Genomic DNA, 54,017 nt, shown 5'->3' on the forward strand with positions numbered 1-54,017 from the left:
GATCAACCCCATCGCCATGGAACAGGGCCTGCGCTTCGCCATTCGCGAAGGCGGCCGTACCGTGGGCGCGGGGGTGGTGGCGAAGGTGATTGAATAGGATTCGAGCAATACGACATGGCTAACCAGAAAATACGCATCCGTCTCAAGGCCTTCGATCATCGTTTGATCGACCGCTCTGCCGCGGAAATTGTCGACACGGCGAAGCGCACGGGCGCGCTCGTGCACGGCCCGATCCCGTTGCCGTCGAAGGTGGAGCGTTACACGCTCAACCGCTCGCCGCACTGTGACAAGAAATCGCGCGACCAGTTCGAGGTGCGCACGCACAAGCGGATCATGGATATCATCGAGCCCACGGACAAGACCGTGGACGCACTGATGAAACTCGACCTCGCCGCCGGCGTGGACGTGGAAATCAAGCTTTCCTGAGACTAGAACATGGCACTCGGACTCGTAGGCAGAAAAATTGGCATGACCCGCTTGTTCACGGCGAGCGGTGAAGGCACGCCCGTCACTGTGCTGGAAGTGACTGCCAACCGCGTCACGCAGGTGAAGGACGAGGCGAATGACGGTTATCGCGCGGTGCAGGTAACCATTGGCAAGCGTCGCGCGGACCGCCTGACCAAGCCGCAAGCGGGCAAGTATGCCAAGGTCGGTGTCGAACCAGGTCGCGGGCTGTGGGAATTCCGCCTGGCCGCCAATGAAGGCGCCGATCTTAAGACCGGTGCTGAGATCAAACTGGATCTCTTCCAGGTGGGCCAGCATGTGGATGTGCAGGGCACTTCAATCGGTAAAGGCTTTGCGGGCGTTATGAAGCGTCATCACTTTGCCGGCGGGCGCGCCAGTCACGGTAACTCGTTGAGCCACCGGGTCCCGGGCTCGATTGGCCAGCGCCAGACGCCGGGCCGCGTGTTTCCGGGAAAAAAGATGGCCGGCCATTTGGGCGACGCCACGGCCACCTGTCTTAATCTCGAAGTGATGCAGATCGATGCCGAGCGTAACCTGCTCATGGTCAAAGGCGCGGTTCCCGGGCCCAAGGGTCAGGACGTGATGATCCGCCCGAGCGTCAAGATGAAAGCCAAAGCCGCCAAGGCGGGGAAGTAAGGAACGGACATGAAAGTGCAATTAATGAGCGGTACGGGATCAGCGTCGGAACTTCAGGTATCCGATGCGGTATTTGCCGCGGCCTACAACGAACCGCTGGTGCATCAGGTGGTGGTGGCCTATCAGGCGACCGGCCGGCAAGGCACGCGCAAGCAGAAAACCCGTTCCGAAGTGCGTGGCGGTGGCAGAAAACCGTGGCGCCAGAAGGGCACCGGCCAGGCGCGCGCGGGCACCATCCGAAGCCCCTTGTGGCGCGGCGGTGGCAGGACTTTCCCGGCCTCGCCGGACGAGAATTTTACTCAGAAGGTCAACCGCAAGATGTACCGCGGCGCCCTGCGCTCGATTTTGTCCGAGTTGCTGCGCCAGGGGCGGCTGGTGACGGTGGCCGAGTTCAAGATGGATCAACCCAAGACCAAGACGCTGGTGGATAAGCTCAAGAAGCTCGAGACACCGGATGTGCTGATCGTGACCGACGCGCTCGACCAGAATCTGTCGCTGGCGGCGCGCAACCTGCCGGACGTGGACGTGCGCATGGTAAGCGCCGCCGATCCGGTGAGCCTGATCCGTCATGCGAAAGTCATTCTGACGCAAGGCGCGGTCAAGAAATTCGAGGAGATGCTGGCGTGAGCACGAGTGAAGAAAAGTTGTTTCACGTAATTCTCGCACCGCACATCTCCGAGAAGAGTACGCGCTTGGCCGATAAGCACCGGCAGATGGTGTTCAAGGTGCGTCCTGATGCTACCAAGCCCGTGATCAAGCAGGCGGTGGAAAAGATGTTCAACGTCCAGGTGGAATCTGTGACGGTGACGAACGTGCTGGGCAAGTCCAAGGGCGGACGCAAGGCCGGCCGTCGACAGGACTGGAAGAAGGCCTATGTGCGATTGAAGCCGGGTCAAGACATCAATTTTGTCGGACAGCAATAAAGATTAAAGATTAAGGAATTCAGGCAATGGCACTAGTCAAAATGAAACCGACGTCCGCAGGTTCGCGCGCCATGGTGCGGGTGGTGAAATCCGATCTGCACAAGGGCGCCCCCCATGCACGCCTGCTCGAAAAGAAGAATCGTGGTAGTGGTCGTAACAATCTCGGCCGAGTAACGACGCGCCATCAGGGCGGTGGGCATAAGCAGCATTACCGTATTATCGATTTCAAGCGCGACAAGGATGGCGTTCCGGGCCGTATCGAGCGTCTGGAATATGATCCGAATCGCAGCGCGAATATTGCCTTGGTGCTGTACGCCGACGGCGAGCGCCGTTACATCATCGCTCCCAAGGGCGTAGAAGCCGGAACTGAAATCCAGTCTGGCGCGGATGCCGCCATCAAGCCGGGGAATTGCCTCCCCCTGCGCAGCATTCCGGTCGGCAGCACGGTGCATTGCGTGGAGCTCAAGCAGCGCAGCGGGGCCCAACTTGGGCGAGCCGCGGGCGCCGGCATACAATTGGTGGCGCGCGATGGTGACTATGCCCAGCTGCGGCTGCGTTCAGGAGAAGTGCGCAAGGTGCATGTCGACTGCCGCGCTGTCATTGGCGAGGTTGGCAATGCCGAGCACTCTTTAAGAAAGCTGGGTAAGGCAGGAGCCTCGCGCTGGCGCGGTATCCGTCCGACGGTGCGTGGCACCGCCATGAACCCGGTGGATCATCCGCACGGTGGTGGCGAAGGCCGCACCAAGGGCGGACGTCATCCGGTTAGCCCGTGGGGTACGCCAACCAAGGGCTACAAGACACGCGCGAACAAGCGCACCGATTCCATGATTGTTCACCGGCGCAAGTAGAAGAGGGGTTCTGATCCGTGCCACGTTCAGTTAGAAAAGGTCCATTCGTTGACGCGCACCTTGCCACGAAAGTGGATAAGGCGCGCATGGAAAGCAGCAAGAAGCCGATCAAGACCTGGTCGCGCCGCTCGACGATCACGCCGGACTTCGTCGGTCTGACGGTCGCGGTGCACAACGGACGGCAGCATGTGCCGCTGCTGATCACCGAGAACATGGTTGGCCACAAGCTCGGCGAATTCGCGGCGACCCGGACTTTTAAGGCGCACTCGGGCAACCGTAAAGTGACGACGGAAGAGACAACGAAATAACGCCATGCAAGCCACTGCTATTTTGAAATTTGTCAGGGTGTCCGCGCAGAAGGGACGTCTCGTCGCCGACCAGATTCGCGGCCTGCCGGTCGCGCGCGCGCTGGAACTGCTCCAGTTCAGCCCCAAGAAGGCCGCGGGGCATGTGCGCAAAGTCCTCGAATCGGCCATCGCCAATGCCGAGCACAATGAGGGCGCGGACGTGGATGAACTGAAGGTTGCGACGATTCAGGTGGACGGCGGACCGACGTTGCGCCGCTTCCATGCCCGCGCCAAGGGTCGCGGCGTGAGCATTCTCAAGCGCACCAGCCACATCACCGTGGTGGTGAGCGACGAGAAGAAGCGGACCAAGGCCGTGAAGAAGGAGAAGAGCTGATGGGCCAGAAAATCAATCCGATTGGATTCCGCATGGGGATTACCCGTGACTGGACCGCCAAGTGGTACGCGGGCACCAAGAACTATACCCAGAACCTGCTCTCGGATATCGCGCTGCGCGACTACCTCAAGCAGAGGCTCAAGAACGCGGCGATCAGCACGATTGTGATCGAACGCCCGGCCCAGAGCATAAATATTACTGTGCATACCGCGCGTCCTGGCATCGTGATTGGCAAGAAGGGCGAGGACATCGAGAAACTGCGTCAGGAACTGACCAAGCTGGCCGGCCGTCCGGTGCAACTGGCGGTGGAAGAGGTGCGTCAACCGGAGCTGGATGCGCAGCTGGTGGCCGAGAATATCGCCCAGCAGCTGGAGAAACGCATCATGTTCCGCCGCGCCATGAAACGCGCCGTGACCAACGCCATGCGCCTGCGTGCGCTGGGCATCAAGATCATGGTTGCCGGGCGTCTGAACGGTTCCGAAATCGCGCGCACCGAGTGGTACCGCGAAGGACGTGTGCCGTTGCACACGTTGCGCGCCGACATTGATTACGGTTTTTCCGAGGCCCACACGACCTACGGCAAAATCGGCGTGAAGATCTGGATATTCAAGGGTGAGATTTTCGACAAAGACGCGCCCAAGGTGGAAGATGCCGAGATTCAGAAGAAAGGGGCCTCGGCGTAATTTAGGAATTCATCACGATGTTGCAACCGAAACGAACGAAATATCGCAAGCAGATGAAAGGCCGCAACCGCGGCCTGGCGCAGCGTGGCAACAAGGTGAGCTTCGGCGAGTATGGCTTGAAGGCCACCACGCGCGGCCGCTTGACCTCACGCCAGATCGAATCGGCGCGCCGCGCGCTGACGCATTTCATCAAGCGCGGCGGGCGAGTGTGGATCCGTGTATTTCCGGACAAACCGATTTCCAAGAAACCGCTGGAAGTCCGCATGGGCAGCGGCAAGGGTAACGTGGAGTACTGGGTGGCGTTGATTCAGCCGGGTGCCGTGCTTTACGAGATGGAAGGCATCAACGAGCAGGAGGCGCGCGCGGCATTCAAGCTCGCCGCCGCCAAGCTCCCGGTTCGAACCACATTTGTGACCAGGACACTTTAGGCAGAATGGCAATGAACGCAAAAGATTTTCGAGCGATGGATGCCGCGGCACGCAAGAAGGAAATGACTGATATGCTGCGCGAGCAATTCAATTTACGCATGCAAAAGGCAACCGGACAATTGTCCAATACGGCCAATCTGACCAAGGTACGGCGCAACATCGCGCGCCTGCGCACGGTCTTGAACGAGAAGTCAGGATAAGGGCATGAGCGAACAGACGAAAAAAGCGCGTTCGGCCACCGGCCGGGTGGTCAGCAACAAGATGAACAAGACGATTACCGTGCAGGTGGATCGTCGCATCAAGCATCCGTTGTACGGCAAGATCATCACGCGTCACTCCAAGCTGCACGCGCACGATGAAGGCAACGAGTGCAAGGAAGGCGATTTGGTGGTGATCGAGGAATGTCGTCCGCTTTCCAAGACCAAGGCCTGGCGCCTGGTCAAAGTGCTGGAGCAGGCCCGGGAAATCTGAATAAGGCCTTGTTTTTGGCCGTTTTTAAGGCAAATGATATAATTGCGCGTTTTCGCCTGGAGCGGAGACGCCGTGTGGAGACAGGCTAATGATTCAGATGCAAACCCTGCTGATGGTGGCAGACAACAGCGGGGCCAAAACAGTGCAGTGCATCAAGGTGCTGGGTGGTTCCAAGCGCCGTTATGCCGGCATTGGTGACGTGATCAAGGTCAGCGTGAAGGAAGCGATTCCGCGTGGCAAGGTCAAGAAAGGCGATGTCTACGACGCCGTCATCGTGCGCACCCGCAAAGGCGTGCGGCGCACCGATGGCTCGGTCATTCGTTTTGACACCAACGCGGCAGTGTTGCTGGATAACAAACGCGAGCTGATCGGTACCCGTATTTTCGGGCCCGTGACGCGCGAGCTGCGCAGTGAGCAGTTCATGAAGATCATCTCGCTGGCACCGGAAGTACTGTAAAAGGTAATGACATGAACAAGATTCGCAAGGGCGACAAAGTGGTGGTGCTCACGGGCCGTGACAAGGGCAAGCAAGGTATGGTTCTGCGCGTGCTCGAGGACAGCCGTGTACTGGTTGAGAACGTGAACATGACCAAACGCCACACCAAGCCGAACCCCAACAAGGGCGTGACCGGCGGCATCATCGAACGGGAAGCGTCAATACACGTGTCCAACGTGGCCCTGTTTAACCCGGCAACGGGCAAGGGCGAGCGCGTGGGGCTGCGGATCATGCAGGACAAGAGCAAGGTAAGGGTTTTCAAAAAGAGCGGCGAAGTCGCCGACATGAAATAAGGTTTTAGAGCAATGGCCAGGCTTAAGGAACATTATCGGAAAACGGTGCTACCCGCGTTGCAGGCCAAGTTTGGCTACAAGAACGTGATGCAGGTGCCGCGGATTACCAAGATCACCCTCAATATGGGGGTGGGCGAGGCCATGGCCGACAAGAAGGTGATTGATAACGCTGCCAATGACATGAAGCTGATCAGTGGCCAGAAGCCGCAAATCACGCATGCGCGCAAGTCGATTGCCAATTTCAAGGTGCGCGAGAACTGGCCGATTGGTTGCAAGGTTACGTTGCGCGGCGAGCGTATGTACGAATTTCTGGATCGCCTGATCAGTGTTGCGATTCCGCGCATCCGCGATTTCCGCGGTCTGCCATCACGTTCGTTCGACGGGCGCGGCAATTATTCGCTCGGCATTAAAGAGCAGATTATTTTCCCCGAAATCGAATTCGACAAAGTCGACGCGATTCGCGGAATGGACATCACCATTGCCACCAGCGCCAGGACTGACGACGAAGCACGTGCGCTGTTGCAGGCTTTCAGTTTTCCGTTGCGCAGTTGAGGATATTTGCATGGCCAAACAAAGCATGATCAACCGTGACCTGCGCCGTACCGCGCTGGTTGCCAAGTACGCCACCCGGCGCGCGGAGCTGCGCGACAAGGTGAAGAACGTGAAGTTGCCCGACGAAGAGCGGCACGCGGCCATGATCGCACTGCAAAAACTGCCACGCGATTCAAGTTACACCCGTCGCCGCAACCGTTGCAGCCTGACCGGACGCCCGCGCGGCTTTTACCGCAAATTCGGGCTGTCCCGCAGCGCGCTGCGCGAGGTCATGATGCGCGGCGAAGCGCCGGGCGTGGTCAAGGCGAGCTGGTAATAAAAGGAAACGAATTTATGATGACTGATCCGATCGCCGACCTGTTGACCCGCATCCGCAACGGCCAGATGGCCGAAAAGGTGAGCGTGCGCATTCCCGCTTCGCGGCTTAAGCTGGCGGTTGCCAAGGTATTGCAGGATGAGGGTTATATCGAAGCCTGCCGCGAAGTCACTGAAGAAGGCCGGCCGCTAATCGAGATTGCGCTGAAGTATCACGATGGCCAGCCGGTGATTGAGCGCATTCAGCGTGTAAGTACCCCCGGACTGCGCCGGTATGAAGGCAAGCACAAGCTGCCACGTGTAAACGGCGGTACGGGCGTGGCGATCATCTCCACCTCCCAGGGCATCATGTCCGACCGTGCCGCCCGCAAGGCCGGTCTGGGCGGCGAAATTCTTTGTATCGTTGCATAAGAGTTATTGAACCATGTCACGAATCGCGAATTATCCGGTGGCTGTCCCGAGTGGCGTGCAGGTGGCGCTCGCGGGCGACAAACTCAGCGTGAAGGGTCCCAAGGGGAACCTGGAGCATGAGATGCACCCGTTAGTGAAGCTAACGCAGGAGGGCAACCTGCTCAAGTTCCAGCGCACCAATGACTCGACGCTGGCGCGTGCTATTTCCGGCACTACGCGGGCGCTGGTGAATAACATGGTTAACGGCGTGGCCAAGGGTTTTGAAAAGAAGCTCACCATCATCGGCGTGGGTTATCGCGCCGCGGTGCAGGGCAAGAAGATCAACCTGACGCTGGGTTACTCGCATCCGATTGTTTACGACATCCCCAACGGGATCACCGTAGAAGCACCGGACCAGACCAATCTTGTGATCAAGGGCGCGGACAAACAACTGGTGGGCCAGGTAGCCGCCGAAATTCGCGCGTACCGCTCACCCGAACCGTACAAGGGCAAGGGCGTACGTTACGTCAACGAAGTGGTCGTGAAGAAGGAAGCCAAAAAGAAGTAACGGGCTTCGAATCAGGTAAACGAATTATATGAAAAGAGAAATTAACACACGCCTGCGCCGTGCGCGGCATATCCGGCGGAAGATAGTCAGCCTGCAGGCTGATCGCCTGTGCGTGCATCGTACGCCGCGTCATATCTATGCCCAGATTATCGACAAGACAGGCGGCAAAGTGCTGGCCTCCGCTTCTACACTCGAGGCGGATGTACGCACTCAGATCAAGCACGGCGGTAACGTCGAGGCGGCAAAACTGATCGGCAAGCTTATTGCCGAAAAAGCGAAGGGTGCGGGCATCACGCGCGTGGCTTTCGACCGCTCCGGCTTCAAATACCATGGGCGCGTGAAGGCACTGGCCGACGCAGCGCGCGAAAACGGTTTGGAATTCTGAGGACGATATTGTGGCAGCTTTCAAAGAATCCGATGCACGTAGCGACAATTTTCAGGAAAAACTGATCAACATTCGGCGTGTGGCCAAGGTCGTCAAGGGCGGCCGGATTTTCGGCTTTTCCGCATTGACCGTGGTCGGTGACGGCGCCGGTCGCGTTGGTATTGGCCGTGGCAAGGCACGCGAGGTTCCAGCCGCGGTCAGCAAGGCCATGGAGAACGCGCGCCGCAACATGACGAAGGTTCAGCTCAAGGGGCCAACCCTGCATCATTCGGTGATTGCCGCTCATGGTGCCTCCAAGGTTGTGATCAAGCCGGCCTCGGTCGGCACAGGCATTATCGCCGGCGGTGCCATGCGCGCGGTATTCGAGGTCGTGGGGGTGCAGGATGTGCTGGCCAAATGTCTCGGTTCGCGCAATCCGGTAAACATGGTGCGCGCTACCATTAAAGGCCTGCAAGCCATGCACAGCCCGGAATCGGTTGCACGCAAGCGCGGTAAACGAGTCGAAGAAATCCTGGGTTAAGAGACGAGCCATGCCAGCAAAACCGAAATCTGGAAAAAAGTTGCGCGTGACGCTGCTCAAGAGTCCGTACGGTACCGGCAAGAGTCACATGGCCACCGTGCGCGGTCTGGGTCTGCGCCGGTGTCATCACACGGTAGAGTTGGAAGATACTTCCGCCGTACGCGGCATGATAAACAAGGTCTCCTATATGTTGAAGTGCGAGGAAGTATGACTATGCAGCTGAATACGATGAAGCCGGGCCGCGGCGCTAAAACCTCGGCCAAGCGTCTCGGTCGTGGCGGCGGCTCAGGCCTCGGCAAGACCAGCGGCAAGGGCCACAAGGGCCAGACGGCACGCGCCGGTGGTTATCACAAAGTCGGTTTTGAAGGCGGCCAGATGCCGATTCAACGGCGGCTGCCCAAACGCGGTTTCCGTTCGGCCATGAAGGTTGCCGGGCATACGGCAGAGGTTCGCTTGCACGAGCTGGCAAAGATCGAGGACGCTGTTATTGATCTGGCGGCGCTCAAGAAGGCGAATGTTGTTTCGGCGCAGGCGGAGCAGGCCAAGGTTTATCTCTCCGGCACGCTGGAGAAGCCGGTGACGCTGCGCGGTATCCGCTTGACCAAGGGCGCGCGCGAAGCCGTGATGAAGGCCGGCGGGAAGATCGAGGATTGAGGTAATGAAGCCCTATTTCATTCGTCAGGTGGCATGAGTAGTCCGGCGGGAAGCTTCGGCGGGCTCGCGGGCCTGGGCAAGCTCACGGAGCTGCGGCAGCGGATCTTCTTCGTTCTCGGGGTACTGATTGTTTACCGCATCGGGACCTATATCCCGGTACCGGGCATCAATCCCGCGGCCCTGGCCAAGATGTTCGAGGGCACGCAAAGCTCCATTGTCGGGTTGTTCAATATGTTTTCCGGCGGCGCGTTGGAACGGTTTTCGCTGTTCGCATTGGGAATCATGCCGTACATCTCATCGTCGATCATCATGCAGCTGATGTCATCGACGATCCCGACACTGGAGCAGCTGAAGAAAGAGGGCGAAAGCGGGCGACGCAAGATTACGCAGTACACCCGTTATGGCACGGTGGTGCTGGCGACTTTCCAGGCGCTCGGCATCGCCATCGCGCTGGAGAGCCAGACCTCGGCCGGCATGCCGGTGGTGGTCGCGCCGGGGTTCGGTTTCAAGATGGTCACGGTGATTTCGCTGGTGACCGGGACCATGTTTCTGATGTGGCTCGGCGAGCAGGTAACCGAGCGCGGGATCGGCAACGGTATCTCGATCCTGATTTTCGCCGGCATCGTGGCGGGATTGCCGGGGGCCATCGCTCAAACGCTGGAACTGACCAGCCGCGGCACTTTCCAGCCGTTGTTCGTGCTGACCTTGTTCGCGGTCGCGCTGGCGGTGACTGCGTTCGTGGTGTTCGTGGAGCGCGGCCAGCGGCGTATCACGGTGAATTACGCCAAGCGCCAGCAGGGGCGGCAAATGATGGCGGGTCAAACGAGTCATTTGCCGTTGAAGGTTAATATGGCTGGGGTGATTCCGCCAATCTTCGCCTCGAGCATTATCTTGCTCCCGGCCACGGTGGTGAGCTGGTTCGGGCAGGCGGAGGGGATGGACTGGTTGCGCAATATTGCGACGACCTTGTCACCCGGTCAGCCGATTTACGTCATGCTGTACGCTTCGGCGATCGTGTTCTTCTGTTTCTTTTATACCGCCCTGGTGTTCAATCCCAAGGAGACGGCGGAGAACCTGAAGAAGTCCGGTGCGTTTATACCGGGCATACGCCCGGGGGACCAGACGGCAAGTTATATCGACGGGGTGATGTCGCGGCTGACCCTGGGTGGGGCGATTTACGTGACGCTGGTGTGTTTGTTACCGGAGTTCATGATCGTGAAATGGAACGTGCCATTTTATTTCGGCGGCACCTCGTTGCTGATCGTGGTGGTGGTGTGTATGGATTTCATGGCCCAGGTGCAGGCCCGGTTGATGTCGCACCAGTATGAGAGCCTGCTGAAGAAGGCGAATCTGACCGGCGGAATGGGCTTGCCGCGCTAGCGGCGGATTGAAGGTATTCAGGAGAAAGACGATGAAAGTAAGGGCGTCCGTCAAGAAAATGTGTCGTAACTGCAAGATTGTGCGGCGCAAACGCGTAGTGCGCGTGATTTGCTCCGATCCGACCCACAAGCAGCGTCAGGGCTAGAAACCTTGGGAATAGGTTGATTTTTACTTGGTGAATCAGTAACCTTGCGCGTTTTCTCGCAGGGGCAGGCAGCAGGAGACAGCTTCAAAATGGCCCGAATTGCAGGCATTAACTTACCGAACCAGAAACATGTCTGGGTCGCGCTGACGTCGATATACGGTATCGGCGATACGCGCGCGCGCGATATTTGCGCCGCCACCGGCGTGGCCACGTCTACCAAGGTCAAGGACCTGACTGACGCGGAAGTAGACAAGATTCGCAATGAAGTGGCGAAAATCACCGTCGAAGGCGATCTGCGCCGCACCATGTCGATGAGCGTCAAGCGCCTCATGGACATGGGCGCCTATCGTGGCACGCGTCACCGCCGGGGATTGCCGGTACGCGGTCAACGCACGAAGACCAACGCCCGCACCCGCAAGGGGCCGCGCAAGAGCGTCATCCGCGGCACGGGCAAACCCACGACCGCATAGCATACGGAACACTGAATCATGGCCAACACTCCAGCTACACCTGAATCCTCCGCCAGCGCGCCGGCCAAGGTCAAGAAGCGCGCGAAGCGAAGCGTTTCCGAAGGCATTGCTCATATCCACGCTTCCTTCAACAACACCATCATTTCCATCACCGACCGTCAGGGCAATGTGCTTTCATGGTCGACCTGCGGCAATACCGGCTTCAAAGGCTCGCGCAAGAGCACGCCGTTCGCCGCTCAGATGTCAGCCGACAAGGCGGGACGCGCGGCACAGGAGTATGGCGTGCGTTCACTGGAAGTGCATGTGAAAGGCCCGGGACCGGGACGCGAATCCGCCGTACGGGCGTTACATGCCTTGGGGTTCGAAATTGCCAATATTATCGACGTGACGCCGATGCCCCATAACGGGTGCCGTCCGGCCAAGCGGCGTCGCGTGTAAATTCATAACGGAGAGATCAACTCAGTGGCACGTTACAACGATTCCAAATGCCGTCTTTGCCGACGCGAAGGCGGCAAGCTGTTCCTGAAAGGCGAGAAATGCTTCACCGAGAAGTGTCCGGTGGAGAAACGCGCCTATGCCCCCGGCCAGCACGGCCAGCAGAAGAGCCGCCTGTCCGATTACGGCAAGCAATTACGCGAGAAGCAGAAGCTGCGCCGCATCTATGGGATTCTCGAGCGTCAATTTGAGAATTACTACAAGGAAGCCGCTCGCCACAAGGGTTCGCCCGGCGAGGATTTGCTGAAGATGCTCGAATCCCGACTGGATAATGTGGCCTATCGTATGGGGTTCGGTGTCTCGCGGTCGGAGACAAGACAGCTGGTGCGGCACAATGCCCTGCGCGTGAACGGTCGGCGCGTCAACATCCCGTCTTATCAGGTCCGGCCCAACGACCTCATCGAGATTTCCACGTCGGCACAGGAACAGTTGCGCATCAAGGCGGCGCTCGAGGCGGCCGGTCAGCGCGGGATTCCGGAATGGCTGGACGTGGACGTCAAAGCCATGAAAGGCACGTTCAAGAGCGTGCCGGAACGCAACGACTTGCCGTCGGATATCAACGAAAGTCTCGTCGTAGCGCTTTATTCGAAGTAACGCAATCCGTATTTTAACGAGGACGCTATCATGCAGAGTTCCGCTACCGAATTTCTGAAGCCGCGTCTGGTGGACGTGCAGACGCTTTCTTCCACCCACGCGAAAGTCACGCTTGAGCCGCTCGAACGCGGTTTCGGCTACACGCTGGGCAATGCGCTGCGGCGCATCCTGCTTTCTTCCATGCCAGGGAGCGCGATCACCGAGGTGAAAATCGACGGTGTGTTGCATGAGTACTCCACCATGGAGGGTGTGCAGGATGATGTGATCGAAATTCTGCTCAATCTCAAGACGGTGGCGTTGCGCATGCACGGCCGTGACGAAGTAACACTGAAGCTTTCCAAAAAGGGCCCCGGCATTGTCACGGCCGGCGATATCCAGCTGGAACATGACGTGGAAGTGGTCGATCCGAAGCACGTGATCGCCACCCTCACCAAGGACGGAACACTGAGCATGGAGCTCAAGGTAAATCGCGGGCGCGGTTACCAGCCGGTCACGGCGCGCGCCGTCGGCGCCGAGCCCCGCACCATCGGTGTCATGCAGCTCGATGCCTCCTACAGCCCGATCCGCCGCGTGGCCTATACGGTCGAGAATGCGCGCGTGGAACAGCGCACCGACCTCGACAAGCTGGTTCTCGATATCGAAACCAACGGCGCCATCAACCCCGAAGAGGCGGTGCGGCGCGCAGCCAATATCCTGCAGGATCAGATCTCCATTTTCGTCGAGCTCAAAAGCCCCGAGACCAAGGCGGAAGAGAAGCGCGAACCCGAAATGGATCCGCTGCTGCTGCGTCCGGTGGACGATCTCGAGCTCACGGTGCGTTCGGCCAACTGCCTCAAGGCCGAGAATATATTCTATATCGGCGATCTTATTCAGCGCTCCGAGTTCGAATTGCTTAAAACACCCAATCTCGGCAAGAAGTCGCTGACGGAGATCAAGGATGTTCTGGCACAGCACGGCCTGTCGCTCGGCATGAAGCTCGAGAACTGGCCGCCGGCGTCCCTGAAGGAAAGGGAAAAAACCCCAGAGATGGGCTCCGCCATCTGATTTAAAGCGTCGAAGGTTAATAATCATGCGTCACCACAAAAGCGGCCGTAAACTCAACCGCACCAGCAGTCACCGCGAGGCGATGTTCCGCAACATGGCGGTTTCGCTGCTGCGCCACGAGCAACTGGTGACCACGCTGCCCAAGGCGAAGGAATTGCGCCGGGTGGCCGAGCCCCTCATCACGTTGGGCAAGACGGCCTCGCTCGCCAACCGGCGCCTGGCCTATTCGCGCCTGCGCGACCGCGACATGGTGGGCAAGTTGTTCGATGATATCGGCGTGCGCTTCAAGGATCGTCCAGGCGGTTATCTGCGCATCCTCAAGACCGGTTACCGGCGTGGCGATGCCGCGCCCATGGCGCTGGTACAGCTAACAGAGCTACATGCCACCGAGACGGCGGCGACTGAACCGGTCGCCGAAGCGGGTTCCGCTCCGGAAACCAAGACGAAAAAAGCCGCCAAGTCGAAAGGTGACAAGAAAACCACCGCCAAGGCCAAGAAGAGCACGACCAAGAAAAAGACCGCAAAAACCGCCAAGAAAGCGGCAAAATCGACCTGAATTCAGCAGGTATCTAGAGAAAGAGAAGGCCGGGATCTCCCCGGCTTTTTTCTGCCCCCCGTCGTTTCATGCCGGCCGGCGCGCAGCCGGTTCCGGCGCTGCCGCAATGTGGCATTGGGCTACATTTGCGGGTTATGCATCGCCCTAACAGGTTAATTCACAAAGCTAAATTCCAGACGGTATGTGGTATGTGAATTGCACACAGTTTCGATGGATTCCTGTGTCCCACGCTGAATTATTCGAGGCTTTCCAGCAGATGTCTGCGGCAAAAAAGAAGATCAGCACCTTGGACCTCAAGCCAGGCATGTATGTTTCCCGGCTGGACCGCCCATGGCGTGAGGCCGACGTGCTGTTTCAGGGTTTCTACGTCAACTCCTTTGAGCAGATAGAAGAACTGCGAAACAAGTTCAAGCATGTCTATATTGATACCTGGCGCAACAGTGCGCCGGGAAATAAAACAACCGCCGCCAACGAAGATGCGCTCGACGCAGAGTTGCAGAATATCTGCGGCCATCCCAAGCGCGATAACGTGTACAAGGATACGACAAGCGTCGAAGAAGAGCTTGTCGTCGCACAAGAGGTGCATAAGCAGGCCACGGAGGCCGTAGCCGAGATGATGGCGTGCCTGAAGGCGGGGAATTCGCTCAAGCTGGTCATGATCCACAATGTCGTTACTGACTTGATGGAAAGCATCCTGCGGAACCCGGATGCGTTTTCGTGGTTGATGCACCTGAAGAAAAAAGATTCCTATACCTACACGCATTCCATCGACTCCTGCGCCCTGGCCGTCACGTTCGGCCGGCATCTCGGCTTGCCACGCGAAAGTCTGCTCAGTCTGGGTACCGGGGCGCTCCTGTTCGACGTGGGCAAGACCAAACTTCCCGAGGGTTTGTTAAACAAGCCCGGGCGGCTGTCACCGGATGAATTCCAGGTCATGAAGAAGCACGTTGATTACGGCGTGGATATCATCACCAAGATCAAAGGCAGCGGTATGGAAATGGTTGACATGGTCAGGGCTCACCACGAGCGATTTAACGGTAGCGGTTACCCGCTGGGAACCCGGGGCCCGGACATCCCGCTGTTCGGACGTATCGCCGGCATCCTGGATTGTTACGACGCCATCACCAGCGACCGTTCCTATCAGCAGGCGATTTCGCCGCATCAGGCGCTGCGAGTTCTTTATGGTGCTCGCAACACGGCTTTTCAGGAGGAGCTGGTTGAACAGTTCATCCAGTGTCTTGGTGTTTATCCGACTGGCAGCCTGGTGGAGTTGGTCAGTGGCGAAGTGGGTATCGTCATTGCGCAGAATCGCGTGCGGCGACTGCGCCCGAAAATCATGATGATTCTGGACCATAACAAGGTGGCCCTGAAAAATTTTGAAACCATCGATCTTGACCGGGAAACTCCCGGAAAGAACCTGGAAATTGCCAACGTACTTCCTCCCGGCACCCATGGCATTGACCCCAAAGAATACTATCTCGGGGAATAACATGAACAGCAGCAGTTTCCTTAATTACCGTGGGCGTCATGCGGTGCCCGCGGAATGCCGGAATTCACGGACTGTCGCAGGGTGCCCATCATGAATTTTCCGATACCTAAACAGGATCGGTCGGCTTTTGTTGGCGAGCTGCAGAGGTACGTGGACAAGAGCCGCCGGGATGGTTCCCTGCTGGGCGTGATGCTGATCCATTTGCATCGCGTCGTCGAGCTCAATACATCATTCGGCTACAAGGTTGGCGATCGTCTGCTTGCCATCGTGCGTGACCGGATCGGAAAGATACTGCGTCCGAACGACAGCATCGAGCGCATCGGCGATCATGATTTCGTGCTGGTTTTACCATCGCCCAAGAACGTGGGTCATGCGAGCCTGGCAGCTAACCGGATCGTAAATGTCCTTGAAGAGCCGCTCGAAATAGACGGCAATGCCATCAAGGCCAGTGTCGCTATCGGTATCGCCCTGTTTCCCGAACATGCCCAGGAAGCTGACGCGCTGCTGAGGTTGGCAGACGTTGCTTTGGCAGGCGCAATCCAGTCGAACAGCCCCATCAAGATATGCGCTGAAGTGCCTGACAAAGGAACGCTTTCCTCGTTCATTATCGAGAGCGAATTGCGTCATGCTTTGATGAATGACGAGTTTATCCTCTACTATCAGCCCAAAATCGATCTGGCTACGCGCCAGGTTTGCGGTGCCGAGGCTCTTTCGCGCTGGAACAATCCAGCGCGCGGGCTCGTCCCACCGGATGTGTTCATCCCGGTGGCGGAGCAGACGAATCTCATGCTGCCTTTCACGCTCTGGTCATTGAACCTGGCGGCGCGGCAGTTCGGTGAGTTCAACCGGCTCTCCAAGAATTTTTCCGTGGCGGTGAACCTCTCGGCAACGGTACTTTATGACCCCGACGTGGTTGATTTGATCAATCGCACCATCAAGATCTGGAGTATCAGGCCGGAGCAGCTGGTTCTGGAGGTCACGGAAAGCGCCATGATGGTGGACCCGAAGACCAGCCTGGAGACACTCAATCGGTTTCATGACCTCGGTGTGATGTTGTCCATCGACGACTTCGGGACCGGTTATTCGTCGCTCGCTTATGTAAAGAAAATGCCGGTGAACGAATTGAAGATCGACAAATCTTTCGTCATGAACATGGATAAGGACAAGGGCGATGCCATGATCGTGCGCACCGTCATTGACATGGCGCATAATTTTGAAATTGCGGTTACTGCCGAAGGTGTCGAGAGTCAGCTGATTCTTGAACAGCTGGCCGAGCTGGGCTGTGATTGCGCGCAGGGATTCTATCTGGCCAAACCGATGCCAGCCGCGAATTTGATCGACTGGCTGCAGGTTTCGCCATGGGCCAGGCAAACCGGAATGCGTTCCGTAACCGGTTGATTGGTTTCGGCATCATTTCTTTCTGTCACCTCCTCCTTAGCAGACGTCAGACGTAACATCCGCCGGATAGGCGGCCATAGCGGCCTAATTAATAGTGTTACTATTCCAGATGTGATCGTCCTGTTTACCGATTTCGGCTATGCCGATCCCTATGTTGGCCAATTGCACGCCGTATTGACGCGCGAGGCGCCGGGCGCGCCGGTTATCGACCTGTTCCATTGCGTTCCGGATTTCAATATCCGTGCGGCGGCCTATCTGCTGCCGGCCTACACTCGCGATTTTCCGCCGGACACGGTATTTGTCTGTGTTGTTGACCCGGGCGTAGGTGGTGATCGCCGCCCGGTCATGCTCCGGGCGGACAAGCGCTGGTATGTTGGCCCCGACAATGGCTTGTTAGAGATGGTGAAACGCCGAGCCAGCGAACATCAATGTCACTTGATTCGCTGGCGTCCGGAGAAGTTGTCAACGAGCTTCCACGGACGCGACCTGTTTGCACCGGTCGCGGCACGGCTGGCGCGCGGGGAGGTGCCGGAAGCCGATCCTGTCGAATTGACAGTCCCCGCTGATGCACCGTGGCCGGATGACTTGTCAGAAATTATCTATATAGATCATTACGGTAACGCCATCACCGGTCTGCGGGCCACGTCGGTGTCTGTCAGCCAGGTCATTCGTGTCGGCGGAGAGGTGTTAAAATACGCCCGGGTTTTTTCCGATGTGCCGCCGGGCACGGCTTTCTGGTACGAAAATGCCAACGGACTCGTCGAGATTGCCGTTAATGGAGGCAGCGCGGCAGTGCGGCTAGTCCTCAAACTCGGTGACCCACTTACATTAATACGGCCATGACAACCTCGATGAAAGAATGGAATTTACAGAAGCGGGTGCTGTTTCTCGCCCTCGCCCCGCTCACCGTGGCGGTGCTGTTGTTGACACTGCACTTCACCAATGCCCGCATCCAGGACCTTGAAAATGCCCTGCGCAATCGTGGCCAGACCATCGCCACGCAGCTGGCCGCGATCAGCGAAGACGCGTTTCTGTCCGGCAACCGGAATAAGCTTCACTGGTTCGTGCAGTCGACCCTGCAGGAAAAAAACGTCATGTCGGTAACCGTCACCGACATAAAGGGCAGGGTCCTGGCGCACGCCTCCGAGACCGCTGACAAGAGCCAGCCCCCGCCCCTGGCTGAGAGTTCGCGTTACAAACTGTTGGCACCGGTGTATTACAGCGCAGGAGACAAAGGAGCGCCAAAAAATCAGGCAGGCTGGGTGACCGTGCAGCTGTCCAGTGCCGCACTGCAGACGGAGCAGAATAAAATCTTGTTCCAGAGCCTGTTTATTGTTTTCCTGGGTTTGGTGGTGACCATTGTCTTTGCCTTGCGCATGGCGCGCGGTGTGACACAGCCAGTGATTTCCCTGACCCGGGCAGTGGAGAAGATCAAAAACGGCGTGCTCGATTATCGTGTGTCGACACAATCGGGCGGAGAAGTGGGGCGGCTGGAGGATGGCATTAACGCCATGGCGGCGGCCTTGCAGGAGGCGCGTGAGCGGGAGAAGAAGCGTGCAGAGGACGAGCTGTTTCTGGAAAAGGTGCGCGCGCAGGTTACGCTCGAATCCATCGGCGACGGCGTTATCACCACCGACGCCGCGGGCCGAATTGTGTACATGAACCCGGTCGCGGAACAATTTACCGAATGGAAGGGCGACGAAGCTCACGGGAAACCGCTGAGCGAAGTTTTTAAAATCTTTGACGAGGAATCCAACCGCCTCGAGGAATACCCCATTCATTACTGTCTCAAGGAAGGCCGGACTATCCGCCACGACAGTCATCACCTGTTGATGAGCCATGAGGGAGGCAAGATCGAAATCCAGGATTCGGCTGCACCGATCCGCGATCAGGACGGGTCGATTCTGGGTGCCGTGGTGGTGTTCCATGATGTGACGGAAATCCAGGGCATGGCGCGGCACATGGCCTTTCTGGCCTCACGCGATCCCCTGACGGGGCTCCTGAACCGGCGTGAATTCGAGTCACGCCTGCAACACGTGCTGGAGACTGCGCGCGCCGGCGAGCGCACGCACGGGCTGCTTTACCTCGATCTTGACCAGTTCAAGATTGTGAACGACACCTGTGGCCATATCGCGGGCGATCAATTACTCAAGCTGCTGGCGAATCACCTGCAAAAGGATATCCGCACCAGCGACATGCTGGCGCGTCTGGGGGGCGACGAGTTTGGCGTCATTCTTGAGGATTGCTCGATCGACAAGGCCGAGCAGATTGCCGATCTCCTGCGCCAGTCCGTCAAGGATTTCCGGTTCATGTGGGAGAAGCGCGCGTTCGAGATCGGTGTTTCCATCGGCCTGGTTCCGATCTCGCGTGACAGTGGTGGCCTCACGGAGGTGCTGAGCGCTGCCGATTCCGCCTGTTATATAGCCAAGGATCGCGGGCGTAATCGCATTCACATCTATCAGCCGGATGACCGGGCGTTCACCCAGCGGCGTGGCGAGATGCAGTGGGTGCACCGGTTGCGCGAGGGGCTCGAAAACAACAGTTTCGATTTGTATTGCCAGGCTATTGTCCCGCTGCGTGACGGAATGAAACAAACCGGTCCTTTCCATGAAATCCTGGTGCGCGTACAGGACGAAGACCTGGTGTTGCCGGCGGCATTCATCCCGGCTGCCGAGCGTTACCATTTGATGCCGTCCATTGACCGCTGGGTGATACGGACGGCTTTCCCGATGCTGGCAAAATATCAGGCGCAGGCTGAAAAAAACGGTAAGGCAGGTGGAGCGCTGTTCGCGATCAATCTCTCCGGCCAGTCCCTCGGAGATGAACAGTTTCTCGACTTCGTCATGTCACAGTTCGCCCAGCATCGGGTCGATCCACATACCATCTGTTTCGAAATCACCGAAACCGCCGCTATTGCCAATCTCACCCGTGCGCGTGATTTCATTGCGCGCATCAAGCACATGGGTTGCCGTTTCGCGCTCGATGATTTTGGCTCGGGGCTGTCGTCTTTCAGCTATCTCAAAAGCCTGACCGTGGATTATCTCAAGATCGCCGGCGATTTCATTGAAGGTATGCTCGGCGATCCCCTGCAGTGCGCCATGGTGGAGGCCATCAACCAGGTTGGGCATGTCATGGGGCTCGTGACCATTGCTGAATCGGTAGAAAGTCAGGCGCTGATCGACAAGCTGCGCGAGATCGGCGTGGACCACGCGCAGGGCCACGGCATCGATACCCCCAAACCGCTGCATCAGGTACTGCAGTTACCGGAGCAAGAGTGGAACTCGGTGCGTTCGCACGCGGGTGGAATCGTCAGCTGAACCTAGCCCGCGCGACGCTGTTGCCGCTCGGCGGGTTCAAGCATCCGTTTCAGGAATTCTCCGGTATGAGAAGCGGAGTGGAGTGCCACTTCCTCCGGCGTGCCGGTAGCGAGGATTAGTCCACCACCGTCTCCACCTTCGGGACCCAGATCAACCAGCCAATCCGCGGTCTTGATCACGTCGAGATTGTGTTCGATGACGACCACGGTGTTGCCGTGGTCACGCAGGCGGTTCAGTACCGCCAACAGTTGCTGGATGTCGTGGAAATGCAGCCCCGTGGTCGGTTCGTCCAGAATGTACAGCGTGCGCCCGGTGTCGCGCTTGGACAGCTCGCGCGCGAGCTTGATGCGCTGGGCCTCGCCGCCCGATAGGGTGGTGGCGCTCTGACCTAGCGTGATGTAAGACAGGCCGACGTCGAGCAGCGTCTTGAGCTTGTGGCTCACCGCCGGGATGGCGCTGAAAAATTCCGCCGCTGTTTCCACGGTCATGGCCAGTACTTCGTCGATGCTCTTGTCCTTGTATCGAATGTCGAGCGTCTCGCGGTTGTAGCGTTTTCCACGGCACACATCGCAGGGCACGTAAATATCCGGCAGAAAATGCATTTCCACCTTGATCAGGCCGTCACCCTGGCAGGGCTCGCAGCGCCCGCCCCGGACGTTAAATGAGAAGCGTCCCGGCGCATAGCCGCGTTCGCGCGCCATGGGAGTGGCGGCAAACAGTTCGCGGATCGGGGTGAACAGCCCGGTATAGGTGGCGGGGTTGGATCGCGGGGTACGTCCGATGGGCGATTGATCGATGTCCACGACTTTGTCGAATTGTTCGAGGCCCTCGATGGCGCGGCAGGGGGCGGGTTCGAGCGTGGAACCGTACAGATGTTTGGCGACAGAGGCGTAAAGCGTGTCATTGATGAGCGTGGATTTTCCCGAGCCCGACACGCCGGTCACGCAGGTTAGAAGACCCACCGGAATCGAAACATCGACTTCTTTCAGGTTGTTGCCGGTAGCCCCGCGAATCACGAGCTGGCGCGAGGGGTCGTTGTGCACGCGCACGGACGGAACCGCGATTTTGCGTTCGCCGCGTAAATAGGCGCCGGTGATCGAATTCGGATGTCGCACAATCTCCTCGGGTATCCCTTGTGCCACGACCTCGCCGCCGTGTACGCCCGCGCCCGGACCGATGTCCAGCACGAAATCTGCCGCGCGGATCGCCTCTTCGTCATGCTCCACCACGATAACAGTGTTGCCGAGGTCGCGCAGACGTCGCAAGGTATCGAGCAGGCGTGCGTTATCGCGTTGGTGCAGGCCGATGGAGGGTTCATCGAGCACGTACATGACGCCCACCAGTCCGGCGCCGATCTGGGAGGCGAGGCGAATCCGCTGCGCTTCACCTCCCGAGAGTGTTTCCGCCGAACGTGCGAGCGTTAAATAATCCAGTCCAACACTCACCAGAAACCCGAGTCGATTGGCGACTTCCTTGACGATTTTGGCGGCGATTTCGCCGCGGCTTCCTGTTAAACGCAAGCCCTGAAAAAAATTAAGCGTCGCTGCCACGGGCAACTGGGTTATTTCGTGCAGCGCTTTGTCTGCCACAAACACATTCCGGGCCTCACGTTTCAGGCGTGAACCCTCACAGGTTCCGCAGGGCTGGTGACTGAGGAATTTTGCCAACTCCTCGCGTACGGAGTTGGATTCGGATTCGCGGTAGCGCCGCTCGATATTGGGAATCACGCCTTCGAAGGCGTGTTTGCGTTTGGCGCGCGGGCCCTGCTCGCTGAAATAGGTAAAGGCGATGAGTTCATCGCCACTGCCATGCAGAATGACGTCACGCGCTTTTTGCGAGAGTTCCTCAAATGGCGTATCGAGATTGAATTTGTAATGCTTTGCCAGCGATTCCAGCATATGAAAGTAAAAGGCGTTGCGCCGGTCCCATCCGCGTATCGCCCCGGCCGGCAATGACAACGTGGGGTCGCTGACCACGCGCGCGGGATCGAAGAATTGACGCACGCCGAGACCGTCACAGCTCGGGCAGGCGCCGGCCGGATTGTTGAAGGAAAACAACCGCGGTTCGAGTTCGGCCAGACTGTATCCGCAATGCGGGCAGGCGTAGCGTGCGGAAAAAACAATTTCCTGCGTGCTATTGTTCTGTTCATCCAGCACGACCACGCGAATCAATCCTTCGCCCAGGTTGGCCGTGGTTTCGAAGGATTCGGCCAGGCGCTGCTCCTGACCCTTGCGCACGACCACGCGATCCACCACTACCTCGATGGTGTGCTTGAAATTCTTCTTGAGTTCCGGCGTTTCATCGAGTGAAACCACCACACCATCGATGCGTGCGCGGATGTAACCCTGCGTGCGCAGCCGTTCCAGAATGTGCAGGTGTTCGCCCTTGCGCTCATCGATGAGGGGGGCCAGCAGCATGAGTTTGGCGCCCTCGGGCAGAGTCATGACGTGGTCCACCATCTGGCTCACGGTCTGGGCCGTGAGCGTAACGCCGTGTTCCGGGCAGCGCGGTTCGCCCACGCGCGCAAAAAGCAGGCGCAGGTAGTCATAAATCTCCGTGACGGTGCCGACCGTGGAGCGTGGATTGTGCGAGGTGGACTTCTGCTCGATGGAGATCGCGGGACTCAGACCCTCGATCAGGTCCACGTCGGGTTTTTCCATGAGCGCCAGAAACTGGCGCGCATAGGCCGACAGTGACTCGACATAACGCCGCTGGCCTTCGGCATACAGCGTGTCGAAGGCCAGCGAAGACTTGCCGGAACCGGACAACCCCGTGATCACAATAAGTTTGTCGCGCGGCAGGTCGACGTCAATGTTCTTGAGATTGTGCGTGCGCGCACCGCGAATTCGAATAGTTTCCATGCTGCTCGTATCGTTATGACCTGGGCCCAGTTACGGCCGGAACTGCAGGATTTCTGGGCAACCTGTTAATATACGCAAAAGCGATTCCTTTTCCCAATAATCCCCCGAGAACATGCCCTTAACCGACCGAATGTCCCCTTTCGAAGTGCGGGCCAGCCTCAGCCTGGCCAGCATTTACGGCCTGCGCATGCTCGGAATGTTCCTGATTCTGCCGGTGTTTGCGGTTTACGCGGAGCATCTGCCGGGTGGCGAAAATCATACCCTTATCGGATTGGCGCTGGGTGTCTATGGGCTGACCCAGGCGCTACTGCATTTGCCCTTCGGGATGGTTTCGGATCGTGTGGGACGCAAGCGCGTAATTTATTTTGGATTGGTGCTGTTCGTCCTGGGGAGTTTTCTCGCCGCCGCGGCCGATGACATCTACATGGTGATCATTGGTCGCACGATTCAGGGTGCGGGCGCCATAAACTCGGTATTAACGGCACTGCTCGCGGATCTGACGCGCGAAGAGCATCGCACCAAGGCGATGGCCATGGTCGGCGGCACCATCGGCCTGACCTTCGCGCTCTCGCTGGTTCTGGGTCCAGCGCTTTATCATCTGATCAGTATTCCCGGCATCTTCGCCATGACGGGAGTGCTGGCCTTGCTGGCTATCCTGATGATGAAATATATCGTGCCCGACCCGAAGCAGAGCCATTTTCATTCCGACGCTGAAGCTGTTCCGGGTGGGCTCCTCGGCGTGTTGCGTGATCGCGAGCTCGGGCGGCTCAACTTCGGCATTTTCGTCCTGCACGTGGCGCAGATGGCCATGTTCGTGGTGGTGCCGTTTGCACTGAGGGAAGCGGGTGGTCTCGATGCCAGCCATCATTGGCAGGTGTATCTGCCGGTGCTGGCAATATCCGTTGTTTTCATGGTGCCGCTGATTCTCTACAGCGAGAAAAAGTCTCAGACCAAACTGGTCTTTGTCGGTTCAGTGGCGCTGATGCTGGCCGTGGAGCTTGCCTTTGTTCCCGCTCTCCAGCATTTCTGGGGTTTGGTTACGGTGCTGACGTTTTATTTCGTGGCCTTTAATGTGCTGGAGGCAAGCCTGCCCTCGCTCGTGAGCAAAATTGCCCCGGCCCGGGCCAAGGGTACGGCCATGGGTGTCTATAACACTTTCCAATCGCTGGGGCTTTTTGTCGGCGGCGCCATGGGCGGAATACTTTCAGATCATTTCGGGGCCGCCGCCGTGTTCAAGTTCGGAGCAGTACTGGTTGGCCTGTGGTTGTACCTGGCCTGGGGGATGAAATCGCCCCCGGCAGTGAAAAACCTGATGTTTCATATCAGCGCGCTGAGCGAGGAGGATGCCCGCCGCTTGGAAAAACAACTCGGCGATGTGCCGGGCGTGACGGAAGCCACTGTGATGGTGGACGAGGGCGTGGCCTATCTCAAGGTGGATAGTCGCCGGCTGGATGAAGCGGCCATGCGTGCGTTATTACCTTCAACCTAGTTCATTTTTTGTGCCTGGTTTTATATTCAGATTTAGAAAATTCTCATAAGCTCATGGACTGGCGCTGATTATTCGTCGAGTGTCGGCACATATCTGCAAGGTACTATTTTTTTGGCCGCCTGATTGTCGCCGTGTTTCAATCTGGCTATGATGTCCGCACCCTGAACTTCACGGAGAATCGGTTTTATCTTTCGGGCAAGGGCTCCGTGATCAACCAATGGAGAAACGAGCATGGCACGCGGTGTAAACAAGGTAATTTTGATCGGTAATCTGGGGCGCGACCCCGAAGTGCGTTATTCCCCCAGCGGGTCAGCGGTGGCGAACGTCACGCTGGCTACCTCGGAGTCGTGGAAGGACAAGAATTCCGGCGAGAAGCAGGAGAAGACCGAGTGGCACCGCGTGGTGTTTTTCGGACGCTTGGCCGAGATCGCCGGCGAATACCTGAAGAAGGGTTCGCAGGTGTTCGTGGAAGGACGGCTGCAGACACGCAAGTGGCAGGACAAGGAAGGGCACGAACGCTATACCACTGAAATCGTCGCCAACGAGATGCAGATGCTGGGCTCGCGCGGCGGTGCCGGAGTCCCGAACGACAGTTTCAACCAGGACCAGCCAGCCGTGGCGGAAAATTCCGCTCCGGCCGGGGCCAAGAAGGCGGGCAGCGCGGCCGTTGCCGGGGATTTCGACGACGACATCCCGTTCTAACCAAGCCGATATTATTTAGAGTAGTTTTCGGGAAGGGGTAAAGCACTTTCCCGAGTATCTTGTATCAAGGCGTGAAGGGCTTGTCCTTCACGCCTTTTTTATTTCTACTAACCAGGTGGCCAGCGCATGGAGCGCCCGCCGAGCAGATGTAAATGGATATGAAACACCGACTGGCCGGCATCGGCATTGCAATTCATGACGGTGCGGTAGCCCGATTCGGCAACTCCCGATTCCTTGGCAATATGGGCGGCCGTTTTGATCATCTTGCCGGTCAACTCGGTATGGCTGGCATCGAGGTCGTTCAACGTAGCAATATGTTTTTTGGGAATCACCAGGACGTGCACGGGGGCCTGCGGATTGATGTCCTTGAACGCCAGCACGTCATTGTCTTCGTACACCGTGCTGGGCTTGATCTGTCCTGACACCATTTTGCAAAACAGGCAGTCTGCTGTCATATAATTCCCCCCTGTAATCTCAGGAAAAAGCCGTGTTGGTCAAGTCGTGAGCCTGCCAGCATAGTGTGGTTAAGTCCGGGATAAAAGGGTGGTGGGTAATAGTAGTGGCGGAATGCAAAAGGCCGTCTATATATTTCTGTAAAGACGGGTATGTTTATTCGCGAGGGGATTGAAATGCCTATGCATGAAGAGCCGGTGGTTGGGGCCAGTTACAAAGACCTGGAGGAGGATGGCCGCACGTTTGAGGTGCTCGCCTTTGATGAAAACATCGGGACGGTGGAAATCCAGTTCAGCGACGGCACCACCAAAGAGATTGATCTGGATGACTGGTATGGCATGGATCTGGAGCAGCAGGAATCCGATGAAGACGACACGGATGACGTGGACGACACTGATGCGACTGACGACGATTCCGATCCGGACGATGATGACGAAGAAGAAGAGGAATAAAAGCGCTGCGCAAGGCCGATCTGGCAGGTAATGGCGGAGTTATTCCAGTAGTGAGTAATGCCCAGGCTTGGTACAACTTCTTTGATTCAAACCGGTATAACGAGACAACGATCCAATGGATCGTTGTCTCGAATCCGTTATACCCTCGACAAACATCAAACTTCACGTACCCTGGGGCACGTTAAATAAATATAGTGTTTCGGAAACGCTTAAATTCTCGCGAGTTTCCGCTTACACCATGTCCTTCAGCATTTTCAGCGGCTGGCACTTGACCACATTACGCGCCGGCTTGGCTTTGAAAATAACCTCTTCCTTGGTAAACGGGTTGATACCCTTGCGCGCTGCTACTGCGGGCTTGTAGACCATTTTAATCTTCATCATGCCGACAAGATTAAAAATGCCAGGCCCTTTTTTCAGATCGCGTTCAATGAGGCTGGTCAACGTATCGAAAACCGCCACGACGTCCTTCCTCTTGAGGCTGGTTTTCTCGGCGATATGTGCGTAAATCTCAGACTTCGTTGTCGGTTTCTTTCCCGGTTTGTTGTTTGCCATGTGGTGCTCCTGAGTGGAAGGTTGGGTTAAGGGGTTCCTTCAAACGCGCATAATTTAGCGGAAAAAGCAGGGGGATAGAAGAGCAGAATTCATTTTTTCCCCAGTATTTCCGGTGTTCCTGACACGAGCTGTCAGGGAGCCGTCTCTGATTGTTCTGTCGCTCCATGGATGACCCCAGAGCCCAGGGCTCTCCTTATGAAGCGGGCAAGCCCGCACTCCTGGTTTTTTGGCGAACTGTCCTCGTAGCCCGAGAAAGCCATATGTCTGTTGCTTTGACACCAGCCTGCAAGACAATGCTTTAAAAATAATGCGTTAGAGGGGGGTGCCCATATATAATCAGGCATGTCTGGAGCGCTCTCCGCCCCCATACTTTGGGGGCGCGCTTTTTTCAGGAGATTCCGTATGCCGATTTACGAGTATGAATGTGGGTCCTGTGGCCATCGATTGGAATCCATCCAGAAGATGAGCGATCCGGTCCTCAAGGACTGTCCCGCCTGCGGCAAGTCCACACTCAAGAAACTGATTTCCGCGACCGGTTTCCAGCTCAAGGGCAGTGGCTGGTACGCCACCGACTTCAAAGACAGCGGAAAAAAGAAGGAAAAATCTGAATCCCCGGATACTACCCCACCGAAAAAGAAGGCTGAAGGCGGCTGTGGCGGCGGCGGTTGTGGCCATGCCCACTGAGGCGTGATGGGAACCCTGCGACGTTATTTGATGGCCGGGCTGCTGGTATGGGTCCCGCTCGGCGTTACCTTGCTCATTGTGGCGTTTCTGGTGGACTTGATGGACCAGACCCTGCTTCTGCTTCCCGAGGCCATCCAGCCGGAGAATCTCCTGGGCTTCCGCATTCCGGGTCTGGGGCTCGTATTAACGGCCGTTGTGGTTTTGGTGACCGGCATGATTGTCACCAACCTCTTCGGCATGCAGCTCTTTACCATCGGTGAGCGCATCCTGCAGCGTATCCCGCTGGTGCGGTCGATCTACGCTTCGGTCAAGCAGGTTACGGAGAGCATGTTTTCCTCCGGCAAATCGTTCCGCAAGGTGGTGCTGGTGGAATACCCGCGCCAGGGCATGTGGTCGCTGGCGTTCCAGACTGGCACAGGGGCGCGAGAGATCAGCGGCAAGACCGGACAGGAAATTGTGAATATTTTTATTCCCACCACGCCGAATCCCACCTCTGGTTTTTTTCTCATGGTACCGCGCGAAGACGTGATCGAGCTCGACATGAGCGTGGATCAGGGACTTAAAATGCTGCTCTCCGTCGGCGTGGTGGTTCCGGAACATAAAAAAGACGAAATTGTTGATCAACACGCGCGCCAGGTATCCTGAGCACTTCCCGTTTCTCATACCCAGAAAACAGATAAACATGCGCAGTCATTTTTGCGGTGAACTCAACGAATCCTTTATCGGGAAGCGCGTTACCCTGTGCGGCTGGGCCCACAGCCGACGTGATCACGGCGGCGTGATATTTATTGACCTGCGCGATCGCGAAGGCGTGGCGCAGACCGTTTTCGATCCGTCGAAAAAAGAACCCTTCGCAACGGCTGAATCGGTACGTACCGAATTTGTCCTGCGCATTCAGGGCAGCGTGCGGGCGCGCCCGGCAGGCACGGAAAATCCGCATTTGCACACCGGCAAGGTGGAAGTCGTTGCTGACAGCATTGAGATTCTCAACCGCGCCGAGGCACTACCGTTCCAGCTCGACGAGGACGATTTGTCCGAGTCAGTGCGCCTGACCTACCGCTATCTTGATCTGCGGCGCGACTTCATGCAGAAGAATTTACGTCTGCGCCACAAGATAACCCAGATACTGCGCCGCTTCCTGGAAGATCGCCAATTCGTCGAAATCGAAACGCCGATGTTGACCAAGTCCACGCCCGAAGGCGCGCGCGACTACCTCGTCCCCTCACGCACGCATGCGGGGCATTTTTTCGCACTACCGCAGTCGCCACAGTTGTTCAAGCAGTTGCTGATGGTCGCGGGTTTCGAGCGTTACTTCCAGATTACGCGTTGTTTCCGCGACGAGGATCTGCGTTCTGACCGTCAACCGGAATTCACCCAGCTCGATATCGAAACTTCGTTCCTCGATGAAGACGGCGTGATGGGCCTGATGGAGGAAATGTTGCGCACGCTGTTCAAGAACGTGCTCGACGTTGATCTGCCCAATCCCATCCCGCGCATGAGCTACGACGAGTCCGTGCGCCGTTTCGGTTCCGACCGACCCGATTTACGCGTGCCGCTGGAACTGGTCGACGTCGGCGATCTCATGAAGAGCGTCGAATTCAAGGTCTTTGCCGGCCCGGCCAATAATCCGTCCGGGCGGGTGGCGGCGTTACGCGTGCCCAAGGGCGGTGAACTGCCGCGCAGCCAGATCGACGCTTATACGGCATTTGTCGGACTGTATGGCGCCAAGGGGCTGGCTTATATCAAGGTCAACGATGCCGCCAAAGGTCGCGACGGACTGCAGTCTCCGATCCTCAAGTTTCTGCCGGACGAGGTCATCGCGGGTATCATGCAACGTACCGGCGCACAGACCGGCGACCTGATTTTCTTTGGCGCCGATACGGCCAAGGTGGTCAACGACGCGCTCGGGGCGCTGCGCCTGAAACTGGGTGAGGATCTCAAGCTCATACAGGAGGGCTGGAAACTCCTGTGGGTCGTGGATTTCCCCATGTTCGACTACAATGCCGACGCCAAGCGCTGGGTAGCATTGCATCATCCCTTCACCTCACCCAAGACCGAAGACCTGGAACGTGTGGATATCGATCCGGCGAACGTGAAGGCGCGCGCCTATGACATGGTGTTGAACGGTTCCGAGATCGGTGGCGGTTCGATCCGTATCCATCGTGCGGACGTGCAGGAAAAGGTATTCGCCGCGCTCGGTATCGGTCCCGACGAAGCACGCGCCAAGTTCGGCTTCCTGCTCGATGCACTCCGGTATGGCGCGCCGCCCCACGGTGGCATTGCCTTCGGCCTCGACCGCCTGTGCGCGCTCATCAGTGGTGTGGATTCGATACGCGACGTGATCGCCTTCCCCAAGACTCAGAAGGCCTCGTGCCTGATGACCGAAGCCCCCAGCCCCGTGGACGAGATGCAGTTGCGCGAGCTGCACATAAAATTACGCAAGCCTCCGGAAAAAACCGCCGGTGTCCCTGCCGACGAAAAAGCTTAAGCGGCCCGAATCGGTCCTGGTCGTGGTCTACACCCTGACCGGAAAGGTGCTGTTGCTTCGACGTACCGACGCTCCTGATTTCTGGCAATCGGTGACCGGCAGCCTGTCGTGGGAAGAGACGGAGCCCCGGCAGGCAGCGATACGGGAACTGCGGGAAGAGACCGGCTTGGAGGCTCAGGGTCTGCAGGATGCCGGATTAATCAACCGCTATACGATACTGCCGCAATGGCGCCACCGCTATGCGCCTGAGGTGAAAGAGAACACAGAAAATGTGTATTTCCTTGCACTCCCCGCGGAAAAGGTTATAACTTTGAATCCTGACGAGCACCTGGAATACGGCTGGTATGCCTTCGATGAAGCCGCGTCAAAAGTTTTCTCATGGACGAATCGCGAAGCAATTCTAAAAGTGAAGAACTCTTACTCCCTCTCTCCCGCGAAGGCGGGAGAGGGCAAGGGGAGAGGGTGACAAATTTGAATCGATAGCAAGCATGGCAACTGCACTGGCCTACGATCAATTCGACAGCATTCCCGACGGGGATTGCGATGCGCGCATTCGCGAGGCCAAAGCCAGGCTTGGCAAACGCCTGGTGATTCTTGGGCATCACTACCAGCGCGATGAGGTCTTCCGGCACGCGGATTTCACCGGTGACTCGCTCAAGCTCTCGCGTCTCGCGGCCTCGAGCGATGCCGACTACATTGTTTTCTGTGGCGTGCATTTCATGGCCGAGGTGGCGGATATTCTTTCGCGCCCGGATCAGGTATCCATCCTGCCCGATCTCTCCGCCGGTTGTTCCATGGCCGACATGGCGAATTACACGGCGGTGCAGCGCGCCTGCAAGGAACTCGGCGCGTTGTTCGATCCGGATCAGCGCATGACGCCCATCACCTATATCAATTCCTCGGCCGACCTCAAGGCCTTTTGCGGCAACCATGGTGGACTCGTGTGCACCTCGTCGAATGCGGCGCGCGTGCTCGAGTGGGCGTATAAACAGCGCGAGAAAGTATTGTTCTTTCCCGATCAGCATCTCGGCCGCAACACGGCGCATCGAATGGGTATCCCGTTGGATGAAATGGCGGAGTGGGATTTCAACCAGCCACGCGGCGGTCTGACTCAGGAACAAATCGAAAAAGCCAAGATCCTGCTATGGAAAGGTTTCTGCTCGGTGCACCAGATGTTCAAGCCGCAACACATCGACGCGTTCCGGAACGCACATCCGGAAGGCAAGGTGATCTCGCATCCCGAGTGTTCGTTCGAGGTCTGCCAGAAATCGGATTATGTCGGCTCGACCGAATTCATCATTAAAACCATTGAACAGTCGGCGCCGGGCAGCCGCTGGCTCGTTGGCACCGAGCTCAATCTTGTGAATCGTGTTGCCGAACAGGGTCGGGCTCAGAAAAAGATTGTCGAATTCATGTCGCCCACGGTGTGCATGTGTTCGACCATGTTCCGCATTGATCCCCAGCACCTGCTGTGGACGCTGGAAAATCTGGTTGTCGGGCGCGTGGTCAATCAGATCAAGGTGGCTCCGGCCGAAGCCGAGGCCGCACGTCTGGCGCTCAGCCGCATGCTTGATGTCTCGCCATAGCTGTCACTAAGCCTCAAGCCGTCGTTCTCGTTCATGGCCTGTGGTTCTCGGGCTACATTCTGTTTGTGTTGGCGCGGCGCTTGCGCCGTCAGGGGTTTATTGTTCATACGTTTTCCTATGCTTCCGTGCGTGCCGATCTCCATGCCAATGCCGCGAGGCTGGCGCATTTCCTGGAAGCGCTCGACGCCGATACCGTGCATCTCGTGGGACACAGTTTGGGTGGCATCCTGATCCGTGCGCTGTTTCATGATCATCCCCAACAGAAGCCCGGGCGCATCGTCACGCTGGGCACACCGCACGGCGGCAGCCGCGTAGCGCAACATCTCAGCCGGTTCAGCTTCTGGCGCACAGTGATGGGAAAAAGTGTTGCGCAATTACTGGCAGGCGAACCGCAGCATTGGACAGTTCCCCCACGTGAAATCGGCGCAATCTGCGGCACCCGTTCTGTCGGCCTCGGCCGACTGCTGTATCGTGGCCTGCCGCGACCGAACGACGGCCTGCTGACGGTGAAAGAAAGCGCCTTGGCCGCCGCGTGTGAACACCTGGCGTTACCGGTCTCTCACACCGGCATGATGTTTTCGCGGACGGTGGCCAATCAGATCGGGCATTTTCTGGTTTCTGGGAAATTTCTTGTAGTGTAAGTAAACCCGACATTCATTAGCTTCCCTTTGCGGTTCCGCATGTTGCGCTTTCCACGCGCAGCACCTCCTCATTCGTTCCATTCAGAGCAATTGACCCAAGGATGAGGGGGGGGGGTAGGCTCATACCTGAAAACAACCAGACGCTTGCCCACGCCTGATATTCGGCGCATTGGCTTAATGAAGGGCGCTAAAACAATTCAACGAAAAATGAGGAGGAGGAATATGTTTAACAAATACAAATTGGTTATTGTATCGTTAGGCATCGCGTTGCTGAGCGCATGCGGTTCGGGTGGAGGGGGCGGTGATGGCAGTAGTACCCCTGCCCCTGTGCCTACGGATACGAATATAGCCTTTCAGTTTATCCCGCCAGGCTATTTTTCAAACGGGTACAAGGAGACATATCAGTTGACTGGGAGCGATACGGCCGGAGGCACGTATACAGCTACAATATCGGTAACCACGCTGGCCCAGACAACATTCAATAGCCAGCCGGCTATTCCAAGTCAATCGTTGGTCAATATCACAAATACCAGTACCGGTGCTTTTGTCACGGGAACAGGCACTTCATATTTCTCAGTGGACAGCGCAAGCAGGATGTATCTTGGTTTTACAGATTCTGATGGCATCACCCATACTGCCGTATCATTAAGCGTCATCCCTCAAAGCGCGAAGATCGGTGATTTTGGTACTGTCGGGACATATTCTGGAGCGAGCGAATCTACCCAGATCACATGGCGGCTGACAAACGCTAATAACGGATTGGCCAATCAGGTAATAAGCGAAACCACCACGATATTTGGAAATCTTGAGTTTTCGGAAGAAACCAGTTACGTGATCGACCAGTCCGGGAATCGGAAATCAGTGACCGCAAAAATTTACTACGATGACAGCGGCATAACAATAACCCTGTCCGGAAATAAGCAATGAAAAAGGCATGAAGAGGATATCAACCAAAACAAAAAGCCCCGATAGGGGCTTCTTGTTTTGGTTACCATGTAGGATGGGTGAAACCCATCATTCTTAATTAAAGGGAACCTCTAATAATTCAAATGTAGGGTGGGCTGAGCGAAGCGAAACCCGCCGAACAATATGATTTTGTTGGGTCCGCCGCTGACCCGGCTTGACCCAACCTACATGAGAAGCGATTTTTTAGAGGTTCCCTAAAGGCTCGCATGATATTTTCGGCCCATGACGAATTACCGCCGCGCGAAGACCCCCGGAGGAACATACTTTTTCACGGTGAATCTCTCTGAACGCCAAAGAGCGACGCTCATAGAGCATATTGATCTGCTCAAGCGTTCACTGCGGGAAGAGAAAAAACTGAATCCTTTTCGGATTAACGCACTGGTGATATTGCCGGATCATTTGCATGCCGTGCTCACGCTGCCGGACGGTGATGCCGACTATTCAGGACGGTGGCGACGCGTCAAGGCTGCGTTTTCGGCGGCGCTACCGCCTACCGAGAGACGCTCAACGAGCCGCAGAACGAAAGGCGAGCGGGGCATCTGGCAACGACGTTTCTGGGAGCATCTTATCCGCGATGAAGGGGATTACGCCCGGCACTTGGATTATGTTCATTTCAACCCGGTTAAACATGGCCACGTGACACGGGTGCAAGACTGGCCACACTCGACGTTTCATCGGTTTGTTCGGGAAGGAAAATATCCGCTGGATTGGGCCGGGGGCGATCAGACGGATTTTGCCGTTGGTGAACGGGAGTGATGGGTTTCACCCATCCTACGTGTAATGCGGGTTGGGGCGGGACGGGCGGCGGTGTTAAACTGTGCGCTGCGGTGAAAAGACCGCCAAAACCAGCGAAAACCACAGGAACCCGCATGGCCGGCCACAGCAAATGGGCCAACATCAAGCACCGCAAGGGCGCTCAGGACGCCCGACGCGGCAAGATTTTTACCAAACTGATCCGCGAAATCACCATCGCCGCACGCATGGGCGGAGGCGGTGACCCCAAGCTCAATCCGCGCCTGCGTGCCGCCATCGATAAGGCTCTCAGCACCAACATGACCCGGGACACTATCGAGCGCGCCATCAAGCGCGGTACCGGCGAACTCGAAGGCGCGCAATACGAGGAAGTGCATTATGAAGGCTATGGCCCGGCCGGGGTCGCGATCATGGTCGAGTGCACCACCGATAACCGCACCCGCACCGTGAGTGACGTGCGCCATGCCTTCTCCAAGCATGGAGGCAATCTGGGTCAGGACGGTTCAGTGGCTTTTCTCTTCAACAAAACTGGTGTGCTCAACTATGCCCCCGGGACAAGTGAAGACAAGATAATGGAGGCCGCGCTCGAGGCCGGGGCCGATGACGTGGTCACGGATATGGACGGCTCGATTGAGGTCCTGATCACACCGGAGGCGTTCCATGCCGTGGTCGAGGCCATGGACAAGCGTGGCCTCAAGCCCGAGCAGGCCGAGATACAACAGCGCGCCACTACCTCTGCTCCTGTTATGAGCGAGGACGCGGAAAAAATGCTCAGGCTGCTGGAAGCACTGGATGATCTGGATGACGTGCAGAGTGTGTATTCAAATGCAGAGTTTCCCGAAGAATTATTAAAGCAGGCGAGTTGATGCGAGTCCTCGGCATCGATCCTGGTTCCCGCATTACCGGCTTCGGTGTGGTGCAGGTGTTACGCAATGGCCGTATCGAATACATCGCCAGCGGTTGCGTGCGCATGCCCAAGGCAGATCTCGCTGGCCGGCTCAAGACGGTGTATGACGGCGTGTCTGAAATCATCCGAACCTATCAACCGACAGTGCTGGCCATTGAAAAGGTATTTATGGCAAAAAACGCGGATTCCGCGCTTAAGCTCGGGCAGGCACGCGGCGCGGCGATACTCGCCGGCGCCAACCAGATGCTCAACATCGCCGAATACACCGCGCTTCAAATAAAGAGTGCCGCGGTCGGTAAGGGCCATGCCGGCAAACAGCAGGTACAACACATGGTGAAGGCGTTGCTCGGTCTTTCCAGTGCGCCCCAGGCCGATGCCGCCGATGCGCTTGCTTGCGCCATATGCCATGCGCATCATGCGGTCGGCCATCTGTCGTTGGCGCAGGCCTTGACCCGGCGCAAATCAGGCCGGCGTGGTATGAGGTTGCCCCTGTGATCGGCCGGCTGCACGGCGTGCTGCTGCGTAAGGAGCCCCCAGCGCTGCTGGTGGACGTGGGCGGCGTGGGTTACGAACTGGAGGCGCCCATGACTACCTTTTACGACCTGCCCCCGGTGGGTGAGCAGATCACGCTCTACACGCATCTGGTTGTGCGCGAGGATGCACACCTATTATATGGTTTCGTGCGCGAGTCACAGCGGCGGCTGTTTCGCGATCTGCTCAAGGTCAATGGCGTGGGACCGCGCGTGGCCCTGGCGGTACTTTCGGGGTTGTCGGATGTAGAGTTCACACGCTGTGTGGCGGAAGAAGACATAACACGATTGACCAAGGTGCCGGGCATTGGACGCAAAACCGCTGAGCGACTCGTTATCGAAATGCGCGACAAATTACCGAAAGAAATCCCGCTGCCAAGTCCCAGCACGGCGGCAGAGGGACCCGCGGCACCGGCCGATCCGGTGAGTGAGGCGGTTGGTGCGCTGGTGTCGCTCGGCTACAAACCGAACGAGGCGAGCCGGGCAGTGCGCGGCATGGCCACCAAGGGATTGAGTGCGGAAGAAATCATTCGTCAGGCCCTGAAGGGCATGGCAGTATAGATAAATGGACAGGATTAACAGGATTTTCAGGATTAAAAGCGAAGCCAAGATTTTTGTTTCTAATCCTGTTAGCCCTGTAGATCCTGTCTATTGGGTTTTTTGAATGATTGAGACCGACCGACTGGTATCCGCGCACGCGGTGGAGGCGACCGACGAAACCATCGACATTCGCCGGTTGCGTCCCGCACGCTTGGCGGAATACGTCGGTCAGGAGCCGATCCGCCGGCAAATGGAAATTTTCATTGCCGCCGCCCGCGGGCGCGACGAGGCACTGGACCACGTACTGCTGTTCGGACCGCCCGGCCTCGGCAAGACCACGCTGGCGCATATTGTGGCCAATGAAATGGGCGTGGGTCTGCGCCAGACCTCCGGGCCGGTGCTGGAACGTCCCGGCGATCTGGCCGCCATCCTGACCAATCTGCAACCCAACGACGTTCTTTTCATCGATGAAATTCACCGGCTGAGTCCCATCGTCGAGGAAATCCTCTATCCCGCGATGGAGGATTATCAGCTCGACATCCTCATCGGCGATGGACCCGCGGCGCGCTCCATTAAGCTCGACCTGCCACCGTTCACACTCGTGGGCGCGACCACGCGCGCGGGGCTGCTGACCTCGCCGTTGCGTGACCGCTTTGGCATCGTCCAGCGCCTGGAGTTTTACAATCCTGAGGAACTCGCCCGCATCGTGGCGCGCTCCGCCGGGATTCTCGAGATACCGATCGAGCCCGATGCCGTGTCCGCGATCGCGACCCGCTCACGCGGCACCCCGCGCATCGTCAACCGCCTGTTGCGGCGCGCGCGCGATTTCGCCCAGATCAAAGGCGATGGACGCCTGACGGGCGACATCGCCGAACTGGCGCTCAACATGCTAGAAGTGGACCAGTGCGGCTTCGACATGCTTGATCGCAAGCTGTTGCTGGCTGTCATCGAGAAATTTTCCGGTGGTCCGGTGGGGGTGGACAACCTGGCCGCGGCCATCGGCGAGGAGCGTGATACCATCGAGGACGTGATTGAGCCGTTTCTGATTCAGCAGGGATATCTCATGCGCACGCCACGCGGACGCCTGGCCACCGCCATGGCGTGGCGGCACTTCGGGCTTAGCGCCCCGGCCGCAGACGAGCGGCCGCAGCGCGATATTTTTCGGGAATGAATAATATTGTTTAGCGCAAAGGCGGAAGATATTCGGATTAACAGGATTTTTTTGCGCTCTTGGCGTTCTTGCGGTGAAAACTAACATGGGTTCTGTTTTTTCGATTCCGATTCGTGTGTATTACGAAGACACTGACGCAGGCAATGTCGTGTATTACGCCAATTATCTGAAATTCATGGAACGGGCCCGCACCGAATGGCTGCGTGCTCTGGGCTTCGAGCAGGATGAACTTTTGCGCCGCGACGGTGTCTTGTTTGCCGTGCGCTCCGCCCGACTGGAATTTCTGAAGCCGGCCCGTTTCAACGATCTGTTGCAGGCAACGGTGCGGGTGAATCGGCGCGGCAAGGCCAGCATCACCTTTGCCCAGGAAATCCGGCGCGAAGAACTCACACTTTGTGAAGGCGAAGTGAAAGTGGCCTGTCTCGATGCCGCCACGTTTACCCCACGACCGATTGCGGAAGGCATGGGATCAAAAATCGACGCAGGAATTTAAAGCATGGACATAACCACGAACGAAGGGATTGCACTGTTGTCACTCATCCAGCACGCCTCGCTGCCGGTGCAGCTGGTCATGCTGCTCCTGATGGTGGCCTCGGTGCTTTCCTGGACCATGATTTTCCGCAAATGGTTCGCGATTAAATCCGCCGGATCGGTGGCCGACCGTTTCGAAGCCAAGTTCTGGTCCGGCGCCAATCTCAATCAGATGTTTACCGAGCAGTCGAAGAAAGACGCTAATGCCACCGGCATGGCCAGCATTTTTGTCGAGGGGTTCCGTGAATACAAGCGTCTCAGTCAGGAGACCAAGATCGAGCCCATGGATATCCTCGAGGGCGTGCAGCGTGCCATGCGCGTGGGGCTGTCACGCGAAATCGATTATCTGGAAACGCATCTTTCGTTTCTGGCCACGGTCGGTTCGACCAGCCCCTATGTTGGCCTGTTCGGTACCGTTTGGGGCATTATGAATTCCTTCCGTTCCCTCGGCATGGTGCAGCAGGCCACCATCGCGCATGTGGCTCCGGGCATTGCCGAGGCCCTGATCGCCACGGCCATCGGCCTGTTTGCCGCTATCCCGGCGGTGATTGCGTATAACCGTTATTCCAACAAGGTGGAACGGCTGGTGACGCGCTACGAGATATTCATGGACGAATTTTCCAGCATTCTCCAGCGCCAGGCCTACGCGGCAAGGGCCTAGACATGGTGCCTTACCGCAAGCGCCACAAGAAACTGATGAGCGAGATCAATGTCGTGCCCTACATCGATGTCATGCTGGTGCTGCTCGTGATCTTCATGATAACTGCTCCGTTACTCTCCCAGGGCGTGAAAGTGGACTTGCCGAAAGCAGCTTCACAACCGGTTGAATCCCAGGACCAGGAAACGCTGGTGGTGACGGTGGATCGCGAAGGCAGTTATTATCTCGATGACCGGCGCATCGCATCCGAAGAGCTGCGCAGAAAAGTAGCGGCCATTCTGAAATTGAGACCAAAAACGCCGGTATTGATTCGTGGCGACCGGACAGCGAATTATGGCGAAGTTGTGAAAGCGATGACCTTGCTCCAGTCTGCGGGCGCGTCGAGTGTGGGGCTGCTGACCGAGCCGCCTGGAAAATAGCGTGTTGCCGAGAACCTTACGTCACAATCCCGGGAGGGTCCGGGCCATTATATATGCCGTGCTGGTGCACGCGGTGATAATCGGACTCGCCATCATCGGTTTCCGCTGGACGGTGGATTCGCCTTCCTCGGAGAAAGTGATACAGGCCACGGCCGTGTCAGAACCGCCGATACGCCATCCAGAAGAGGACAAGAAACGTGCCCAGGAGAATGAGGCGCAGCAGAAGAGCGAAGCCGACAAGCGCCGTCAGAACGAGCTGAAAAAAAAGCAGGATGAAGAACAAGCGCAGCAGCGTCTGATTACGGAGCGCAAGAAAAAGGAAGCCGAGGAAAAGGAAAGGCAAAAGCGCGCGGCGGACGATGAACGCAAGAACGAGCAAAAACGTCGGCAGAAACTGACCGAGCAATCGCTTCAGGAGCAATTGGAGGCGGAAGAGAAGGCCCGCCAACAAGCAGCGCATACCGCGCGCACGGCCTCCGAGGTCGATAAGTACCGATCGCTGATTGGTCAGCGTGTCAGCCGCAGCTGGAACCGGCCGATGGGTGTGGCGAAAGGTCTTAAGTGTGTGGTGAGTGTGCGCTTGGCGCCGGGTGGCGAGGTGTTGTCGGCCAATGTGGTACGCTCCAGCGGGAACGCGACTTTTGATCGTTCGGTGGAAAACGCTGTTTACAAGGCCGCGCCCTTGCCTTTGCCGGAGGATCCGACCTTGTTTAATAATTTCCGAGAAATTGAGTTTTTGTTCAATCCCGAGGAATAGGAAACTGGACACTTGATGCGACTTATTGCCAAAGTTATTGCCCTGCTGGGATTAGTGGCGTGCCCTGTCTTTGCTCACGCCGTGCTAACTATCGAAATTACGCGTGGCGTGGATGTCGGCACGCCCATCGCCATCGTGCCATTCGGTTGGGACGGCGCTGCTCCGCTGCCGCAGAATATATCTGACGTGATTGAGTCAGATCTGGCGCGCAGTGGCTACTTTGCCGTGCTGTCGCGCAAGGATTTTATTTCATTACCACGCGAGGACAAGGACGTGGTGTTCAAGGATTGGCGCATCCTCAAGGCCGAGGCCCTGGTGATTGGCAGCGTGCGTCAGGTGGCTCCGGGAAAATTCCAGGTGCAGTTCAGACTTTATGATGTTTTCAAGGGGTCCCAAATCGCCGGCTTTCGTTATATCATTGGGGCTGAAATGCTGCGCTCGGTAGCGCATCAGATCAGTGACATTATTTACGAGAAAATTACAGGCGAACCTGGCGCGTTCAACACCCGGATCGCCTATGTGACGCGCGAGGAACCGCCCGGTGTGAAGCCGGTCTATAAGCTGCAAGTGGCGGACTCGGATGGCGTTAATCCCCAGACGGTGGTGCGTACTCCCGAGCCGCTGATGTCGCCAGCCTGGTCTCCGGATAGCAAACGTCTGGCCTATGTATCTTTTGAAGACAAGCGATCGAAGGTGTATATCCAGAACATGATGGACGGCCGGCGGGAGATGGCCGCTGAATTTTCTGGTATCAATGGGGCGCCGGCGTGGTCGCCGGATGGCCGGAGCCTGGCGCTGACGCTGTCACGCGATGGCAATGCGGAGATTTATGCGATGCAACTTGATACCCGCACGCTCAGACGATTGACCCATGATCCGGCCATCGATACCGAGCCATCCTGGTCGCCTGATGGCCGTGATATTATTTTTACTTCCGATCGTGCCGGTACGCCGCAGATATACCGAATGAGCGCTTCCGGCGGCTCAGCGGAGCGCCTGACTTTTGATGGGGATTATAATGCCCGTGCCTCCTATGCCGCGAACGGGAAGTCCATCACGCTCGTTAGTCGCAGCCAGGGGGGCTTCCGCATCGCGACGCTGCAGGTGGACAAACGTACAATGCAGATACTGACGGAGACTTCACTCGATGAATCGCCCAGTTTTGCGCCAAATGGGCGTATGATTATCTATGCCACCGAGGTGAGGGGCCGCGGCGTTTTGGCCTCGGTTTCCGCCGACGGGCGCGTGCGTCAGTTGTTCAAGTTAGAGGAGGGTGATGTACGTGAGCCCGCCTGGTCGCCTTACAATCGTGAACTGCAATATAAGGAGTAAGTTATGAAAAACAGGAAACATCTCGCTGTATCGCTGGTTATCGCTCTCGCACTCGCCGGATGCGCCAGCGACGAAGCCGTCAAACCCTCATCGGATGAAAAAGGCGCGACCTCGGCACAGACGTCGCCTGCCGGTGATAAGTCCGGCACGGCAGGTACTGGCCTGTCCGATCGTGAAAAGCAGAGACGTGCCGAGCTTCTGTCTCAGCGGCGCGTGCATTTCGCCTTTGATAGCAGCTCTATCGATGACGAGGCGCGCGCCATCATTGAGGCGCATGCCGCCCATCTCGTGGCCAATTCGCAACTCAAGCTGACGCTCGAAGGCAATTGCGACGAGCGCGGCACGCGTGAATACAATCTGGCGCTGGGTGAGAGGCGCGCGCAGTCCGTCGAGAAGATGATGAAGGTGCTCGGCGTTGCCGGCAATCGTATCAAAACGGTTTCCTATGGCGAGGAAAAAGCGCTGTGCCAGGAGCACAATGAGTCCTGCTGGCGTCAGAACCGCCGCGCCGAGATCGGCTACTAAGTCAGGTTAATGATCATGCGGCATCCCCGGCATGTCGGTGTGTGGGCGGTGGGGGTGGTTCTTACCGGCCTGCTCGCGCCGGCGTGGGCGGCGGATGCGGCATCGGGTGGACGTAATTTACCGCCGGTAGTGGAGATGGGTGTCGGAGGAGCCTCTGCCACCTCGCCCTCGCGTGAGGTGCTGGCCGATCTTCTGCAACAGCTTGAAACGCTGCAGACGGAGCTTCGCAACCTGCGGGGTCAGGTCGAGGTGCAAGCCAACGAGATCGAGCGCCTGAAGGCGCGACAGCGCGATCTGTTGGCCGATATTGACCGGCGGGTCACCGAGCTGGAGCGTCGTGGCATTTCCCCGACAGCGCCTGAGGTGGCCCCGGCAGCGGAGAGTGCCCCCCCGGGTCCTGCCGGGCAGGCCGCCTCGGCACAGGAACAGAAAGATTACGACGCGGCATTCAGCCTGATGAAACAGGGAAAATACGATCGTGCCGCCAAAGGCTTTCGTGATTTCACCGTGAAATATCCGCAAAGCGCCCTGCGTGACAACGCTCAGTACTGGCTCGGCGAGGCCTATTACGTCACGCGTGATTTTCGCAAGTCGCTGACGGAGTTCACCCGACTCATGAGTGAGCACCCCAAGAGCCCGAAAGCACCGGATGCCCTGCTCAAGATCGGTTACAGCCATTATGAACTCGGTGAGTGGGTCAAGGCGCGTGAACATCTCAATCAGGTGGTCGCGCGTTACCCCGGCCAACTCGCGGCCAAATCGGCGGAACTGCGGCTGGCGAAGATGAAGAAACAGGGGCATTAGTTTGTGCCGCCATCGGAGACAACCGCTGTAACCCTTCGGCCGGATTCCTCCGCCAGCGACCGGCTGCGCATCACGGAAATCTTTTATTCATTGCAAGGCGAGGCCCGCACCGTGGGCTACCCCACGGTGTTTATTCGTCTGACCGGTTGTCCGCTGCGTTGCAGCTATTGCGACACCGAATATGCCTTCTATGGCGGGCAGTGGATGGAGCTCGAAGATATATTGAAACGCGCCGATGAACACACGCCGCGCTACGTGACCGTGACGGGCGGCGAGCCGCTGGCGCAGCGTCCCTGTCGCGAACTGCTTGCGGCGCTGTGCGACCGTGGTTATGAAGTGTCGATTGAAACTGGTGGTGCGATCGATATTGCCGGTATCGACCCGCGCGTGAGCATCGTGATGGACCTCAAGACACCTGGCTCCGGCGAAGAGCGTCGCAATCTTTATACCAACATCCCGCATCTCGCCCGCAAGGACCAGGTGAAATTCGTCATCTGCGATCGTGTCGATTACGAGTGGAGCTGCGCCAAGCTTGCCGAGCATCAGTTGGATCAGCGCTGCGAGGTGCTGTTCTCTCCCTGTCATGGGCAACTGAGCCCGACTGATCTGGCTGAGTGGATTTTGCAGGATCACTTGCCGGTACGCATGCAGATACAACTGCACAAGATTCTCTGGAACGATGCCCGCGGACACTGAGGCCGGCAACAGGGCGGTGGTGCTGGTCTCCGGCGGTCTTGATTCCGCCACGGTGCTGGCGCTGGCCATGGCCGCCGGGGCGCGCTGTTATGCGCTTACGTTCGATTACGGGCAGCGACACCGGGTGGAGCTTGAAGCCGCCCGTCGTGTAGCCGAAAGGCAGGGCGCGGTGGAACATCGCATCGTCAAGCTCGACATCGGCTGGATGGGCGGTTCAGCCCTGACTGACACTCGCGTCGCCGTGCCGCACGTGTCATCCCCGGGAATCCCCGTCACCTACGTACCGGCGCGCAACACGGTGTTTCTTTCGATCGCGCTAGGCTGGGCCGAGGTGCTGGGCGCGTCGGATATTTATATCGGTGCCAACGCCGTGGATTATTCCGGCTACCCGGACTGTCGTCCGGAATTCATCCGGTCCTTCGAGAGCCTGGCCAACCTGGCGACCCGGGCGGGGGTGGAAGGAAAGGGTTTTCATGTGCATGCACCGCTCATGAATATGCGCAAGCATGAAATCATTCGCACCGGCACGCGTTTGGGTGTCGATTACGCGCTCACGCTGTCGTGCTACGACCCAGATGCATCCGGATTGGCCTGTGGACGCTGCGATGCTTGCCGCTTGCGCGCGCAAGGGTTTGCCGAGGCAGAAGTGGCCGACCCCGCTCACTAGCGATGATCGCGGGCCTTGGAATTTTCCTTCTTTCTTGGCAATATTCAGCTACCCTTTTGAGGGGAGTAGTCTCCTGAGCAGTACTGAGCACGATTCAAATATTTCGGAGCAAGAATGAAAATATCAGTACTGATTCAGGAAGGTCCCTACAATCACGAAGCCTCAGACAGCGCCTACAACTTCATTCAGGCCGCTCTCGCCAAGGGTCATACCATCCGCGGTATCTTCTTCTACGACGATGGCGTGTACAACGCCACCAGGCTCATGGACCCGCCGCAGGACGACCGGCATATCTCCAAACGCTGGTCGGAGCTGGGCGCAACCGGCATCGACATGATCGTCTGTGTCGCCGCGGCCAAACGCCGCGGCATCACCAACGAGGTGCTGGTGCCGAATATCCGCATTTCGGGACTGGGGCAGCTGGCCAGCATGATCGATGAATGCGACCGGTTTGTGACGTTTGGCGACTGATTTTCAGATTACACAGAGACACAATTCATGGCAGCGACGGGAAAAAAGGTCATGGTGACGGTGCGCAGGGCGCCGCACGGCAGCATTTACGTGCAGGAATCCGTCGAGGTCATGTTCATCTTCGCGACTTACGACATGGACCTCTCGGTGGTTTTCCTTGACGATGGTGTGCTGGCGCTGCAGAAGGGGCAGGACACGAAAGGGCTCGGCATCAAGGGCTTCATGGCCTCGCTCGGTGCGCTCGTGGACTGGGAGGTCACCAACGTTTACGTGGACCGGCAATCGCTCAAGGATCGCAATATCGCGGAGGACGCGATCATCTCGATCGGCAAGGATGACGACACCGACGCGCCCATCCGGCCCAAGGTGCTGGATAGCGCCGAGATCGCCAAAATGATGGCGGCACAGCACGCCATCGCTTCATTCTAGGAATCCCCATGCTCCATACCGTCAACAAGTCCCCATTTCAAAACAGCTCGCTGGAGGACTGCCTGCGCGTGGCGCAGAAGGGCGATGTCATCCTGTTGCTGGAGGACGGCGTGTACGCGGCGTCAGCAGGAACGGCGAAATCGTCCTTGATTGAAAAGGTCGTGAAGCAAAATGCGGTTTATGCCATTGAAGCAGACCTGAAGGCGCGCGGCCTTGGAAACCTCATCAAGGATGTTGGTATTGCCAGCTACGGCGATTTCGTTGACTTGGTGGAGAAGCACACGGCTCACGCCTGGTTATGAAATGACTTATCACCACGGGGAGCACGGGGCGTGAAAGTACTCAGAAAAAATGGGAATGCCATTCTTACCTTTTATGTTTCCCCCCGTGTCCCCCGTGGTTTGAATTCATTTTGTATCGGTTCTAAGACGCCTTCCTGATATAGAAGTGAATCTTTCCGCCTTCTTCGCTGGTTTCGACAAGTTGATCGCCGGTCTTGTTGACCAGCGCCGGGATATCGCTGCGGGTGCCGGGGTCTGTCGCCAGCAGATGCAGCACCTGTCCTGCTGTCAATGACTGCAACATTTTCTTGCATTTCATGATGGGCATGGGGCAGTTGAGTCCCGTGGTGTCCAGTTCTTTATCAAATGTCGGCATTGGCGTACCTCATGGTAAACGACTAAATGTTGATTTTACTATCCTGTTTTTTCCGGGGGAAGCGCTATCTGCCTGTGTCAGAATGCCACGAGTAATACGCTGGTACTCACGGGTGAGTATGGCGCTAGACGCGAATACGACGCAAAATAATCCCATGCCCGGGTTGTCAGGAATAAAGTGATGTGTGGTAACGTCTCTGACAGTCCAAAGTTTTTCATGAATCAAGGTGGCAGACGGGGGTTTCCATGGAATTGAGTAACATTCATAACGTGGCGCTGTGGGGTTTCCTGGCGGCGGTGGTGTTTGGCGCCATCGCCAACAAGACCAATTTCTGCACCATGGGGGCGGTCAGCGACTGGGTCAACATGGACGACAAGAACCGGCTGCGGGCGTGGTTCCTCGCCATCGGCGTCGCCATCATCGGTTCGCAATTATTGCAGGCATGGGGATTTATCGATCTGGGCCAATCCATCTATCTCACAGCCAATTTCGGCTGGCTGGGTCACGCCCTCGGCGGGTTTCTCTTCGGTGTCGGCATGACCCTGAGTGGCGGTTGCGGCCAACGTACCCTGGTGCGGGTTGGCAGCGGTAATCTGAAATCGCTGGTGGTGATGTTGCTGATGGGCATCACAGCCTACATGACCTTACGCGGACTGCTGGCCCCCGTACGCATCAATGTCATTGAGACTACCAATCTGGATCTTGCTGCGCGCAACCTGTCCAGCCAGGGTCTTCCGACCTTGATCCAGTCTGTCACCGGCATTGCTGACATGCAGGTAGTACGATGGGTGGTGGCAGCGGTTGTGGGACTCGGATTCACTTTGTATGCACTGGCGAGCAGTGAGTTTCTCAAAAGCTACTGGAATCTTTTTGCCGGGTTCAGCGTCGGTCTGCTTGTCGTCGCTGGTTGGTACATTACCGGCAAGATTGGCTTTGACGAGTTTGAACCCGTGCGCCTGGAATCCTTCACCTTTGTTGCCCCGGTAGGCGAGAATTTGAATTATCTGATGACCTACACCGGATCGACGATCAATTTTGGCGTCGCCGCCGTGCTCGGTGTCATCGCCGGTTCATTCCTGTATGCCGTGTTGTCCGGTACTTTCCGCATTGAAACCTTCAGCACGCGCGAAGACATGGTGAATCATGTCATCGGCGGCGTGCTCATGGGTTTTGGCGGCGTTATTGCGCTGGGCTGCACCATCGGCCAGGGCGTCACCGGCATGTCCACGCTGGCGCTCGGTTCGGTGATTACTCTGGTCACGATCATTTTCGGCGCTGCGCTTACCATGAAGATGGAGTACTACTTGATGGATGAGCAAGGCTTCTTCCGCGCGCTGAGATTGTCGCTGTCAGACTTGAAGTTGCTGCCCGCGGCCCGTTAAAACCCTAACTTCCCGAGCAGTGCTTTTTCCTCGTTATCCGGTTTGACAGGGTAACGTGGCCTCAGGATAATGCCGCCCTCCTGTTTTTTCCCTTCCCACGCGGGCCGTTAGCTCAGTCGGTAGAGCAGCTGGCTTTTAACCAGTTGGTCGGCAGTTCGAATCTGCCACGGCCCACCATTTTTGCATGAGCTCTCCCGAGTTCGCATATATTATTGATGACTCCTGCCGATACGCCATCCTCCACAGCACCAATACCGCGATTGTTTTTTGCGCTGTGGCCGCCGATCGAATTGAGCCAAGAGCTGTATCGGCTTGCGGGTAACGTTCTTCGTGACGGATCTGTTCGGCGCGTGGTGCCGGAAAACATTCATCTGACCTTGGCCCTTCTGGGTTCCGTCGGCGCATCGTTTCGGGGGTGTGCTGAACAGACGGCCTCGGCGGTTCGTGTTGAGCCTTTTATGCTGGCCCTGGAACAGATGGGTTGCTGGCCGAAATCGGGCATCCTGTGGGTGGGGCCGGGACAGTCGCCGGAACCGTTGTCAGGGCTGGTGCAGGTTTTGAATACCGGACTGGGTGCCTGTGGCTATCGAGCGGAGAAACGTCCTTATGCCGCGCACCTGACGCTTTCGCGTAAGTTGCGTCCTTGTGTGCCGTCGTATTCCATTGAACGCCATCCGTGGGAAATAAACCAATTCCACCTCGTGCAATCGCACACGTTCGCGGACAGTGCGCATTACCAGATTCTCCGTTCCTGGCCGCTTAATTCGCCAGCAGCGTAAGCACGCGTTCCTTCGACGGCAGCTTCTCGTAGAGCAGGGCACGCATAGCAATCAGGTGAGGTAGTGAGCCTTGGTCGGACAGAATTTTCAGGGCGCTGTGTCCTTGGCGATCCGCCATGCTTTGGCGCCGCCGCAGGTCCTGAATACTCAGCGCCGGGTCGCTATAGGAAAAATAGGCGATTCGCTGGCGATGCCGGATGAGCTCGAGGGTAACGGTGCGATTTTTCAGATCGCCGCGCATGCCAATAACCAGTGCCAGCTCGCCGCGCTTGGCGATGAGATAACTGAAATAATTGGTGTCGCTGGCGGTGCAAATCATGCGCGCGATGTCCTGCTGTACCAGTTCCGTCAGAGGGCTGCGTTTTTCCTCGTAACGACACTTTCCGCGAGCTCGGACGTTCCGGAGCTGGGCGGTTATTTCTTCGATGGTGAAATATCCCGTCATGCCGTAGCCGTCCAGCCGGAATGGCCCCTACCAGCGCGCGTAGAGTCGACCGTTTTCAACCTTGGTCTCGAAACGTTTCAGGGGGCGATTGCCTTTTTCCACGCACTCGCCGGTTTTGATGTCGAAGGCCCAGTGATGTTTGGGGCAGGTGAGACGAAAACCCTCTAGCGCCAGATGCGGAATATTGGTGACCTGATGGGGGCAACGACTGTCGTATACCTGGAACTCCCCGTTGGCGCGGTAGATGAACAGGTTGCGGCCGTCGCTGTCGCTGTAGGTGATTTTACCATCCGGAATCTGATCCGCCGGTTTAACATCGTGCCAGCGCTTTTCCGCGCCCAGGTTCTCAGCGCGGAATTCCGGAATATCCATGTCGAGCAGGATGTCGACGGCCCACACGATTTTGGCCAGCCCGAGCGCCGGGAAGGCATGCAAGATGGCGTCGAGGATTTCGCTGGGTGTGGCGCCGGCGTCGAGCGCGCGTGGAAGATACTGGCGCAATCCACCTTCGGTCTGGACCGCGATCTTGGTGATGACCGTGATCAGCATACGCGTTTTGGGATCGAGCGATTTGCCCGTTTCCTTGAGAAATTTCAGGTAGGCCTTCATCGCCTCGGGGCGGGCGCTGACCAGATAATTTAGAGCGTCGCTCATCCAATACTCTCCTGTGATTTACCGTATAAAGCGCAAGGACAATGTCCTGTACAGATGAGGTGGGTATTATGCGCAGCGTGCGCTTGATGCGCCAGTCGTCGAACGCGGTGACAACAGCTTATTTCAAATCTGAGTCAGATGAGCCCATGTCTCAGGCGCCCATGGGGATATATTTGGTGGGTATGACGCCGTGCTCGCCCGGCGGAAGGACCTTGCGGATCTCCAGCTTGCTGCTGCTTTTTTCGTTGGCATACTCCATCAGGTCGATGACCCTGGACGGTGTAAACGGGGTCTTGTCCGAGTTCAGTACCATGGCTACCTTGGGTCGCAGGCGGCGCGCACGGTTGATCGAGACCACCACCCCGATGCTGCCATTGCTGAGTTCGACAACACTGCCGATGGGGTAGATGCCCATGCATTGGATAAACTGCTCCACCAGCAACGGTTGGAAATCCCGGCCGCGCCAAGAGTACATTTTCGTGAGCGCCTCGTGCGCCGATAGCCCGGCGTGGTAAGAACGATCCGAGGTGATGGCGTCGTAGCAATCCACAATGCCCCCGACGGATCCGAAGAGCCCGATCTGATCTCCCTTGGAACCGACGGCATAGCCCCCGCCCGCGTAACGTTCATGATGGTAGCGGGCGACGTCAATGGAGGCGGAAGCGATGCCGTGCGTCTGTTCGAGGATACTCACTCCATGAGGGACGTGGCTCTTCATGAGGGCGAACTCCTCCTCGGTGAGCTTGCCTGGTTTATTGATGATGTCATTTGAAACTTTCATCTTGCCGATGTCATGCAGCAACGCGCCGATACCGAGGAGATTCAGCTCCTCGTCTGAGAGTTCCAAATGCCGGCCAAAGGCCAGCGCCAGAATGCAGACCCGCAGGCTGTGCAGCGCGGTGTACTCGTCCTTGTCCTTGAGCTGGTTGAGGCACATGAGCGCGTCCGGATTGCGGATGACGCTGTCCACCATATCGGCCACAACCTTCTTGGCCGCCTTAGTGTCGATACTGCGGCCAAGGCGCACATCGCCCATGATGCCGTAGACGGCCTCGCGGGTTTCGGTCACGATCTCCCGAGCGTGTCCGATTTCTTCCTCGAGCACGGTGACGTCCTGGTATCGCGGGGGACGCTGGTGTCCCGGTGTGAACCGTTCCAGAACCTTTTCGAATATGATGACATGCTCTTTCTGTTCCTTGGGAACAGTCAAGGCTGGCGCCACGTTGGCGGAAGGGCGGGGCTTCGATGAGACGCTATGCCCCTGTTCAGTGTCAACGTAAACGTGCTGACAGTAACGACCGATCTCCTCGATCTGATCGTCCGATTGAACTTCGAAACCCTGAAAAAGGAACTTTGTATCACGCCAATGGCGACCCACCAGCTCGGACACATACATGCCGTGCCGAAGATCCTGAACGGGAATCTTCTTTTTCATAACATAAAGATAGCAGCAAGATTCGCGCCAAATTGGCGCAAATTTCAATTAATGAGGGAAGGGAGGGGCCTAGGCTTTCTTTTTGTTTTCAAGCAGTTCTTGGATTAGCGGGGTGAGGATGATTTCCATGGCAAAGCCCATCTTTCCGCCGGGTACGACGATGGTATTGGGGCGGGACATGAACGATCCCTGAATCATGCTCAGAAAGTAGGGGAAATCGACCTTCTTGGGGTCGCGGAAACGAATGACCACCATGCTCTCATCGGGGGTCGGAATATCGCGTGCGATGAAGGGATTGGAGGTATCCACCACGGCCACGCGCTGGAAGTTCACGTGCGAGCGTGAAAACTGCGGTGTGATGTAGTGCACGTAGTCGTACATGCGGCGCAGAATGGTGTCCACTACCGCCTCGGCCGAATAGCCGCGCTCGGCGGTGTCGCGGTGAATTTTCTGTATCCACTCAAGATTGACGATTGGCACCACGCCCACAAGCAAGTCTACCCATTTGGCAGCATCCACGTTGGCCTTGGCGTCCACTACGCCGCCGTGCAGTCCTTCGTAAAACATGAGGTCGGTGCCGCGCGAAATATCTTCCCACGGAGTGAACTCGCCGGCCTTGAGGCTGATGTTGAGGCGTTTGTTGTGCTCCGCCGCTTCGCCGTCACTGTGCAGGTAATAGCGTTTTTTGCCCGCGCCGGTCTCGCCGTAGGATTTGAACTGTTTTTCCAGCTCGGCGAATATATTGGCCTCAGGACCGAAGTGACTGAAATTGTGATTGCCGCTGGTCTCGGCCTTTTTCATCGCCTCGCGCATCTCAACGCGGTTATAGCGGTGAAAGCTGTCACCCTCGACGATGGCCGGATTAATTTGCGCACGCCGAAAGATGTGCTCGAAGGCGCGCTTGACGGTGGTGGTGCCGGCACCGCTCGAACCGGTGATGGCAATGATCGGGTGCTTCCTGGACATCGTTGAGAACCCCTTGGGCCGATAAAAGCGGCACATTCTACATCAGGGCGATTAGCGTATACCACCATCGGTGGTGGTGCCGATTCGTGCCTGGCAGGTGTTACACCGCAATTCCGGGGTTGCCAGAAACGCCCTTCAGGCGCGGGGTATAGGGGCGGTCAATGCGGACGGATTTTTTAGAGCGCAGATATTCGGCGACGATGTCCCATACGGGCTTGCCAGGTTCGATCGGTTGAACGCTGGCCCAACCGGCGACCTTGTATTTTTTGCCGGGATCGAGCGGCTTGCCCCGGACCACCATATTCTGGATACGCTTGCCGTGTTTCTCGGCGACGTCGAGCGTGTACTCCAGACCGCCGACACGAACCATGTCGCCACCCTGCTGGTAGTAGGGATCGGTGTGGTAGAGGTTGTCGGCGATGTCTTCCAGGATGACCTTGATCTGTTGGCCGGTGAGATGGTTGGCCGTCGCGGTGGCGTAGGTGATCGCGGTCTGATCCATGAGATTTTCCATCGTGATCGGGTCGCCCGGCAGCAGCGTGGTGCCCCAGCGAAAACCGGGCGAGAAAGCGATATCAGCGCCTTGCACCTTCAGCAGCGCGTCGATAATAAGCTGATCGAAGGTACCGTTGAAATTCCCGCGTCGGTACAACAGCCCCTCCGTTACAGCGAGTTTTTCGCCTAGCTTGTCCGCAAACGGCGCACGCACTTTCTCGATGTAGGTGGCCATTTCCTGATCGGGCGGGAGCAGATTGGCGAAAACCGGCAGCATTTTGAAACGATAATCCGCCACCTTGCCGTTCCTGACATCGAGATCAAGTACCGCCAGGTATTTGCTGTTGGAGCCGGAGTTGATGACCAGCGTCTTGCCGCCAGCATTCTTGACCAGTGACGGTGCTGGAACGGCGTCATGCGTGTGCCCGCCGAGAATGACGTCAATGCCGCGCACGCGGCGGGCCATCTTGAGATCAACGTCCATGCCGTTGTGCGACAGCACCGCGACGACCTGCGCCCCTTTGCTGCGAACCTCGTCGACCATTTTCTGCATGTGGTCGTCGTTGATACCGAAGGTCCAATCCGGGACAAAGTGGCGAGGGTTGGCAATCGGCGTGTACGGGAATGCCTGGCCGATGATGGCTACTGGCACTTTATTTAATTCGCGAATGACATAAGGCTTGAATATCAGCTCGCCCCAGGTAGCGTCGTAGACATTCTGTGCCAGGAATTCGATCTGACCTTTCATGTCCTTGTCGACGATTTCCTTGACGCGTTCGGCCCCGTAAGTGAATTCCCAGTGCCCGGTGGCGATGTCCACGCCGAGCAGTTTCTGCGCGTCCACCATGTCCTGTCCCTTGGTCCACAGTGCCGTAGCCGATCCCTGCCAGGTGTCGCCGCCATCAAGAAATAGTGTGCGATCAGGACGGCTGGCGCGCAGGTTCTTCACCAGCGTCGCGAGGTGCGCATAGCCGCCGATTTTGCCGTAACGCCGCGCGGCTTCCTCAAATTCGAGATAAGTGAAAGCGTGCGCTTTGATGGAGCCCGGCGCGATGTTGAAGTGCGTGAGCAGCGCCTCGCCGACCAGGTGCGGCGGTTTTCCATGAGCGGCGCCGACACCGATATTGATGTTGGGCTCGCGGAAATAGGTGGGCATGAGTTGGGCGTGGGAATCGGTCATGTGCAGCAGCGTGACATTCCCGAATGGCGCGACATCGTAAAGATCGACCGGTTTTTTGCTGCTGGCATACGCCTTGCGGCCGTTCAAACCGTCTTCGAATATGAGACCGGCTGCCGCTCCCATGGCCAGCATTTGCAGGAATTCGCGTCGGGATAGGCTCATATTGTCTGATTTACTCCAAGAGTCTTAAACCACGGGGAGCACGGGGAGTGAAAAGTACCGGAAAAACAGAGAGCCATTCTTAATCTTTCCTTTCCCCGTGTTCCCCGTGGTTTGAATTGGTTTCGTTATGGGTTTTAAGACGCCCGGTGGCAATCTGGTATTCCGCGCCTGCCGGAAAAGAAAACCCGGCGTTACCTCGCGCCGGGTTTTAGTACATCCGGGTTTTCCTAGTTGCGCATGGCCGGCGCCGTCAAGGGCAGGCCGCTGCTCATGTAGGTTTCGTAAAGCTGGAGATGGTTATAGATCTCGTCGCCGTGCTTGAAGGGCTTGGCGCGCACCTGTGAATTGCAGGTTTTATAGCGCTGATGGATGGTCTCCAGGCGGCCCCATTCCAGACGCTGGGCCGGCCAGGCCGTGGTATGGCCGAGCGCGGCGCTGAGCGGCTGGTTGCCGCCAAAATTTTTGCCCGCCAGATCCATATGACAATTGGAACATGCGAAATTGAGCTGGCCGCGGCGCGACCACCAGAATTTCTTGCCCTCCTCGTAGGCCTTGACGGCGCCGGGGCTGGAAATATCAATCTTGACGCGCTGACCCGCGGACAACGAGTAGAAATAAGCGGTCAACTCGGCCAGCTTGACGCGCGCCCCCTGATTCTTGTCGAGATCGGTGAATTCGGGCTCACCATTTTTTTTCAGGCAGTCGTTCAAGTCCATTTCCGCGGTGCGGATCTTTTGCGTGGCCTCGTCCCAATAGGGATAGCCTTGGGCGATATTTTTACCCCCGTTTTTGAAACAGCTGGTAAAACTCTTGCCATTCTTGAACGGTGTTTCCCACATTTTTTTGCCCAGAGACAGTCCTAGCTCGTAGGGTGGAAATTCATTGAACATTTCCCATTGTTCGCGGTATACCTCCAGGCCTGGCAGGGCATAAAGGCCGTTAGAGAATTCATCGAACGGAACGGTGGGGAATTTTTTCTTGAAAAACGCCTGGAACTGCTTCAGGTCGGTAGCCGGATCGGCCAGTACTGCTGGCATGGTTCCAGCGACAATACCCAGAGCAGCCAGAAGTAGTAAAATTTTTTTCATCGCGGGTTCTCCTTTTGGTGAATTCACGGACCGGATAAAGCGACGCTCCTCGTTCAGCCGACGGTGGCTTCCCCGCTGCCGCTTTCTCCCTTGTTGTCGCTCCAGGTGACCTTGATCTTGTCGCCGGGTTTGGCGCCCTTCAGCTTGATCCCGACCAGCGGGTCTTTCGATACCGCCGGGCCGAGATCGGTGGAGGCGACTTCCTTGCCGTTCAGGGAGAAGCTCAGTTTCTGAATGTAATGCGCCGGGACTTTCTTGTCCTTGTCCTTGGGGTCCGGGCGTTGACCGGTTTCCATCGGATGGTCAACCAGCACCAGGACGTCGGTTACGCCGCCTTGGGTTTTGGTCCGGATTTTAGTCTGCATGTCTGCCATGTCGTTTTCCTCAGAAGTATTCGTTAGCCGTTATGAGGGTCAACCCCCACACCCGCCCGCCGTGACCTTGATGTTCTGCTTGGCCACGTGGAGCTTGCCGCCGGCCTTGACGACGGCGTAGACGTCCGAGGTGTTGCCCA

At 57.4% G+C, this 54,017-nt stretch carries 73 protein-coding genes, 1 tRNA gene and 1 pseudogene; 63 read left to right on the forward strand and 12 right to left on the reverse strand.

Going from position 1 to position 54,017, the window contains the following annotated elements:
* The 33 genes and pseudogenes from NUV55_RS08055 to NUV55_RS08215 all read left to right on the forward strand — a co-directional run.
* Positions 1–97, forward strand: a pseudogene (locus NUV55_RS08055) (elongation factor Tu); the annotation flags it as partial.
* A 17-nt stretch (positions 98–114) separates the two neighbouring features.
* Positions 115–426 carry a 30S ribosomal protein S10 gene (gene rpsJ / locus NUV55_RS08060; protein ID WP_096361313.1) on the forward strand — a complete coding sequence of 104 codons (312 nt, stop codon included), beginning with the start codon at positions 115–117 and terminating at the stop codon, positions 424–426.
* 9 nt (positions 427–435) lie between these two features.
* On the forward strand, positions 436–1,101 hold the full coding sequence (gene rplC / locus NUV55_RS08065; protein ID WP_296671896.1) for a 50S ribosomal protein L3: 666 nt from the start codon (positions 436–438) through the stop codon (positions 1,099–1,101).
* A 9-nt stretch (positions 1,102–1,110) separates the two neighbouring features.
* A complete protein-coding gene (rplD, locus tag NUV55_RS08070; protein ID WP_296671897.1) occupies positions 1,111–1,728 on the forward strand; it encodes a 50S ribosomal protein L4 in 618 nt (205 codons plus the stop codon).
* Entirely contained in the window at positions 1,725–2,024 is a 300-nt protein-coding gene (rplW, locus tag NUV55_RS08075) for a 50S ribosomal protein L23 (RefSeq protein WP_296671899.1), read from the forward strand. Before rplD ends, rplW begins: the two co-directional genes overlap by 4 nt.
* A gap of 26 nt (positions 2,025–2,050) precedes the next feature.
* Complete coding sequence (gene rplB, locus NUV55_RS08080; protein ID WP_296671900.1) at positions 2,051–2,872, forward strand: 50S ribosomal protein L2; 822 nt, start codon at positions 2,051–2,053, stop codon at positions 2,870–2,872.
* Between the two features lie 17 nt (positions 2,873–2,889).
* On the forward strand, positions 2,890–3,180 hold the full coding sequence (rpsS, locus tag NUV55_RS08085; protein ID WP_296671902.1) for a 30S ribosomal protein S19: 291 nt from the start codon (positions 2,890–2,892) through the stop codon (positions 3,178–3,180).
* A gap of 4 nt (positions 3,181–3,184) precedes the next feature.
* The gene (gene rplV, locus NUV55_RS08090; RefSeq protein ID WP_296671904.1) at positions 3,185–3,553 is read left to right on the forward strand and encodes a 50S ribosomal protein L22; all 369 of its coding nucleotides are present in this window, start codon (positions 3,185–3,187) and stop codon (positions 3,551–3,553) included.
* Positions 3,553–4,236 carry a 30S ribosomal protein S3 gene (rpsC, locus tag NUV55_RS08095; RefSeq protein WP_296671905.1) on the forward strand — a complete coding sequence of 228 codons (684 nt, stop codon included), beginning with the start codon at positions 3,553–3,555 and terminating at the stop codon, positions 4,234–4,236. Before rplV ends, rpsC begins: the two co-directional genes overlap by 1 nt.
* A gap of 17 nt (positions 4,237–4,253) precedes the next feature.
* Positions 4,254–4,664 (forward strand): 50S ribosomal protein L16, encoded by a 411-nt coding sequence (gene rplP, locus NUV55_RS08100; RefSeq protein ID WP_296671908.1) that lies wholly within the window; start codon positions 4,254–4,256, stop codon positions 4,662–4,664.
* Positions 4,665–4,675: 11 nt separating this feature from the next.
* Entirely contained in the window at positions 4,676–4,864 is a 189-nt protein-coding gene (gene rpmC / locus NUV55_RS08105; RefSeq protein ID WP_296671909.1) for a 50S ribosomal protein L29, read from the forward strand.
* 4 nt (positions 4,865–4,868) lie between these two features.
* Complete coding sequence (rpsQ, locus tag NUV55_RS08110) at positions 4,869–5,135, forward strand: 30S ribosomal protein S17 (protein ID WP_296671910.1); 267 nt, start codon at positions 4,869–4,871, stop codon at positions 5,133–5,135.
* 88 nt (positions 5,136–5,223) lie between these two features.
* Entirely contained in the window at positions 5,224–5,592 is a 369-nt protein-coding gene (gene rplN, locus NUV55_RS08115; RefSeq protein WP_296671913.1) for a 50S ribosomal protein L14, read from the forward strand.
* Positions 5,593–5,603: 11 nt separating this feature from the next.
* Positions 5,604–5,924: a 50S ribosomal protein L24 gene (gene rplX / locus NUV55_RS08120; protein WP_296671914.1), complete on the forward strand. Its 321-nt coding sequence runs from the start codon at positions 5,604–5,606 to the stop codon at positions 5,922–5,924.
* 12 nt (positions 5,925–5,936) lie between these two features.
* A complete protein-coding gene (gene rplE / locus NUV55_RS08125; protein WP_296671916.1) occupies positions 5,937–6,476 on the forward strand; it encodes a 50S ribosomal protein L5 in 540 nt (179 codons plus the stop codon).
* 10 nt (positions 6,477–6,486) lie between these two features.
* Complete coding sequence (rpsN, locus tag NUV55_RS08130; RefSeq protein WP_296671918.1) at positions 6,487–6,792, forward strand: 30S ribosomal protein S14; 306 nt, start codon at positions 6,487–6,489, stop codon at positions 6,790–6,792.
* A 17-nt stretch (positions 6,793–6,809) separates the two neighbouring features.
* On the forward strand, positions 6,810–7,202 hold the full coding sequence (gene rpsH / locus NUV55_RS08135) for a 30S ribosomal protein S8 (protein WP_296671919.1): 393 nt from the start codon (positions 6,810–6,812) through the stop codon (positions 7,200–7,202).
* A gap of 13 nt (positions 7,203–7,215) precedes the next feature.
* A complete protein-coding gene (gene rplF, locus NUV55_RS08140) occupies positions 7,216–7,749 on the forward strand; it encodes a 50S ribosomal protein L6 (RefSeq protein WP_296671921.1) in 534 nt (177 codons plus the stop codon).
* Positions 7,750–7,777: 28 nt separating this feature from the next.
* Positions 7,778–8,134 carry a 50S ribosomal protein L18 gene (gene rplR / locus NUV55_RS08145; protein WP_296671922.1) on the forward strand — a complete coding sequence of 119 codons (357 nt, stop codon included), beginning with the start codon at positions 7,778–7,780 and terminating at the stop codon, positions 8,132–8,134.
* A 10-nt stretch (positions 8,135–8,144) separates the two neighbouring features.
* Complete coding sequence (rpsE, locus tag NUV55_RS08150) at positions 8,145–8,654, forward strand: 30S ribosomal protein S5 (protein WP_296671924.1); 510 nt, start codon at positions 8,145–8,147, stop codon at positions 8,652–8,654.
* 10 nt (positions 8,655–8,664) lie between these two features.
* Entirely contained in the window at positions 8,665–8,865 is a 201-nt protein-coding gene (gene rpmD, locus NUV55_RS08155) for a 50S ribosomal protein L30 (RefSeq protein WP_296671925.1), read from the forward strand.
* A 2-nt stretch (positions 8,866–8,867) separates the two neighbouring features.
* Positions 8,868–9,308 carry a 50S ribosomal protein L15 gene (gene rplO / locus NUV55_RS08160; RefSeq protein ID WP_296671926.1) on the forward strand — a complete coding sequence of 147 codons (441 nt, stop codon included), beginning with the start codon at positions 8,868–8,870 and terminating at the stop codon, positions 9,306–9,308.
* Positions 9,309–9,341: 33 nt separating this feature from the next.
* Positions 9,342–10,688, forward strand: a complete 1,347-nt coding sequence (gene secY / locus NUV55_RS08165; protein WP_296671928.1) for a preprotein translocase subunit SecY — start codon at positions 9,342–9,344, stop codon at positions 10,686–10,688.
* A gap of 31 nt (positions 10,689–10,719) precedes the next feature.
* Positions 10,720–10,833, forward strand: a complete 114-nt coding sequence (rpmJ, locus tag NUV55_RS08170) for a 50S ribosomal protein L36 (RefSeq protein ID WP_096361292.1) — start codon at positions 10,720–10,722, stop codon at positions 10,831–10,833.
* An 89-nt stretch (positions 10,834–10,922) separates the two neighbouring features.
* The gene (gene rpsM / locus NUV55_RS08175) at positions 10,923–11,303 is read left to right on the forward strand and encodes a 30S ribosomal protein S13 (protein ID WP_296671933.1); all 381 of its coding nucleotides are present in this window, start codon (positions 10,923–10,925) and stop codon (positions 11,301–11,303) included.
* Positions 11,304–11,321: 18 nt separating this feature from the next.
* Entirely contained in the window at positions 11,322–11,741 is a 420-nt protein-coding gene (gene rpsK, locus NUV55_RS08180) for a 30S ribosomal protein S11 (RefSeq protein WP_296671934.1), read from the forward strand.
* Positions 11,742–11,765: 24 nt separating this feature from the next.
* Entirely contained in the window at positions 11,766–12,392 is a 627-nt protein-coding gene (gene rpsD / locus NUV55_RS08185) for a 30S ribosomal protein S4 (protein ID WP_296671936.1), read from the forward strand.
* Between the two features lie 30 nt (positions 12,393–12,422).
* Positions 12,423–13,436 carry a DNA-directed RNA polymerase subunit alpha gene (gene rpoA / locus NUV55_RS08190; protein WP_296671938.1) on the forward strand — a complete coding sequence of 338 codons (1,014 nt, stop codon included), beginning with the start codon at positions 12,423–12,425 and terminating at the stop codon, positions 13,434–13,436.
* A gap of 25 nt (positions 13,437–13,461) precedes the next feature.
* On the forward strand, positions 13,462–13,992 hold the full coding sequence (gene rplQ / locus NUV55_RS08195; RefSeq protein ID WP_367280385.1) for a 50S ribosomal protein L17: 531 nt from the start codon (positions 13,462–13,464) through the stop codon (positions 13,990–13,992).
* A gap of 256 nt (positions 13,993–14,248) precedes the next feature.
* Positions 14,249–15,481, forward strand: coding sequence for an HD-GYP domain-containing protein (locus tag NUV55_RS08200; RefSeq protein WP_296671941.1), 1,233 nt, complete (start codon positions 14,249–14,251; stop codon positions 15,479–15,481).
* 90 nt (positions 15,482–15,571) lie between these two features.
* Complete coding sequence (locus NUV55_RS08205; protein WP_296671943.1) at positions 15,572–16,879, forward strand: bifunctional diguanylate cyclase/phosphodiesterase; 1,308 nt, start codon at positions 15,572–15,574, stop codon at positions 16,877–16,879.
* Positions 16,880–16,990: 111 nt separating this feature from the next.
* Positions 16,991–17,722: an SAM-dependent chlorinase/fluorinase gene (locus NUV55_RS08210; protein WP_296671945.1), complete on the forward strand. Its 732-nt coding sequence runs from the start codon at positions 16,991–16,993 to the stop codon at positions 17,720–17,722.
* Entirely contained in the window at positions 17,719–20,196 is a 2,478-nt protein-coding gene (locus NUV55_RS08215) for an EAL domain-containing protein (protein ID WP_296671947.1), read from the forward strand. Before NUV55_RS08210 ends, NUV55_RS08215 begins: the two co-directional genes overlap by 4 nt.
* Positions 20,197–20,198: 2 nt before the next feature.
* Here the strand turns inward: NUV55_RS08215 and uvrA are convergent, their stop codons facing one another.
* Positions 20,199–23,057 (reverse strand): excinuclease ABC subunit UvrA, encoded by a 2,859-nt coding sequence (uvrA, locus tag NUV55_RS08220; protein ID WP_296671949.1) that lies wholly within the window; start codon positions 23,055–23,057, stop codon positions 20,199–20,201.
* 130 nt (positions 23,058–23,187) lie between these two features.
* Here uvrA and NUV55_RS08225 point away from each other — a divergent pair, with 130 nt between their 5' ends.
* Together NUV55_RS08225 and ssb are read left to right on the forward strand one after the other, a co-directional pair.
* The gene (locus NUV55_RS08225; RefSeq protein WP_296671951.1) at positions 23,188–24,546 is read left to right on the forward strand and encodes an MFS transporter; all 1,359 of its coding nucleotides are present in this window, start codon (positions 23,188–23,190) and stop codon (positions 24,544–24,546) included.
* Between the two features lie 231 nt (positions 24,547–24,777).
* A complete protein-coding gene (gene ssb, locus NUV55_RS08230) occupies positions 24,778–25,248 on the forward strand; it encodes a single-stranded DNA-binding protein (protein ID WP_296671953.1) in 471 nt (156 codons plus the stop codon).
* Between the two features lie 107 nt (positions 25,249–25,355).
* On the opposite strand, the gene NUV55_RS08235 is transcribed toward ssb, so the two are convergent.
* Positions 25,356–25,703 carry a histidine triad nucleotide-binding protein gene (locus NUV55_RS08235; protein ID WP_296671954.1) on the reverse strand — a complete coding sequence of 116 codons (348 nt, stop codon included), beginning with the start codon at positions 25,701–25,703 and terminating at the stop codon, positions 25,356–25,358.
* Positions 25,704–25,877: 174 nt separating this feature from the next.
* Here NUV55_RS08235 and NUV55_RS08240 point away from each other — a divergent pair, with 174 nt between their 5' ends.
* Entirely contained in the window at positions 25,878–26,153 is a 276-nt protein-coding gene (locus NUV55_RS08240; RefSeq protein ID WP_296671956.1) for a DUF6763 family protein, read from the forward strand.
* Positions 26,154–26,384: 231 nt separating this feature from the next.
* On the opposite strand, the gene NUV55_RS08245 is transcribed toward NUV55_RS08240, so the two are convergent.
* A complete protein-coding gene (locus NUV55_RS08245) occupies positions 26,385–26,705 on the reverse strand; it encodes an HU family DNA-binding protein (protein WP_296671957.1) in 321 nt (106 codons plus the stop codon).
* A 402-nt stretch (positions 26,706–27,107) separates the two neighbouring features.
* Between NUV55_RS08245 and NUV55_RS08250 the strand changes: the two genes are divergently transcribed.
* From NUV55_RS08250 to tusB, 24 genes are all read left to right on the forward strand, one after another.
* Positions 27,108–27,389 (forward strand): zinc ribbon domain-containing protein, encoded by a 282-nt coding sequence (locus NUV55_RS08250; protein ID WP_296671959.1) that lies wholly within the window; start codon positions 27,108–27,110, stop codon positions 27,387–27,389.
* 6 nt (positions 27,390–27,395) lie between these two features.
* Complete coding sequence (locus tag NUV55_RS08255; protein ID WP_296671960.1) at positions 27,396–28,034, forward strand: DUF502 domain-containing protein; 639 nt, start codon at positions 27,396–27,398, stop codon at positions 28,032–28,034.
* A gap of 37 nt (positions 28,035–28,071) precedes the next feature.
* On the forward strand, positions 28,072–29,877 hold the full coding sequence (gene aspS, locus NUV55_RS08260; protein ID WP_296671962.1) for an aspartate--tRNA ligase: 1,806 nt from the start codon (positions 28,072–28,074) through the stop codon (positions 29,875–29,877).
* Positions 29,852–30,343: a dihydroneopterin triphosphate diphosphatase gene (gene nudB / locus NUV55_RS08265; protein WP_296671964.1), complete on the forward strand. Its 492-nt coding sequence runs from the start codon at positions 29,852–29,854 to the stop codon at positions 30,341–30,343. The genes aspS and nudB overlap by 26 nt, the downstream gene beginning before the upstream one ends.
* Positions 30,344–30,365: 22 nt before the next feature.
* The gene (nadA, locus tag NUV55_RS08270) at positions 30,366–31,463 is read left to right on the forward strand and encodes a quinolinate synthase NadA (RefSeq protein WP_296671966.1); all 1,098 of its coding nucleotides are present in this window, start codon (positions 30,366–30,368) and stop codon (positions 31,461–31,463) included.
* On the forward strand, positions 31,460–32,104 hold the full coding sequence (locus NUV55_RS08275) for an alpha/beta fold hydrolase (RefSeq protein WP_296672018.1): 645 nt from the start codon (positions 31,460–31,462) through the stop codon (positions 32,102–32,104). The genes nadA and NUV55_RS08275 overlap by 4 nt, the downstream gene beginning before the upstream one ends.
* 222 nt (positions 32,105–32,326) lie before the next feature.
* Entirely contained in the window at positions 32,327–33,031 is a 705-nt protein-coding gene (locus NUV55_RS08280; RefSeq protein WP_296671967.1) for a hypothetical protein, read from the forward strand.
* A 261-nt stretch (positions 33,032–33,292) separates the two neighbouring features.
* On the forward strand, positions 33,293–33,826 hold the full coding sequence (locus tag NUV55_RS08285) for a transposase (RefSeq protein WP_296671969.1): 534 nt from the start codon (positions 33,293–33,295) through the stop codon (positions 33,824–33,826).
* Positions 33,827–33,939: 113 nt separating this feature from the next.
* A complete protein-coding gene (locus NUV55_RS08290) occupies positions 33,940–34,689 on the forward strand; it encodes a YebC/PmpR family DNA-binding transcriptional regulator (RefSeq protein WP_296671971.1) in 750 nt (249 codons plus the stop codon).
* Positions 34,686–35,225, forward strand: a complete 540-nt coding sequence (gene ruvC, locus NUV55_RS08295) for a crossover junction endodeoxyribonuclease RuvC (protein ID WP_367280386.1) — start codon at positions 34,686–34,688, stop codon at positions 35,223–35,225. Before NUV55_RS08290 ends, ruvC begins: the two co-directional genes overlap by 4 nt.
* Positions 35,222–35,821: a Holliday junction branch migration protein RuvA gene (gene ruvA, locus NUV55_RS08300; RefSeq protein ID WP_296671975.1), complete on the forward strand. Its 600-nt coding sequence runs from the start codon at positions 35,222–35,224 to the stop codon at positions 35,819–35,821. The genes ruvC and ruvA overlap by 4 nt, the downstream gene beginning before the upstream one ends.
* A gap of 103 nt (positions 35,822–35,924) precedes the next feature.
* On the forward strand, positions 35,925–36,971 hold the full coding sequence (gene ruvB / locus NUV55_RS08305) for a Holliday junction branch migration DNA helicase RuvB (protein ID WP_296671977.1): 1,047 nt from the start codon (positions 35,925–35,927) through the stop codon (positions 36,969–36,971).
* Positions 36,972–37,056: 85 nt separating this feature from the next.
* Positions 37,057–37,464, forward strand: coding sequence for a tol-pal system-associated acyl-CoA thioesterase (ybgC, locus tag NUV55_RS08310; RefSeq protein ID WP_296671979.1), 408 nt, complete (start codon positions 37,057–37,059; stop codon positions 37,462–37,464).
* A gap of 3 nt (positions 37,465–37,467) precedes the next feature.
* A complete protein-coding gene (tolQ, locus tag NUV55_RS08315; protein WP_296671981.1) occupies positions 37,468–38,163 on the forward strand; it encodes a protein TolQ in 696 nt (231 codons plus the stop codon).
* A gap of 2 nt (positions 38,164–38,165) precedes the next feature.
* Positions 38,166–38,579, forward strand: a complete 414-nt coding sequence (tolR, locus tag NUV55_RS08320; protein ID WP_296671983.1) for a protein TolR — start codon at positions 38,166–38,168, stop codon at positions 38,577–38,579.
* 1 nt (position 38,580) lies between these two features.
* Positions 38,581–39,336 (forward strand): cell envelope integrity protein TolA, encoded by a 756-nt coding sequence (gene tolA, locus NUV55_RS08325; protein WP_296671985.1) that lies wholly within the window; start codon positions 38,581–38,583, stop codon positions 39,334–39,336.
* A gap of 15 nt (positions 39,337–39,351) precedes the next feature.
* A complete protein-coding gene (gene tolB / locus NUV55_RS08330; RefSeq protein WP_296672020.1) occupies positions 39,352–40,668 on the forward strand; it encodes a Tol-Pal system beta propeller repeat protein TolB in 1,317 nt (438 codons plus the stop codon).
* 3 nt (positions 40,669–40,671) lie between these two features.
* Complete coding sequence (gene pal, locus NUV55_RS08335; RefSeq protein WP_296671987.1) at positions 40,672–41,193, forward strand: peptidoglycan-associated lipoprotein Pal; 522 nt, start codon at positions 40,672–40,674, stop codon at positions 41,191–41,193.
* Positions 41,194–41,208: 15 nt separating this feature from the next.
* A complete protein-coding gene (gene ybgF, locus NUV55_RS08340; RefSeq protein WP_296671989.1) occupies positions 41,209–41,997 on the forward strand; it encodes a tol-pal system protein YbgF in 789 nt (262 codons plus the stop codon).
* Between the two features lie 3 nt (positions 41,998–42,000).
* The gene (gene queE, locus NUV55_RS08345) at positions 42,001–42,693 is read left to right on the forward strand and encodes a 7-carboxy-7-deazaguanine synthase QueE (protein ID WP_296671990.1); all 693 of its coding nucleotides are present in this window, start codon (positions 42,001–42,003) and stop codon (positions 42,691–42,693) included.
* On the forward strand, positions 42,677–43,360 hold the full coding sequence (gene queC / locus NUV55_RS08350; protein ID WP_296671992.1) for a 7-cyano-7-deazaguanine synthase QueC: 684 nt from the start codon (positions 42,677–42,679) through the stop codon (positions 43,358–43,360). The genes queE and queC overlap by 17 nt, the downstream gene beginning before the upstream one ends.
* A gap of 114 nt (positions 43,361–43,474) precedes the next feature.
* On the forward strand, positions 43,475–43,831 hold the full coding sequence (gene tusD / locus NUV55_RS08355) for a sulfurtransferase complex subunit TusD (protein WP_296671994.1): 357 nt from the start codon (positions 43,475–43,477) through the stop codon (positions 43,829–43,831).
* A 27-nt stretch (positions 43,832–43,858) separates the two neighbouring features.
* Entirely contained in the window at positions 43,859–44,260 is a 402-nt protein-coding gene (locus NUV55_RS08360; RefSeq protein ID WP_296671996.1) for a DsrE family protein, read from the forward strand.
* An 8-nt stretch (positions 44,261–44,268) separates the two neighbouring features.
* Positions 44,269–44,562 carry a sulfurtransferase complex subunit TusB gene (gene tusB / locus NUV55_RS08365; RefSeq protein ID WP_296671998.1) on the forward strand — a complete coding sequence of 98 codons (294 nt, stop codon included), beginning with the start codon at positions 44,269–44,271 and terminating at the stop codon, positions 44,560–44,562.
* Between the two features lie 121 nt (positions 44,563–44,683).
* Here tusB and NUV55_RS08370 read toward each other — a convergent pair whose 3' ends face one another.
* The gene (locus tag NUV55_RS08370) at positions 44,684–44,917 is read right to left on the reverse strand and encodes a sulfurtransferase TusA family protein (RefSeq protein WP_296672000.1); all 234 of its coding nucleotides are present in this window, start codon (positions 44,915–44,917) and stop codon (positions 44,684–44,686) included.
* Between the two features lie 245 nt (positions 44,918–45,162).
* Between NUV55_RS08370 and NUV55_RS08375 the strand changes: the two genes are divergently transcribed.
* The 3 genes from NUV55_RS08375 (at position 45,163) to thpR (ending at position 47,078) form a co-directional block, all read left to right on the forward strand.
* Complete coding sequence (locus NUV55_RS08375; RefSeq protein WP_296672002.1) at positions 45,163–46,299, forward strand: YeeE/YedE family protein; 1,137 nt, start codon at positions 45,163–45,165, stop codon at positions 46,297–46,299.
* A 101-nt stretch (positions 46,300–46,400) separates the two neighbouring features.
* A tRNA-Lys gene (locus tag NUV55_RS08380) sits at positions 46,401–46,476 on the forward strand.
* A gap of 38 nt (positions 46,477–46,514) precedes the next feature.
* Positions 46,515–47,078: an RNA 2',3'-cyclic phosphodiesterase gene (thpR, locus tag NUV55_RS08385; protein ID WP_296672003.1), complete on the forward strand. Its 564-nt coding sequence runs from the start codon at positions 46,515–46,517 to the stop codon at positions 47,076–47,078.
* On the opposite strand, the gene NUV55_RS08390 is transcribed toward thpR, so the two are convergent.
* The 8 genes from NUV55_RS08390 to NUV55_RS13830 all read right to left on the reverse strand — a co-directional run.
* Positions 47,059–47,523 carry a hypothetical protein gene (locus NUV55_RS08390; protein ID WP_296672005.1) on the reverse strand — a complete coding sequence of 155 codons (465 nt, stop codon included), beginning with the start codon at positions 47,521–47,523 and terminating at the stop codon, positions 47,059–47,061. The genes thpR and NUV55_RS08390 overlap by 20 nt on opposite strands.
* A gap of 27 nt (positions 47,524–47,550) precedes the next feature.
* Positions 47,551–48,177: a Rieske 2Fe-2S domain-containing protein gene (locus tag NUV55_RS08395; RefSeq protein ID WP_296672006.1), complete on the reverse strand. Its 627-nt coding sequence runs from the start codon at positions 48,175–48,177 to the stop codon at positions 47,551–47,553.
* Between the two features lie 151 nt (positions 48,178–48,328).
* Positions 48,329–49,612 (reverse strand): HD-GYP domain-containing protein, encoded by a 1,284-nt coding sequence (locus NUV55_RS08400; RefSeq protein WP_296672008.1) that lies wholly within the window; start codon positions 49,610–49,612, stop codon positions 48,329–48,331.
* A 69-nt stretch (positions 49,613–49,681) separates the two neighbouring features.
* Positions 49,682–50,578: a phosphoribulokinase gene (locus NUV55_RS08405; RefSeq protein WP_296672010.1), complete on the reverse strand. Its 897-nt coding sequence runs from the start codon at positions 50,576–50,578 to the stop codon at positions 49,682–49,684.
* Positions 50,579–50,678: 100 nt separating this feature from the next.
* Positions 50,679–52,415: a thiosulfohydrolase SoxB gene (gene soxB / locus NUV55_RS08410; RefSeq protein WP_296672012.1), complete on the reverse strand. Its 1,737-nt coding sequence runs from the start codon at positions 52,413–52,415 to the stop codon at positions 50,679–50,681.
* A 227-nt stretch (positions 52,416–52,642) separates the two neighbouring features.
* Positions 52,643–53,503, reverse strand: coding sequence for a sulfur oxidation c-type cytochrome SoxA (soxA, locus tag NUV55_RS08415; RefSeq protein ID WP_296672014.1), 861 nt, complete (start codon positions 53,501–53,503; stop codon positions 52,643–52,645).
* Between the two features lie 53 nt (positions 53,504–53,556).
* Positions 53,557–53,877 (reverse strand): thiosulfate oxidation carrier complex protein SoxZ, encoded by a 321-nt coding sequence (gene soxZ, locus NUV55_RS08420; RefSeq protein ID WP_296672015.1) that lies wholly within the window; start codon positions 53,875–53,877, stop codon positions 53,557–53,559.
* A gap of 39 nt (positions 53,878–53,916) precedes the next feature.
* Positions 53,917–54,017: thiosulfate oxidation carrier protein SoxY (locus NUV55_RS13830; protein ID WP_367280307.1), on the reverse strand; the 101-nt coding region annotated here is incomplete at its 5' end.

It is taken from the genome of Sulfuricaulis sp., from assembly GCF_024653915.1.
GTDB lineage: Bacteria > Pseudomonadota > Gammaproteobacteria > Acidiferrobacterales > Sulfurifustaceae > Sulfuricaulis.

Coding starts and splice junctions, on each gene's coding strand:
- NUV55_RS08375 (WP_296672002.1), top strand. CDS start 45,163: ATGGAATTGAGTAACATTCATAACGTGGCGCTGTGGGGTTTCCTGGCG.
- NUV55_RS08395 (WP_296672006.1), bottom strand. CDS start 48,177: ATGAGCGACGCTCTAAATTATCTGGTCAGCGCCCGCCCCGAGGCGATG.
- NUV55_RS08240 (WP_296671956.1), top strand. CDS start 25,878: ATGCCTATGCATGAAGAGCCGGTGGTTGGGGCCAGTTACAAAGACCTG.
- rplD (WP_296671897.1), top strand. CDS start 1,111: ATGAAAGTGCAATTAATGAGCGGTACGGGATCAGCGTCGGAACTTCAG.
- tolQ (WP_296671981.1), top strand. CDS start 37,468: ATGGACATAACCACGAACGAAGGGATTGCACTGTTGTCACTCATCCAG.
- rpmD (WP_296671925.1), top strand. CDS start 8,665: ATGCCAGCAAAACCGAAATCTGGAAAAAAGTTGCGCGTGACGCTGCTC.
- NUV55_RS08405 (WP_296672010.1), bottom strand. CDS start 50,578: ATGTCCAGGAAGCACCCGATCATTGCCATCACCGGTTCGAGCGGTGCC.
- rplB (WP_296671900.1), top strand. CDS start 2,051: ATGGCACTAGTCAAAATGAAACCGACGTCCGCAGGTTCGCGCGCCATG.
- rpmC (WP_296671909.1), top strand. CDS start 4,676: ATGAACGCAAAAGATTTTCGAGCGATGGATGCCGCGGCACGCAAGAAG.
- NUV55_RS08390 (WP_296672005.1), bottom strand. CDS start 47,523: ATGACGGGATATTTCACCATCGAAGAAATAACCGCCCAGCTCCGGAAC.
- secY (WP_296671928.1), top strand. CDS start 9,342: ATGAGTAGTCCGGCGGGAAGCTTCGGCGGGCTCGCGGGCCTGGGCAAG.
- rpsK (WP_296671934.1), top strand. CDS start 11,322: ATGGCCAACACTCCAGCTACACCTGAATCCTCCGCCAGCGCGCCGGCC.
- rplV (WP_296671904.1), top strand. CDS start 3,185: ATGCAAGCCACTGCTATTTTGAAATTTGTCAGGGTGTCCGCGCAGAAG.
- soxZ (WP_296672015.1), bottom strand. CDS start 53,877: ATGGCAGACATGCAGACTAAAATCCGGACCAAAACCCAAGGCGGCGTA.
- rpsN (WP_296671918.1), top strand. CDS start 6,487: ATGGCCAAACAAAGCATGATCAACCGTGACCTGCGCCGTACCGCGCTG.
- uvrA (WP_296671949.1), bottom strand. CDS start 23,057: ATGGAAACTATTCGAATTCGCGGTGCGCGCACGCACAATCTCAAGAAC.
- rplN (WP_296671913.1), top strand. CDS start 5,224: ATGATTCAGATGCAAACCCTGCTGATGGTGGCAGACAACAGCGGGGCC.
- rpsC (WP_296671905.1), top strand. CDS start 3,553: ATGGGCCAGAAAATCAATCCGATTGGATTCCGCATGGGGATTACCCGT.
- rplX (WP_296671914.1), top strand. CDS start 5,604: ATGAACAAGATTCGCAAGGGCGACAAAGTGGTGGTGCTCACGGGCCGT.
- rplC (WP_296671896.1), top strand. CDS start 436: ATGGCACTCGGACTCGTAGGCAGAAAAATTGGCATGACCCGCTTGTTC.
- tolB (WP_296672020.1), top strand. CDS start 39,352: ATGCGACTTATTGCCAAAGTTATTGCCCTGCTGGGATTAGTGGCGTGC.
- rpsQ (WP_296671910.1), top strand. CDS start 4,869: ATGAGCGAACAGACGAAAAAAGCGCGTTCGGCCACCGGCCGGGTGGTC.
- rplO (WP_296671926.1), top strand. CDS start 8,868: ATGCAGCTGAATACGATGAAGCCGGGCCGCGGCGCTAAAACCTCGGCC.
- rplQ (WP_367280385.1), top strand. CDS start 13,462: ATGCGTCACCACAAAAGCGGCCGTAAACTCAACCGCACCAGCAGTCAC.
- NUV55_RS08215 (WP_296671947.1), top strand. CDS start 17,719: ATGACAACCTCGATGAAAGAATGGAATTTACAGAAGCGGGTGCTGTTT.
- tusB (WP_296671998.1), top strand. CDS start 44,269: ATGCTCCATACCGTCAACAAGTCCCCATTTCAAAACAGCTCGCTGGAG.
- soxA (WP_296672014.1), bottom strand. CDS start 53,503: ATGAAAAAAATTTTACTACTTCTGGCTGCTCTGGGTATTGTCGCTGGA.
- NUV55_RS08280 (WP_296671967.1), top strand. CDS start 32,327: ATGTTTAACAAATACAAATTGGTTATTGTATCGTTAGGCATCGCGTTG.
- NUV55_RS08225 (WP_296671951.1), top strand. CDS start 23,188: ATGTCCCCTTTCGAAGTGCGGGCCAGCCTCAGCCTGGCCAGCATTTAC.
- rpmJ (WP_096361292.1), top strand. CDS start 10,720: ATGAAAGTAAGGGCGTCCGTCAAGAAAATGTGTCGTAACTGCAAGATT.
- rplE (WP_296671916.1), top strand. CDS start 5,937: ATGGCCAGGCTTAAGGAACATTATCGGAAAACGGTGCTACCCGCGTTG.
- pal (WP_296671987.1), top strand. CDS start 40,672: ATGAAAAACAGGAAACATCTCGCTGTATCGCTGGTTATCGCTCTCGCA.
- soxB (WP_296672012.1), bottom strand. CDS start 52,415: ATGAGCCTATCCCGACGCGAATTCCTGCAAATGCTGGCCATGGGAGCG.
- thpR (WP_296672003.1), top strand. CDS start 46,515: ATGACTCCTGCCGATACGCCATCCTCCACAGCACCAATACCGCGATTG.
- NUV55_RS08400 (WP_296672008.1), bottom strand. CDS start 49,612: ATGAAAAAGAAGATTCCCGTTCAGGATCTTCGGCACGGCATGTATGTG.
- NUV55_RS08235 (WP_296671954.1), bottom strand. CDS start 25,703: ATGACAGCAGACTGCCTGTTTTGCAAAATGGTGTCAGGACAGATCAAG.
- aspS (WP_296671962.1), top strand. CDS start 28,072: ATGCGCAGTCATTTTTGCGGTGAACTCAACGAATCCTTTATCGGGAAG.
- NUV55_RS08255 (WP_296671960.1), top strand. CDS start 27,396: ATGGGAACCCTGCGACGTTATTTGATGGCCGGGCTGCTGGTATGGGTC.
- nadA (WP_296671966.1), top strand. CDS start 30,366: ATGGCAACTGCACTGGCCTACGATCAATTCGACAGCATTCCCGACGGG.
- NUV55_RS08285 (WP_296671969.1), top strand. CDS start 33,293: ATGACGAATTACCGCCGCGCGAAGACCCCCGGAGGAACATACTTTTTC.
- queC (WP_296671992.1), top strand. CDS start 42,677: ATGCCCGCGGACACTGAGGCCGGCAACAGGGCGGTGGTGCTGGTCTCC.
- rpoA (WP_296671938.1), top strand. CDS start 12,423: ATGCAGAGTTCCGCTACCGAATTTCTGAAGCCGCGTCTGGTGGACGTG.
- ssb (WP_296671953.1), top strand. CDS start 24,778: ATGGCACGCGGTGTAAACAAGGTAATTTTGATCGGTAATCTGGGGCGC.
- ybgC (WP_296671979.1), top strand. CDS start 37,057: ATGGGTTCTGTTTTTTCGATTCCGATTCGTGTGTATTACGAAGACACT.
- NUV55_RS08290 (WP_296671971.1), top strand. CDS start 33,940: ATGGCCGGCCACAGCAAATGGGCCAACATCAAGCACCGCAAGGGCGCT.
- NUV55_RS08250 (WP_296671959.1), top strand. CDS start 27,108: ATGCCGATTTACGAGTATGAATGTGGGTCCTGTGGCCATCGATTGGAA.
- rpsH (WP_296671919.1), top strand. CDS start 6,810: ATGATGACTGATCCGATCGCCGACCTGTTGACCCGCATCCGCAACGGC.
- rpsJ (WP_096361313.1), top strand. CDS start 115: ATGGCTAACCAGAAAATACGCATCCGTCTCAAGGCCTTCGATCATCGT.
- tolR (WP_296671983.1), top strand. CDS start 38,166: ATGGTGCCTTACCGCAAGCGCCACAAGAAACTGATGAGCGAGATCAAT.
- ybgF (WP_296671989.1), top strand. CDS start 41,209: ATGCGGCATCCCCGGCATGTCGGTGTGTGGGCGGTGGGGGTGGTTCTT.
- rplP (WP_296671908.1), top strand. CDS start 4,254: ATGTTGCAACCGAAACGAACGAAATATCGCAAGCAGATGAAAGGCCGC.
- NUV55_RS08360 (WP_296671996.1), top strand. CDS start 43,859: ATGGCAGCGACGGGAAAAAAGGTCATGGTGACGGTGCGCAGGGCGCCG.
- rpsM (WP_296671933.1), top strand. CDS start 10,923: ATGGCCCGAATTGCAGGCATTAACTTACCGAACCAGAAACATGTCTGG.
- tusD (WP_296671994.1), top strand. CDS start 43,475: ATGAAAATATCAGTACTGATTCAGGAAGGTCCCTACAATCACGAAGCC.
- NUV55_RS08370 (WP_296672000.1), bottom strand. CDS start 44,917: ATGCCGACATTTGATAAAGAACTGGACACCACGGGACTCAACTGCCCC.
- NUV55_RS08245 (WP_296671957.1), bottom strand. CDS start 26,705: ATGGCAAACAACAAACCGGGAAAGAAACCGACAACGAAGTCTGAGATT.
- ruvB (WP_296671977.1), top strand. CDS start 35,925: ATGATTGAGACCGACCGACTGGTATCCGCGCACGCGGTGGAGGCGACC.
- rplF (WP_296671921.1), top strand. CDS start 7,216: ATGTCACGAATCGCGAATTATCCGGTGGCTGTCCCGAGTGGCGTGCAG.
- NUV55_RS08200 (WP_296671941.1), top strand. CDS start 14,249: ATGTCTGCGGCAAAAAAGAAGATCAGCACCTTGGACCTCAAGCCAGGC.
- NUV55_RS08205 (WP_296671943.1), top strand. CDS start 15,572: ATGAATTTTCCGATACCTAAACAGGATCGGTCGGCTTTTGTTGGCGAG.
- rplR (WP_296671922.1), top strand. CDS start 7,778: ATGAAAAGAGAAATTAACACACGCCTGCGCCGTGCGCGGCATATCCGG.